The organism is Spectribacter acetivorans, assembly GCF_031846305.1.
GTDB lineage: Bacteria > Pseudomonadota > Gammaproteobacteria > Nevskiales > Salinisphaeraceae > Spectribacter > Spectribacter acetivorans.
Genome location: NZ_JAVRHY010000002.1, coordinates 1 through 56,525 on the forward strand (window position 1 = coordinate 1; position 56,525 = coordinate 56,525).

Below are 56,525 nucleotides of genomic sequence, written 5' to 3' on the forward strand. Positions count from 1 at the left end.
AGACCGGCACTGATCCGGTCTGCGTACACCACGATGTCGGCGCCCACGAAACGCGCGCGATGGCGCATCGCATTAGGTTGCCCGATGTAACTGAGCATGTAGTTCGTTGCGGCGGCCAGATCCGGCGCGCGCGGGCGCAGCCACTCCAGGTGTTTATCCAGCAGACGACTGGTCTGCATCCCGTGGTCGACCAGCTTGTAGTGCACGGGCCGGGTATTGGTGTCACCCACGGTCCGGATTTTTCCCAAGTCGTGCATCAGGGCGACGACCTTGATGAGATCACGCTCCACTGGGGTCAGCGCTCCCTCCGTCAGCCGGTCACACAGCGCCATCACATGCATGCTGTGCATCAGTAGACCGCCTCGGGCGGCGTGGTGATGCCCCAGACTCCCCCGGCAGGTCAGGATCGCCGGGCTGATACGGGTATCGAGTAGCACCCGAGCCATGAAACGACGCAGTGGCTCGGGGTTCAGTTTAGCCGCCATCAGCTCGAGTGCCTCGAGCGCCGGCACGGCCGCCTCGGGACACAGCGACCGGGGCAGCAGCCGGGCTGCATTCCTGATCTCCGGCTCACTGATGGTATGCAGGGCCCGCAGATCGCCGATCACGCGGCCCGCGAATCGGCGGACATACAGCGCCGCTTGGACCGGAACGGGCCGACGGACCGGCAGATCCCCCAGCAGGCCGGATTCCGGCCAGACGTAGGCGTCGATCGAACCCGTGCTGTCCTCCAGGGTCGCCGTGGCGAACCACTTGCCGCCGGATGTCTGGCGCTGGGTCACGTCGGTCAGCAGATACTGGCCCTGGACGATGCTGTTGAGACGCGTAGGCGCCTTGTCGAGTGCTGTCATGACAGCCTCCTTTTTCTTATTAATGGGGCGTTGTTGCGTTATGGGACGCAGGGACTGCGCCAACGCCTGAGTGCGCGTCCCTGTGTGAGGTGATCTGACCGGCCAGCAGCCGTTCCATGGCCGAGCCATCGCGCCGTGTCAGATTCGGCACGAATCGCGAGTAGGTCTTGAACAGCATGGTGGTATCGCTGTGGCCGAGCTGTCGGGCCACCCACTCCGGGTTCTCGCCCGCCCCCAGCCAGAGCGTGGCTGCCGTATGCCGGGTCTGGTACGGCCGACGCCGCTCCAGGCCCAGATGCCGGAGAAGGGGGAACCAGACCCGGTTGTTGACGTTATCCAGATCCAGCGGCGCCCCGGCGGCATTGCAGAACACGAAGTCCGACAGGCCGGCGGTGGCCTCGTGCTGTACCTGTAATGCCTCCAGCACCGGCTGACTGAGGTCGACCTCGCGCTGGGACCCATCCGTCTTGGTGGTTTCCAGGCGACCGCGCACCAGGTTTCGACGCACCAGAATCTGGCGCCGCTCGAAGTCCACGTAACGCCACTGCAAGCCGTGTAGCTCCCCCGTGCGCAGGCCGGTGAAGAACCGCACGATCAGATACGGCCGATAATCGGGCCGCACCGTATCGATCAGGGACCGGACCTCGGCCATGGAGAAGGGGTGAATATCCACCCGCTGCTGCTTGAGCCGCTTGATGCGATCCACCGGATTAGTGAAGTCGTAGCGCTCACCCGCCTCGCCGAGGATCTGGCCATGGATCTGGATGATGCGGTTGACCGTCTTGGCTGATAGCCCCGGATTGCCCGAGCGGCCCGGCACTTCCACCAGCCGCGCCCGGAACGCCAGGATCCCGGCCTTGGTGATCTCGCCCACCGGCTGCTCGCCAAACGCGGGAATCAGGTGCCGATCAAGCGTGGAGCGAATGGTGGCGCAATGCGAATTCCGCCACGCGGGCCGATTCTCGGTAAACCAGGTCTCTGCGAACTCTCTATATAGAGGCGTGCCCTGGCCAGCCTGGGTGCCACTGGCGTCGACAGGGCCGGCAAACCGGCTCGCATTCTTGCTGCCCGGGAAATAGCGTGCGTAGTCAAAGGTGCCCAGGGTGATCTCGGCTTCGATCTTGTCGAGCACCTTCTGCATGCGTTTCCGGTTGGGCGCGTTGTCCGTGAGTTTCGTGTACTCACGGCAGCGTTGGCCCTGGTAGCGGAAGTCGAAGAAGAGCTGGCCATTGTTAGCGCGAATACTAGACATGGCAGTTCGCTCCATTCGCCATCGGAATGGAGGTATCGAAGGCCGGCTGCATGAACATGTCCGCTTCGATGGCCTCCCAGATGTATAGAATCTTGCGTCCGTTGAACGGCCGAAAGTAATGACGTCCTTCGAGGAGGACTGAATCCTTCAGCCGTTCACGAATTGTTCTCGCGTCATACTTGATGCGTGCTGACAGCTCGTTAGTCGTGAGATACGTTTGTGTCATAGTGTTTCTTGATGCGCAGGGCATGTGATCAAGTGTGGCACAAATGTATCAAATAGTTATACAAACGTCAATAATAAGATGCATCTTCGGCGAGGGGAGCCGTCCGTGATTCGTATCCTTTTCAAACAACTCCTTGATCAGAAAGCGTTTACTGAGCGCCGGCGCATAACCATGAATGAGGTTTGCGCTGAGACAGGGCTGTCCAGGCCAACGTTGTCGCGCATCGCGAATACGCCGGGATACCGGACCAACACGGATACGATCGACACCCTGTGCAGGTACTTCGAGTGCCAGCCTGGAGAGTTACTCACGTGGGTCGATGAAGACGCCGACGGTCGAAATGGAGGCTGACTAACTTCGATCGAGCCAATGCTGGGCCATGGCTGGGCCATATTTGGGCCATGAGCCGGAGTGCTGCCCGTCGCTTTGCAGTGGTGGGAGTCCGGCTGAAGAGCCGGCGGTGCGCAGGCCGGGCCAATTGACCGGACGGAAAAGGCTCTATTTCAGTTATTTGCAGGTAGGTCTTGCGACGCACTCGGCAGACCATTACAATGCGCGCTCACCGGTTGCGGGGTGGAGCAGTCTGGCAGCTCGTCGGGCTCATAACCCGAAGGTCGCAGGTTCGAATCCTGCCCCCGCTACCAACCTTTATTGGTGTTGGATAGGGAGCCCCCGGTGAGGGGCTTTTTTGTTGCCGGTCGATTTATTCGGCCATCAAACGGACTAGCCTGTGGCGCAGCGTCTGGACAATCTGCTGGCGCCGGTGGTGGAGGCGCTGGGATACGAACTCTGGCATCTCGAAACGACAGGGGCCGGAGACGATCGGCTGCTGCGCATATATATAGACAGCCCGGACGGGATCGCGCTGGAGGACTGCGAGGCGGTCAGCCACGAAGTAAGTGCGGCGCTGGATGTGAACGACCCGCTGCCCGGTGGTTACCGGCTGGAGGTGTCGTCCCCGGGCATGGATCGGCCGCTGATTACCGACGCACATTTTGCGCGATTCCAGGGCGAGACAATCCGGGTGAATCTGTACGCGGCGGTCGACGGGCGCAAGCGGTTCACCGGCATCAATCACGGCGTCGTCGACGATCAGCTGCGGATCGAGTGCGACGGCGAGTTGTTCGAATTGCCGCGGGATTCGGTGGCCAAGGCGCGGCTGGTTCCTGTATTCGACTAGCCCGGCGGAAGCCGGTGTCAGAGGTAAGGTCATGGCGGGCATGAACAAGAACGTGTTGCTGGTTGCCGAGGCGGTCTCCAATGAGAAGGGCGTCGGCAAGGAGATCATCTTCGAGGCCATCGAGGCCGCGCTGGCGTCGGCGACCCGCAAGAAGCACGGCGGCGACATCGCGGTGCGGGTGGCGGTGGATCGTGAAACCGGCAACTACGACACCTTCCGTCGCTGGGAGGTGATCGACGAAGAGGCCGTGGACGAGGAGGGCGAGCCCCTGGTCGTCGAGGCCCCGGATCATCAGATCAGCCTTGCCGAGGCGCGCGAGAAGCACCCCGACATGCAGGCCGGCGAGTTCATCGAGGAACCGATGGAGTCGGTCGAGTTCGGGCGTATCGCGGCGCAGGCGGCCAAGCAGGTGATCGTGCAGAAGGTGCGCGAAGCCGAGCGGGCTCAGGTGGTCGAGGCCTATTCCGACCGCGTGGGCGAGCTGATCACCGGTCTGGTCAAGCGCATGGAGCGCGGTGCGGTGATTCTGGACCTGGGCGGCAATGCCGAGGCCATCATCCTGCGCGAGGAAGTGATTCCGCGCGAACCAATGCGCCCGGGTGACCGGGTGCGCGGTTACCTCTACGACGTGCGTCCGGAGCCCCGCGGGCCGCAGCTGTTCGTGACCCGGACGCGCCCGGAATTCCTGATCGAGCTGTTCAAGCTGGAAGTGCCCGAGATCGGCCAGGGGCTGATCGAATTGCGCGGCGGCGCCCGGGATCCGGGGCTGCGGGCCAAGATCGCGGTGCAGGCCAAGGACCGGCGCATCGACCCGGTCGGTGCCTGTGTCGGCATGCGCGGCTCGCGCGTACAGAGCGTGTCGAACGAGCTGGCCGGCGAGCGTATCGACATCGTGCTGTGGGACGAGAACCCGGCCCAGTTCGTGATCAACGCCATGGCGCCGGCCGATGTCGAATCCATCGTCATGGATGAAGACACGAACACCATGGATATCGCCGTGGGCGAGGACAAGCTGGCCCAGGCCATCGGCCGCGGTGGTCAGAATATTCGCCTGGCCTCCGAGCTGACCGGCTGGGAGCTCAACGTGATGACCATCGAGGAGGCCGACGCCAAGAGCGAGGCCGAGGGCGAACAGCTGCAGACCCTGTTCCGGGAGCAGCTGGATGTCGACGATGAAGTGGCGGCCATCCTGGCCCAGGAAGGTTTCACTACCATTGACGAGATTGCCTACGTGCCGCCGGCCGAGTTGCTGGCGATCGAGGAATTCGACGAGGACGTGGTCGAAGAGCTTCGCAATCGGGCGCGCGATGTGCTGCTGACCCGGGCGATCGCGTCGGCCGAGGGCGATCCCGCCGCCGAACCCGCCGAGGATCTGCGCCATCTCGATGGCATGGACGACGAATTGGCGGAACAGCTTGCCGCCAACGGCGTGGTCACGCGGGAAGACCTGGCCGAACAGGGCGTCGAGGATCTGATCGAGCTCGTCGAGCTTGATGACAAGCGCGCGGGCGAACTGATCATGGCCGCGCGCGCCCACTGGTTCGCAGACGAGCAGGCCCAGGTCGAGTAGCAGCTGCCGGACGGCAGCCGTGACTCACCCAATGGTCGTATCCAGTTAACGGAGACAGACGATGGCGCAGACGAAGGTCAAACAGCTAGCGGAAGAGGTCGGTATTCCGGTCGACCGCCTGCTTGCGCGCCTTGAAGCCGCCGGCGTCGACGCGAAAGGCGAAGATGACGGCATCAGCGACGAGGACAAGCTCAAGCTGTTGCGCCACCTGCGCGAAGGGGGAAGCAGCGTCAAGACGGATGGCGACAGTGCCTCCTCGCGGCGGATTTCGCTGCGGCGTCGTTCTACCTCCGAACTGAAGCTTTCCGGCAGTCGCGGCGCCCCGGGCAAGACCGTGAGCGTGGAAGTGCGCAAGCGCCGCACCTACGTCAATCGTGCCCAGGAATCCGAAGAGGCCGCCAAGAAGGAGGCCGAGGAAGCCGCCGAGGCGCAGCGCGCGGCCGAACAGGCCGAAGCGGAGGCCGAGCAGGCTCGGCGCGATGCCGAGGCGGAAGCCGAGCGCCAGGCCCAGCTTGAAGCCGAGGAGGCCGCTCGTGCGGAGGCGGAAGCGGCCGCCGAGGCAGCGAAGCAGCAGGCCGAGGAAGCCGACAAGGCCGAGCCGGAAACCCCGGAGGAAGCCCCGGCAGCCGCGCCGGCGGAATCCGAGGTACCGAACAAGCGCCAGCCGACCCGCGCCGAGCGCATGGTCGACCATGCCCGCAGCCGCGCGCAGGAAAACCTGCGGCGGGCCGCGGCGAGCCACGGCCGTACCGAACAGGACGCCGAACGCGAGCGCGAACGCGGCAAGCGCAAGGAACTGCATGTTGCCGAAGGCAAGCAGGGACGGCGCAAGAAGAAGTCCCGCGGCCGCCCCGGTCGTGTCCAGATGGCCACCGAGCACGGTTTCGAACGGCCCACCGCCCCGGTCATCCGGGAAGTAGAAATTCCCGAAACCATCACCGTGGGCGACCTCGCCCAGCGCATGGCGGTCAAGGCCAACGAGCTGATCAAGCAGATGATGAAGCTCGGCGTGATGGCCACCATCAACCAGATGATCGATCAGGACACCGCGGTGCTTCTGGTCGAGGAAATGGGCCACACGCCCAAGACGGTCAGCGATTCCAGCGCCGAGGAAGAGTTGCTCGAGGAACTCCGCGCCGAGGAATCCGGCACCGAGGGCAAGCCGCGCGCGCCGGTGGTTACCGTGATGGGCCATGTCGACCACGGCAAGACTTCGCTGCTCGACTACATCCGTCGCGCCAAGGTGGCGGCCGGTGAGGCCGGCGGCATCACCCAGCACATCGGTGCCTATCACGTGGCCCACGACAAGGGCCTGCTGACCTTCATCGATACGCCGGGCCACGCCGCCTTCACCCGCATGCGGGCCCGCGGCGCCGAAATCACCGACATCGCCGTTCTGGTGGTGGCCGCTGACGACAGCGTCATGCCCCAGACCAAGGAATCCATCCAGCATGCCCGCGCGGCGGGCGTGCCGATCGTGGTGGCGGTGACCAAGTGCGACGTGCAGAACGCCGATATTGACCGCGTCAAGAACGGCCTGGCCGCCGAGGACGTAATCCCCGAGGACTGGGGTGGTGACGTTCAGATCGTGCCGGTGTCCTCGATGACCGGCGAGGGCATTGACGATCTGCTGGACGCGCTGCTGCTGCAGGCGGAAATTCTCGAACTGACCGCGCCGGACGACGTGCCGGCCCGCGGTGTGGTGATCGAATCCAGTCTCGAGAAGGGGCGTGGTCCGGTCGCCACCGTGCTGGTCAAGGCCGGCGTGCTCAAGCGCGGCGACTACCTGCTGGCGGGATCGCACCACGGGCGCGTGCGGGCCCTGTTCAACGAGGCCGGCGAACAGGTCAAGGAGGCCGGGGCGTCAATTCCGGTCGAGGTGCTGGGCCTGTCGGGCACGCCCGAGGCCGGTGACGAGACTCTGGTGGTGGCCAACGAACGCCGCGCCCGGGAAATCGCCGATCAGCGTGACGAACGCATGCGCGAGAGCAAGCTGGCGCAGCAGCAGGCGGCGCGTCTGGAGGAAGTGTTCTCCCAGATCGGCGAGGACGGCAGTGGCGAGGCCAAGGACCTGAATCTGCTGGTCAAGGGCGACGTGCAGGGCAGTGTCGAGGCCCTGACCGAGTCCTTCCGCAAGATCCCGGCCGAGGAAGTGCGCATTCGTATCGTTTCCAGCGCTGTGGGCGGCCTGAGCGAATCGGATATCGAGCTGGCCGCGGCCTCCAACGCCATCGTGATCGGGTTCAACGTCCGTGCCGATGCCAAGGCCCGCAAGGCGATCCAGGAAAACGGCGTGGACGTGCGCTATTACAGCGTGATCTACGAGGCGATCCAGGATGTCACCGATGCCGTCAGCGGTCTGCTCGGCACCGAGCTGCGCGAGGAGATCGTGGGGCTTGCCGAGGTCAAGGACGTGTTCCGGTCGTCCAAGCTCGGTGCGATTGCCGGCTGCCTGGTGGTCGACGGCACCGTCTCCCGCGGGTTGCCGATTCGCGTGCTGCGCGACAACGTGGTGGTCTACGAGGGCGAGCTGGAATCGCTGCGCCGACACAAGGACGACGTGCGCAAGGTCGAGGCCGGTACCGAGTGCGGCATCGGCGTGAAGAACTACAACGACGTCAAGCCGGGCGATCAGATCGAGTGCTACGAGCGCACCGAAGTGCAGCGCAAGGTGGTCGAAGCGGAAGCCTCGGCCTGATCCGGGGAGTCCATCTGCACCGATGCCCAATGATTATCCCCGGAGCCGCCGCGTCGCCGAGCAGATCAAGCGCGAGCTGTCCTCGCTGATCGCTACCGAAGTCAAGGACCCGCGGGCGGCGCTGGCGGTGGTCACGGATGTTGAGGTGTCCCGCGACCTCGCACACGCCAAGGTCTATGTCTCCACCGCGGATCTCGACAGCGACGGCGACGGCCTGGTGAGCGGGCTGACGCGCGCCGCCGGCTTCCTGCGCGGCCGGCTGGGCACCTCGATGCGGGTGCGCACGGTGCCGGCCCTGCGCTTTATCGAGGACCGTACCGAACGCGAGGCCGCGCGCATGGATCAGCTGATCCAGGACGCAGTGTCCGAGGATCGTCGGCGCCAGGGCGACGACGAATGAGCCGTCGCCGCCGTAGCGGCCGGCCGATCAGCGGCATCCTGTTGCTGGACAAGGATCCCGGCGGTTCCTCCAACGCCGCGCTGCAAAGCGCCAAGCGACTGTTCGAGGCCCGCAAGGCCGGGCACACCGGCAGCCTCGATCCGCTGGCCAGCGGGCTGCTGCCTGTGTGCTTCGGTGAAGCCACCAAGGTCTCGGGATTCCTGCTGGACGCGGACAAGACCTACTGGGTGCGCGCCCGGCTGGGCGAAAAGACGGCCACCGGCGACGCCGAGGGCGAGATCACCGAAACCACGGCCGTGGGCCTGCCGGACGAGGATACGCTGCAGCAGTGTCTGGCCGGTTTTCTCGGCGAACAGGACCAGATTCCGCCGATGTACTCGGCGATCAAGCATCAGGGCAAGCGCCTTTACGAGCTGGCGCGCGCCGGCATCGAGGTCGAGCGCGAGCCGCGAAGAATCCGGGTGGACGAATTCCGTCTGGTCGACGCGGACGATACCTCCTTCGCGCTGCGCATCCGTTGTTCCAAGGGCACCTACGTGCGCACGCTGGTCGAGGACCTGGCCGAACGCCTGGGCACGCTGGCCCACGTCACGGCGCTGCGCCGGCTGGCGGTGGGGCCGTTCGAGGAAGCGGGCATGGTGGGCCTGGAAGCCTTGACGCAGCAGCGGGATGCCGATGGCCTGGGCGCGCTGGACAGCCATCTACTGCCGGTGGCTTCGGCCCTGAATCACTGGCCCAGCGTGACGCTGGACAGCGCCAGCCAGTTCTACCTCGAGCGGGGGCAGCCGGTACAGGTGCCGCAGGCGCCGGCGTCCGGCTGGGTGCGTATCTGCGATGCGGCCGACACGCTGCTCGCCGTGGGCGAGGTCATGGACGATGGGCGCATTGCGCCACGCCGCATGTTTCAGGCCCGGGGGGCGTGAGCCCCGGGAAATTTTGTTGTGATCAGGACCTTTCAGGCGCTAGAATATGGCGCGAATTTCGAGCCAGTACGTGACGGTCTGAGGTGCTGGTGATCACGGACGGTGGATACGGGCTTTTCCCAAGGGCGCGAGCGGCGCGTTTGGGAAAAGGCCGGAACCACCTGTCGTGACCACTACAGGCCCGGCCGGGCGGACGGCTCTCCGTCAGGAGCAGTTGCATGTCTCTCTCGAGTGAAGAAAAGTCGCAGGTGATCGGCCAGCACGGCCGCGGGACCGCCGATACCGGCTCCCCGGAAGTGCAGGTGGCCCTGCTGTCGCGTCGGATCAGCCAGCTGACCGACCATTTCGCCCAGCACAAGGGCGACCATCATTCCCGTCGCGGGCTGCTCAAGATGGTCAACCATCGGCGCAAGCTGCTGGACTACCTCAAGCGGCGCGATCCCGGCCGCTACAAGTCCCTGATCGGCGAACTGGGCCTGCGTCGCTAATCGCATGCCGGCCCGGGCCGCATGGCCCCGAACTCCTGACAACCTCGTGAGCGCGCCCCGGGCAACCGGTGGCGCGCTTTGTGCTGTCCGAATAAAAGGAATCATCCGTGAGCAACGTCGAACCCACCTATAGCAAGACATTCGCCTTCGGCGATCATCAGATCACCCTCGAGACCGGCGAAATCGCCCGTCAGGCCGATGGCGCCGTCATGGTCAGCATGGGCGACACCGTGGTGCTGGTCACCGTGGTCGGTCGCAAGGAAGCCAACCCCAATGCGGCGTTCTTCCCGCTGACCGTCAATTACCAGGAACGCACCTACGCCGGCGGCAAGATTCCGGGCGGTTTCTTCAAGCGCGAAGGCCGGCCGAATGAAAAGGAAACGCTGACTTGTCGCCTGATCGATCGGCCGATCCGTCCGCTGTTCCCCAAGGGCTTCTACAACGAGGTCCAGATCATTCCGACGGTGATGTCGCTGGATCCGGAAATCGATCCCGATATCCCGGCCATGATCGGCACCTCGGCGGCGCTGGCCATTTCCGGCCTGCCGTTCGCGGGCCCCATCGGCGCTGCCCGCGTGGGCTATGTCGACGGCAATTACGTGCTCAATCCCACGTTCACCCAGCTCGAGGAGTCGCAGCTCAATCTGGTGGTGGCCGGCACCGACGACGCCGTGCTGATGGTGGAATCGGAAGCCAAGGAACTGCCGGAAGACGTGATGCTGGGCGCGGTGCTGCATGGCCACGAGCAGATGCAGACCGTGATCAGCGAGATCAAGGCGATGGCCGCCGAGGTCGGCAAGCCGACCTGGGACTGGCAGCCGGCGGCCGAGGATGGCGATCTGAAATCCGCGGTGGTCGAACACGGCGAGAGCGCGGTGGTCGAGGCCTACCAGATCGCCGACAAGCAGGAGCGTCAGACCCGTCTGGGCGAGATCAAGCGCGACCTGGTGGACAAGCTGGCCGCCGCCGAGGGCGAGGACGGCTGGAGTGCCGATGACGTGAAGGGCGCGTTCGGCGCACTCGAAAAGCGCGTGGTGCGTGGCCGGATCCTCTCCGGCGAGCCCCGCATCGACGGCCGCGACACCCGCACCGTGCGCGATCTCACGATCAAGACCGGCGTGCTGCCGCGTACCCACGGGTCGGCCCTGTTCACCCGCGGCGAGACCCAGGCGCTGGTGGTATCCACGCTGGGGACCGGGCGCGACGCGCAGCTCATCGATGCGCTCGAGGGCTCGCACAAGCAGCCGTTCATGCTGCACTACAACTTCCCGCCCTACTGCGTGGGCGAAACCGGTTTCATGGGCGGCCCCAAGCGCCGCGAGATCGGTCACGGCAAATTGGCCAAGCGCGCCATCGAAGGCGTGATGCCGGACCTCGAGAAGGAGTTCCCCTACGTGCTGCGGGTGGTCTCCGAGGTGACGGAATCCAACGGGTCCTCCTCCATGGCCAGTGTCTGCGGCACCAGCCTGGCGCTGATGGACGCGGGCGTGCCGATCAAGGCGCCGGTGGCCGGCGTGGCCATGGGCCTGATCAAGGAAGACGACCGCTTCGCCGTGCTGACTGACATCCTCGGTGACGAGGACCATCTCGGTGACATGGACTTCAAGGTGGCCGGCAGCCGCAACGGCGTGACCGCCCTGCAGATGGACATCAAGATCACCGGTATTACCCGCGAGATCATGCATGCGGCGCTGGAGCAGGCCAACGCCGGTCGCATGCACATCCTCGAGGCGATGGAAGCGGTGATCGGTAGCCCGCGCGAGGAAGTCTCGGAATGGGCACCGCGTATCTTCACGATCAAGGTCCATACCGACAAGATCCGCGACGTCATCGGCAAGGGCGGCGCCACCATCCGTAGCATCACCGAGGAAACCGGCGCCAGCATCGATATCGACGACGATGGCACCATCAAGGTGGCGGCGGTGGACAAGAGCGCCGCGGATGCCGCGATCAAGCGGATCGAGGACATCACCAAGGATATCGAGGCCGGCCAGATCTACGAGGGCAAGGTGGCGCGCATCATGGACTTCGGTGCGTTCGTGACGCTGATGCCGGGCAAGGATGGCCTCGTGCACATTTCCCAGATTGCCGAGCACCGGGTGGAGAATGTCGCCGACGAACTCAAGGAAGGCGACGTCGTCCGGGTCAAGGTGCTGGAAGTGGACAAGCAGGGCCGGGTGCGCCTGTCGATGCGCGAAGTGCCCGACACCGCCGAGGCCTGAACACAGCACCGCGGGACGATGACGGTGGGCGATGCGCGGCGGGTTGCCGTCGCGCATCGCGACGGGTATATTGGGTCGCACTCACGATCTGCGGGCAAAAAAAAGCCCCCAGGGGTGGGGGCAAGGTGCGAGAGAGACCTGGCGGTCTCTCGGAGGAGATCGAGACAACTAGAATTTCAGGCCCGACCGCGTGTCGGGTTTTTTTTGCCTGTGTGTTCTGTTCGTTGCCATGTTGCAGTGCAGTATAAGGATGGCTCCGGGGGCTGTCAATAGGATCGTCGAAGATTTTTGACATGTCCTGTTCATACCGCCGGAAGGCAGACGGTGGCAGGCCTGACGGCCGCGCCGCCGGCCATTGGCGGGCTCGTGATTGCGTCCGGGATGTGACAGGCGGGAAAGCCCGAGCGGACGAGCCACCCGTGATGCTGCCGCGCGGACGGCGGCAGCGCCGGTCAGGAGCGGTCGCGTTCCTTGTCGGGCATGGCCTGACGCTTGCCGCGATCCAGTGACAGGTTACGCAGGAACTCCCGCCGCACCGACCGCCAGATGGGCAACTGGTCCTGCGACAGCTCGCGCAGGGTGGCCAGCGGATTGTTGGCGCCCAGCATCCGCCGCAGACGGTCCTTGAACTGGTGCTGCTGCTCGTTGAAGAAGGCCAGCGACAGTTCCAGGTAACTGCTCATCACGCTCTGCATGGTGTCGCCGTAGAAGCGGATGATGTTGCGCAGCACATTGGTGGTGAAGATGGGATCGCCGCCTTCCTCCTGCTCGCTGATCACCTGCAGCAGGATGGTGCGGGTGATCTCGCGGCCGGTGCGCTTGTCGATGACCTGGAATTCCTCACCCTTGATCACCAGCTGGCGGATTTCCTCGAGCGTGATATAGCGGCTGATCTCGGTGTCGTAGAGACGCCGATTGGGGTACTTCTTGATGATTCGCGTGTCGCTCATGCGGCGCTCCGGCTCTCGCGTGCTGGTCAGATGGGACGATCATGCTGCACTGCATGATTCTGACAGAACGCGGACACCGCGCCTAGTGCGGTGCGGCAAGCGCCTGGCGAAGGGCCCGGGGCCCGCCGATGGGCGCGGCTCAGCCCCGGCCGATCTGGCGCTCGCGGATTTCCGCCAGACTCTTGCAGTCCACGCAGAGGGTAGCGGTGGGCCGGGCTTCCAGGCGCTGGATGCCGATCTCCGTGCCGCAGGTATCGCAGAACCCGTAGTCGTCCTGGTCCACCCGGCTGATAGCCTCGTCGATCTTGCGGATCAGCTTGCGTTCGCGGTCCCGGGTCCGCAGTTCCAGGCTGAACTCGGACTCCTGGGTGGCGCGATCGCTGGGGTCGGGGAAGTTGGCCGCCTCATCCTTCATGTGATGCATGGTGCGGTCGACTTCCTCCATCAGCTCACGCTTCCAGCCCAGCAGAATCTTGCGGAAATGCGCCCGCTGATTCTCGTTCATGTATTCCTCGCCGCGCTTGGGTTTGTACGGCGTGAACGTCTCGAGCGCGTCGGCCCCGGCGGTGGCGTTTTGCTTGGCAGCCATGGTGATTGAGGAATGCCCTGGAAAAAACGACGCGTACGTATATCAGAATCGTCCCGGAGCGGCAATTGCCCGTCGCCGACGCTGACACCGGGGCTTTTGCGTGGCAGAGTTTCCCGCCATGAACAGGGTTACGCACTCCCCGGCACAGCCGTGGCCATCGGCGCTGTTGTTCGATGTCGACGGCACCCTGGCGGACACCGAAGGGGTCGGACACCGTCCGGCCTACAACGATGCCTTCGCCGAATTCGGGCTGACCTGGCACTGGTCGGCCGAGCTCTACCGGTCGTTGCTGGTGGTGGCCGGTGGCCGGGAGCGACTGCACTACTACCTGGAACGCGACCGGCCGCCACTGGACGGGCAGGCCGATGCGGCGGCCCGAGATGCGGCGGCCTGGGTGGACGCCATTCATCGCAGCAAGACACGGCATTTCGAGCATCGCCTGGCGGGCGGCGCCGTGCCGCTGCGCCCCGGGGTGGCGCGTCTGATGCGCGAGGCCGTGGCGCAGGGCTGCCGGCTGGCGCTGGTCACCAATGCCAGCCGGCCCAGCCTGGATCTGATGCGCCGGCATCTGCTGCCCTCTGATCTGCAGGCCGCGATTGCCGTAACCGCCTGCGGCGACGAGGTGGGCGCCAAGAAGCCCGCGCCCGATCTCTACTCACTGGCGCTGGACAAGCTAGATCTTGCCGCGCACCAGTGTCTGGCGGTCGAGGACGCCGGCTCCGGTCTGACGGCCGCCCGGGCCGCCGGCATTGCCTGCCTGGTGGCCTACAACGACGATACCGTCGGTCAGGACTTCTCGGCCGCGGCGCTGGCGGTCGATCATCTGGGCGAACCGGATACGCCCGCTGCCCGTCTGCACGGCCCCGAACTGGCGGCGGGGCACGTCCGATTCATCGATCTGGCGGGCCTGCTCGGCTGACGGCCTATTGCGGGGACGCGGCGTCCTCGTTGCGCAGCTTCTCGAAGAAGGCATTGGGTCGGGTTTCGCGGCCGAGAAAGTCCCGCACCATCTCCGACGCCGGGCGTTCCCCGCCCCGGGCCAGTACCGTGCGTCGGAATTTCGCCCCGGTTTTCGGGTCCATCAGGCCGTCGTCGAAGGCGCTGAGCATGTCCAGTCCCAGCGCTTCCGCCCACATGTACCCGTAGTAGCCGGCGGCATAGCCCCCGGCGATATGGCCAAACGTGGCGGGGAATCGCGTGCCCTCGACATGGCCAAGCGGGGTTGCCGATTCCAGTTTCTGCCACAGCGCCATGGGGTCGACTGGTTCGGGGCCGGCGAGCTGCATGTCGTACTGGGCGTAGAGCCACTGGCGGCCGTAGAACAAAGCCTGCCCCGCCCTGCGTGACGCTTCCATGCGTTCCACCAGGTCGGCGTCCACCGGCGGGCACTCGGGGCAGACCGCGGGGATCGTACGTAGGGATTCCAGTCGATAGCTCCAGGCCTGGAACATCTGGGACGGGGCCTCGACGAAATCCAGCTCCACCTCGGTGCCGCTGAGCATGGCGTAGCGGGTGGTCGACAGCACCCCGTGGAGGGCGTGGCCGATCTCGTGCAGATAGGTCTCCAGCTCGTCGGGCGTCAGGCCGCTGCGGGTGAAATTGGTGACCAGCACGGAGGTCGGCTTGCGTGCCGTCCGGGTGGACGCGCCACGCACCCCGAATGCGGCGGCATGGCCGTACTTGCCATCGCGGGGGTGCAGATCGAGATACAACCCGCCCAGGCGGTTGTCGCTGCGCCGGTCGCGTACGTCGTAGTAGCGCACGTCCTCGTGCCACACCGGCACGTCAGCGGGCACGAAGCGCAGGCCGTAAAGCTTTTCGGCGACATGCAGCACCCAGTCGGTCATCGCCGGCATGGGGAAATAGCGCCGCATCGCCTCGGCGTCGATGTCGTAGCGGGATTCGCGCAGACGCGTGAGATAGAAGCTCTTGTCCCAGGGCGCCAGGGTAGCCTCGTTCCGGCCGGTGTGCTCGGCCTTCAGCCGGGTCAGTTCCGCCAGCTCGGCGGCCTGCAGCGGCGCCAGGGTGTTATCCACCCGGTCGAGAAAGGCATGCACTGTGCCGGGGTCGCCGACCATGCGGCGCCGGGTGGCGAAAGCGGCGTAGCTGTCGAAGCCGTAAAGGCCGGCCAGCTCGCGGCGCAGTAACGCCAGTTCCTCCAGGATATCGAGGTTGGCATCGCCGCCGCGGTTGTTGAATGCCCGGTAGAAGCGCTCTCTCGCCTCGGCATTCGTTGCATTCTCCATGAACGGAAAATAATGCGGGTACTGCAGCTTGAGCCGCAGGTTGCCCTCGTCATCGGCGGGCACCCGCTCGATGAAGGCGTCGGGCAGGCCCGCCTGCTCGGTCGGCCCGAAGGTGAGTACGGTGTCGTTCTCGCGCAGGTTCTGCTGGAACTGCTGGCCCAGTTCCTCGATGCGCTGCAACAGCGTCTTGGCGCGCTGACGGCGCTCATCGGGCAGGGCCACGCCGCTGTCCTCGAATTCCGCCAGCAGATGTGCCTGCAGTGCCTCGTCCGCGCCGGCCTCGGGCGCTACCGCCTGCACTCGCCGAAACAGCGCCGGATCCTGGTAGAGGTCGGTCTCCAGTTTCGTGGTGCGGTTGATGCAGTCCTGTCCGGCATCCCGCACTGCCTGGTCCGGGTGCACATAGGCCTGCAGGTAGGCCGGGCCTATGCGGTCCGCCATCGCCGTGTAGAGGTCGTCCCAGGCGGCCAACACGGTGTCGGCGCCGGCCTGGTCGACCGGCACCTCCCGAATGGCCTCGGCCGCCTCGCGGGCGGCCGCGATCCCGGCGTCGCAGGCCTGATTCACGGCCTTGGCCGTGTCGAATATCTCGATCGTGGTGCGCGCCGCGGCGGGACCGCCGGCAAGCGCCAGCAGCAGGCAGGGCAGCAGGACGGGTCGGTTCATCGGGCGTTCTCCATGTGATCCAGCCAGAGGGCGGTGGCGCCGGCTACCGCCGCCGGCATGACGATCAGGTTGGCCAGCGGAATCATCGTGAAAAGGGTGGCAGTAGCGCCGAAGCCCAGGTTCAGCCAGCGGCGTTCGCGCAGTCGCGCCAGCTTGTCGGCGAAGGGCATGCCGCGGTTGCCCATGGGGTTGTCCAGGTATTCGAAGGCCAGCATGAAGGCGCCGAACGCGAACCACAGCGCCGGCACCGCCGTGCCCAGCAGCGGAATCGGCAGCATCAGGAGCGTGAGCAGCAACAGCAGCATGGCCCGGCCCAGATACCAGCGCCAGCGGCGCAGCTCGCCACCGACGGCGTCCAGCAGCTCACCCCGCCAGTTGCGCCCGGACTCGGGCTCGCGACCGGTGAGGTGCCGCTCCACCCGGGACGAGAGCAGCCCATTGAAAGGCCCCGCAATCAGATTTGCCAGCAGCGTGAAGACATAGCAGAACAGCAAAAGGGCCAGCAGCATGGCCAGCCACCAGAGCAGGCTCTCCAGCCAGGCCAGCCAGCCCGGCAGACCGGCCAGCCAGCTGTCCAGCCAGCCATCGAGCTGATTGCCGAACAGCCACATCAGCAGGCCGATAACCAGTATATTGATCGCGATCGGCGCCAGCACGAACTTGCGCAAACCGGGCTCGGTGATCAGGCGGAAGCCCTGCAGCAGGTAAGCGGGACCCACCGCCAGATCGGTAATTCGATTCAGGTTTGGTTCAGTATTCGGTCGGTATGGTGCGGCGTTATTGGACATCGCCCCGATTGGAAGTTGTCAAAAGGAGAAATCATGACACAACGCAAATCCGTGATGACGTGGGTATTCGCCCTGGCACTGACAATGGGCGTGGCCGGTTGCGGCGCGGAAAGCCAGACGGCCGAATCCGAGTCCGAGCAGACACCCGCCGCACAGCAGCAGCAAGCCGCGGCCAAGCCGGCGCCCAAGCCCGAACCGAAGGCGGAAGCGCCGCCGGTTTGCGGTAATTGCGGCACCATCGCCTCGATTCAGGAGCGCAAGACCGAGGGCAGCAACAAGAGCAAGGGCGCCATTGCCGGTGCCGTGGCCGGTGCCATCGCCGGTGTCGTGGCCGGCAATCAGATCGGCAGCGGCTCGGGCAAGGATCTGGCCAAGGTGGTCGGGGGCGTCGGCGGCGCGGCGGCCGGTCACCAGGTCGGCAAACGCCTGGACACCGACACCTACTACGCCGTGACGGTCAACATGGAAACGGGCGGCAGCCAGACCATCAACGTGGCCGACGCGACGCCGCTCTCGGTGGGTCAGCAGGTGAAGGTGGACGGCAACAATATCGTCCTCCGCTAACCGACGGCCCCTAGGGCAGGCTCACCGGCGCCGGCGGCTCCCAGCCGTCGGCGCGGTGTTCTGCCACCACGGTGGTGTCGATACCGCCCCGGACGTAGAACTCGGCGGTCAGACGCATGAAACGCGGCGCCGTGGCCGCCACCAGATCGTCCAGAATGCGATTGGTTACCGCCTCGTGGAACGCGCCCTCGTCGCGAAACGACCAGATATAGAGCTTCAGCGACTTCAACTCCACGCAGTACCGGTCCGGCACATAGGCCAGGTGCAGGGTGGCGAAGTCCGGCTGGCCGGTCTTCGGGCACAGGCAGGTGAACTCCGGCATCCGCATGCGGATGGTGTAATCCCGCCCCGGCTGCGGATTGTCGAAGGTGTCCAGTTGCTTGCTCGGAACCGTGGTCATGCGCGTGTCATCGGGGCGTTGGCGTGGGGCCGCGTAGGTTACACTAGCGCCGCGTTTCGCAGCGGGTCCGGCCAGCCGGGACCCGGATAACAACGACCGTGCCGGACGCGGGGTGCAGACCGGCACGCGACATGGGGCATCGATGCGGCTGACCGCCATCAAACTCGCCGGCTTCAAATCCTTCGTGGAGCCGACCACACTGCGTCTGACCAGCAATCTGGCCGGCATTGTCGGGCCCAACGGCTGCGGCAAGTCCAACGTGATCGATGCGGTGCGCTGGGTCACCGGCGAATCCAGCGCCAAGCAGCTGCGCGGCGAAGCGCTCGAGGATGTGATCTTCAACGGCTCGCGCTCGCGCAAGCCCGTCGGCCGCGCCTCGGTGGAACTGCTGTTCGACAACAGCGACGGCAAGCTGGGCGGCCAGTACGCCGGCTTTGCCGAAATCGCCATCCGGCGTGAGCTCTCCCGCGACGGCCAGTCCCAGTACCGCATCAACGGCGCCCGCTGCCGGCGGCGCGACGTGGTGGACCTGTTTCTCGGCACCGGCCTGGGCGGCCGCAGCAATTACGCGGTGATCGAGCAGGGCTCGGTCAATCGGCTGATCGAGGCGCGCCCGGAAGACATGCGGCAGGTGCTGGAGGAGGCCGCCGGCATTTCCCGCTACAAGGAGCGGCGGCGGGAAACCGAGAACCGTATACGGCATACCCGCGAGAATCTGGACCGCCTCAACGACCTGATCAGCGAGGTCACGCAGCGGCTGGCCCAGCTCCAGCGCCAGGCCGCCAACGCCGAGAAGTACAAGCAGTACAAGAGCGAGGAACGCCGCCTGCGCGCGGAGTTGCTGGCCCTGCGCTGGCGCGAGCTCGACGGCGAGGCCGAACACCAGCAGACCCAGCTGGATGCCAGCAAGCGGGAACTGGAAACCCAGCGGGAGCAGGCGCGGGATCTGGCCGAACGCCGCCAGACCGAACAGGCCGAACAGCAGCGCGCCACCCAGGCCAGCCAGCAGCAACAGGCCGATTTCTATGCCGCCGAGGCCGAGGTGGCGCGGGTAGAACAGTCGCTGGCCCACGCCCGCGAGCTGGCCCGCGTGAAGCAGGCCGAAACCCGCGACATGGAAGGCCAGCTGGAGGATCTGGACCAGCGCATCGACGCCGCCGGCCGGGAACGCACCCAGCTGCAGCAGGCGATCGACGATCAGGGCCGCCAACTGGAAGCGGCGGTGGCCGAGCACAAGCAGGCCCAGGCCCGGCTGGGCAGTGCCGAACAGGCAGCCGAGGAAGGCGAGGGCGCCTGGGAAAGCCTGGCCGGCGACGAGAACAATCCGCTGCAGCGGGCGGAAACCGAGCGCGCCCGGCTGGAGCATCTGGAACAGAATCTCGGCGCCCTGGGCGAGCGGCTGGATCGGCTGCTGGCCGAGCGCGGACGCATCGACGACGACGGCCCCAAGCAGGCCCTGACCGATGTCGAGGAAGCCCTGCAGGCGCTGGCCGGAGATTTGGAAACCGCCCGCGAGGATCAGCAATCCGCCGAAGCCGATCTCACCCGCCTGCGCGACAACCGCCGTGCCGTGGATACCACCCTGCACGAAACCCGCGATGCGCTGGCAGCCGCACGCGGCCGGCTGTCCTCCCTGGAAGCCCTGCAGCAGGCGGCCCTGCGCGAGGATGATCAGGAACTGCGTGAATGGCTGACCGCCCGCAGCTGGGATGATGCCGCCAGCGCCGCTCATCAGTTGCGGGTCGCCGACGGCTGGGAAGCCGCGGCCGAGGCCGCCCTGGGCGGGTTCCTGCGAGCCCTGTGCCTGCCCAATCTGGATGCCCGGGTCGGGGAGGTGAGTGAGTGGCCGGGGCAGGGGCTGACCCTGATCCACCAGGATCGCGAAGATCGCGGGCCGCACGGGGCCGGCGGACCGCGCGGTACCCGCTCGCTGTCATCGGTGTTGAGCGGCCCGACGGTGCTGCGTCAGCTGGCCCAGCGCATTTTCCTGGTCGAGAACGAGCGCGACGCCCATGACCTGGTCGATCAGCTGCAGCCGGGCCAGATGCTGGTCACCCGGGCCGGCTTCTGTCTGGGGCCCGGCTGGCTGCGCGTGCCGCGGCAGGACAGCGACGAGCCGGGCGTGCTCAAACGCGAACAGGCCATCGATGGGCTACGCAAGGAGATCGACCGGCTGGCGGCGACCGAAACCGATCGTGCCGACGAGCTGGACGGCCTGCGTCAGCGCATTCAGGCCGCGGAAACCCGCCGCACCGAGCTCACCGAGCGGCTCGATGATCTGCGCCGCCGCCACGGTGAGCGGCTGGCCGAGCGGCAGGGTCTCACCGTCCGGGTGGAACAGATCCAGCGCCGGCGGCGCGAGCTCGACGCCGAAATCGAGGACCTCACCCGTCAGCGCAAAGAACACGAGCAGGCGGTGTCCCAGGCCCGGGAGCGGCTGGACGGCACCGCCGAGGCGGCGCGCGATTTCGTCCAGCGCCGCCAGGCCCTGCAGGAACAGCTGCGCGAACAGCGCGAGCAGCGCGACCGCGCCCGGCGGGAGTGCGACGAGGTGGCCCAGCGCCAGCAGAATCTGCGGCTGGAGGTAACCGGCAAGCGCAGCGCCCTGGAAGCTGCCGAACAGCGGCTGGCCGATCTGCGCCAGCGTCGCACCCGCAGCGCCGAACGGCTGCAGTCACTGCAGGCCGAACTGGCCCAGTCCGCCCCGGAAACTGACCTCTCGCATGCCCGAGCCGAGGCCGAATCGCGGCGGGAAGCCGCCTGCAAGGCGCTGGAAGCCGCCCGCACCGGGCTGGCGGATATCGAGGCCCGGGTGGCCGATCTCAGCCAGCGGGCGCAGGGGCTGGAAACCGGTCTGGAAGCCGCCCGCGAGCGGGTCCAGCAGGCGCGGGTCGCCTTCGAGTCCGCCTCGGTCCGGCGCCAGACGCTGGAGGAACAGTTGGCCGAGGCCGGCTACGCCCCGCGCCCCCTGTGCGACGAGCTGGCCGAGGATGCCGGTCCGGCGGACTGGGAAGAGAAGCTGGAATCCCTGGAGCGGCGCATCCAGCGGCTGGGGGCGATCAATCTCGCCGCGATCGAGGAATTCGAGACCGAGAAGGAGCGGGAGGAATACCTCCAGGGCCAGTACGACGACCTGATGGAAGCCCTGGGTACGCTGGAACAGGCTATCGCGAAGATCGACCGCGAAACCCGCTCGCGCTTCCGCGACACCTACGAGCAGGTCAACCAGCGACTGGGCGCGCTGTTCCCGGTGCTGTTCGGGGGTGGGGAAGCCCGGCTGGAACTCACCGAGGACGACCTACTGGCCACCGGCGTGCGCATCATGGCGCGGCCGCCGGGCAAGCGGAATGCCTCCATCCAGATGCTGTCGGGCGGGGAAAAGGCGCTGACCGCGGTGGCGCTGCTGTTCGCGCTGTTCGAGCTCAATCCCGCGCCGTTCTGCATGCTCGACGAAATCGACGCGCCGCTCGACGACGCCAATGTCTCGCGCTTCTGCGACCTGGTCGGCCGCATGGCGGACCAGGTTCAGTTCATCGTGATCACCCACAACAAGCTCACCATGGAACTGGTGCAGCAGCTGCACGGGGTGACCATGCAGGAACCGGGCGTGTCGCGGCTGGTCAGTGTGGATATCGATCAGGCGCTGGAAATGGCAAGCTAGAGACGGGACCGGCGCCAGATGCGACACGCGATTCGACAGACGGAAATCTCATGACCGGTATTCAATGGGTACTGCTGATCCTGGTGGCCGGGGCGGTCGTCGGGGTGTACTTCTACCTGCGGCGGCAGTCCGGCGTGGACCCGTGGCAGGGCATGGAAGAAGGCGAGGACGGCATTGACCGGGGCGAAGCCCTCGGCGGCGACTCCTACATCGTCGGCGTGCGCACCGTCGGCGGCCAGACCGACGCGCCGTCGCAGACGGCCGCGCGATCGGCCCCGACGGCCTCACCCGAACCGGCCGGGGACAATCCGGACGAACCCTCCTGGATGAATTTCACCACAGGCCGCGAAGCGCCCGAGCCCAAGGCGGCGCCTGCCGAACCGGTGGAAGCGGTGCGCCCCCAGCGGCCACCCAGCGGCGAGCAGCGTCTGTTCGTGCTGCACATCTCCAGCCGCGACGGCAGCCTCTATGATGGGCCGGACATCCACGCCGCGCTGCAGGAGCAGAAGCTCAAGTTCGGGTTGCACGGCATCTACCACCGCATCACCGAAGCCAACGGCGTGCCGGAATCGGTGTTCTCGATCGCCAATATCCTGAAACCGGGTTTTCTCGACCCGGTGGAAGCCGACCATCTCCAGACCCCGGGACTGGCGCTGTTCCTGCAGCTGCCCGGTCCGCTGGAGGGCAGCCGCGCCGCGCGCGATCTGCTGGATACCGCGGCTGCGCTGGCCGAACGGCTGGGCGCCGAGGTGCTCGACGACAAGCGCAGCCTGCTCAAGCCCCAGACCGCTCAGTACATGCTGGACGAAATCGCCGAGCTGGATCGCCGTCAGCGGCTCGCCGCCCACCGGTGAAGGCGGACAAGGCGGCGGCGCGCATCGAGGAACTGCGCCGCACGCTCAACGAACACAATCATCGCTATTACGTCCTCGACGATCCGGTCGCCAGCGACGCCGAGTACGACCGCCTGTTCCGCGAACTGGAAGCGCTGGAAGCCGAGTATCCGGATCGCGTGACGCCGGACTCGCCCACCCGCAAGGTCGGCGCGCCGCCGGCCGAGGCCTTCCGCGCGGTCACCCACCGCCAGCCCATGCTTTCGCTGGGCAATGGCTTCGACGAGGCGGAACTGGCTGAATTCGATCGCCGCGTGCGCGAGGGCATCGGTGTCGACGCCGTACGCTACAGCGCCGAACCCAAGCTCGACGGTATTGCCGTGAACCTGCTCTATGAGGATGGCGTGCTCACGCGTGGCGCTACCCGTGGCGACGGCGATCAGGGCGAGGACATCACCGACAACGTGCGTACCATCCGCAATCTGCCGTTGCGGCTACGCAGTGACCCGCCGCCGGCGGCCATCGAGATCCGCGGCGAGGTGATTCTGCCGCGCTCCCGCTTCCAGGCCCTCAACCGGGGTCTAGTAGAGAATGGCGAGAAGCCCTTCGTGAACCCCCGAAACGCCGCGGCCGGCAGCCTGCGGCAACTGGACTCGGCGGTCACCGCCCGCCGCCCGCTGATGCTGCAGGTGTACGGCGTGGGCGATGTCGCGGGCGCCGAGCTGCCGGCCAGTCACCGTGACCTGCTGGCGCGACTGCAGGGCTGGGGGTTGCCGGTCAACGAGTTCGTGCAGATCGTGGATGGTCTGGACGGCTGTCGTGACTATTACCGGGCGATGCTCGAGCGCCGCGAGCGGCTTGATTACGACATCGACGGCTGCGTCTACAAGGTCGATGACCAGCGCCAGCGCGACGAACTCGGCTTCGTGGCCCGGGCCCCGCGCTGGGCGATCGCCCACAAGTTCCCGGCCGAAGAGGCGGTGACGGTGCTGCGCGATGTGGAATTCCAGGTCGGGCGCACCGGCGCGGTGACCCCGGTGGCCCGACTCGAACCGGTATTCGTGGGCGGTGCGACCGTGTCCAATGCGACGCTGCACAACCTGGACGAGATTGCCCGCAAGGACGTGCGCATCGGCGACAACGTGGTAGTACGCCGCGCCGGCGACGTGATTCCCGAAGTGGTGCGTCCGCTGCCGGACAAGCGGCCCGGCGACGCCCGCGTGATCGAACTGCCCGCCGCATGTCCGGTGTGCGGCTCGGCGGTACGGCGCGACCCCGGCGAGGCCGTGGCCCGCTGTACTGGCGGGCTGTTCTGCCACGCCCAGCGCCGGGAGCGTCTCAAGCATTTCGCGGCCCGCAAGGCGATGGATATCGAGGGGCTGGGCGATCGCCAGATCGAACAATTCGTGGACGAGGGTCTGCTCGCATCGCCCGCCGACATCTACCGGCTGGGCGAGCATCGGGATGCCCTGGTCGGTCGCGACGGCTACGGCGAGAAATCGGTGGCCAACCTGCTGGCCGCCATCGAGGCGAGCAAGCAGACCACGCTCGGGCGCTTCCTGTTCGCACTCGGCATCCGGGAGATCGGCGAGACAATGGCGCGCGACCTGGCCGCCCATTTCGGCACCCTGGAAGCGCTCGACGACACGGCCCGCGCCTATGCCGACCATCGCCGCGCCGCGCTGGCCGAGGCCGAGGGTGACGAGGCGGCCGCCGACAAGCAACTGCGCGACGACCCGCTGCGCCAGGTCCCCAACATCGGCCCGCGGGTAGCCGGCCAGCTCGGCGATTTCTTCGCCGAACCGCACAACCGCGAGATCATCGCCGATCTGCGCGCGGCCGGTGTGAGCTGGCCGCAGGCAGACCCCGCCGACGCCGGCGGCCAGCCCCTGTCCGGCAGGACCTTCGTGCTCACCGGCAGCCTGGCGGACTGGACCCGCGATCAGGCCCGGGCCGCCATCGAGGCCGCCGGGGGTCGGGTGACCTCCAGCGTGTCCCGCAAGACGGATTACGTGGTGGCCGGGGCCGATCCCGGTTCCAAGCGGGACAAGGCCGAGCGGCTGGGTGTGACCCTGCTCGACGAGGCCGGCCTGCAGGCGCTGCTGGCGAACGAAACCGGTGAGAACGGGTCGCAGTAATCGACTTCCATGCTTGCAAAAGGTCAGACCATGATCCGGACGATTGCCACTGCCGCCCCCCGACGACTGCTCGGTGCCGTGACCCTGGTGGCCGCCAGCGCCTGTACCGCGGGTGAGCCGCCGGCCGGCGCTGTCACCAGCGACGAGGCCACATTCCGCGTGGAAACGGTGGCCGGGGGGTTGAACCAGCCCTGGTCGCTGGCCTTCCTGCCGGATGGCGATCGACTCGTGACCGAGCGTGGCGGGCGGTTGCTGCGCCTGTCCGATGGTGAATTTCGGACCATCGAGGGCGTGCCGGAGGTGGCGACGGTCAATCAGGGCGGGTTGCTGGACGTGGCCCTGCATCCGGATTTCGCCGACAACGGATGGATCTACCTGAGCTACGCCGCGGCCGGCGACGGCGGCTACGCCACGCGCCTGGGCCGGGCACGGCTGGATGACGACCGGCTGGCGGATTTCGAGGTGCTGTTCACTGCCGAGCCGTTCGTGCGCGGCGGCCGGCATTTCGGGTCGCGCATCGTGTTCCGGGACGGCTATCTATTCCTGACCGCCGGCGAACGCGGCAACAAGGAGCACGCCCAGGACCTGGACAAGTACCACGGCAAGCTGATCCGGCTGACGCTGGATGGCGATGTGCCCGACGACAACCCGTTCGTCGACGAATCCGGCGCCCGACCGGGCATCTACAGCTACGGGCACCGCAATCCCCAGGGCATGATCGTGCATCCGGACACCGGTGATATCTGGCTGCATGAACACGGCCCGCAGGGCGGCGACGAAGTCAATCGCATCCGCGCGGGGGCCAACTACGGCTGGCCTCTGGCCACCTTCGGCGAGAACTACGGCGGCGGCCGCTTCGCGCCGGAACCGCCGCTGGAGGGTACGGTATCGCCGGTTCACCACTGGACGCCGTCAATCGCGCCGTCGGGCCTGGCCCTGTATCAGGGCGACGCCTTTCCGGCCTGGCGGGGCGACCTGTTCGCCGGCGCACTCAAGCTCACCCATCTGGCGCGGCTGGAACTCGAGGCGGGCGAGGTGGTGGGCGAGGAACGCCTGCTCGACGACGCCGGCATGCGGATTCGTGATGTCCGCAGCGGCCCCGACGGTTACCTCTATCTGCTCACGGACGGTAGCAATGGCAAGTTGCTGCGGCTGGTGCCGGCGGATTAACCGGTTGCTTGCCCCGTCGGCGGGCGGCGTTTAGCCTGCCCTACTGATTGATGACGGGGATCGACCTTGGCAAGCCACTGGCTGGATGTAACCACCGAAGAAATTCGCGCTCGGCGTGACGCCCAGGCGCAGCTCGACCAGCGCCGGGCGGATCGTCACGACGAGGTCCAGCGCTGCCTGACCGAGGTGGTGCAACCGGTGTTCGAGGACATGGCCGGCCAGCGTGGCTGGCAACTGCGGCCGGTGGAGCCCGCCCGCGCCGGTGAGCCGCCCGCCCTGCGGATGGTCGGCGAGGGGCTCAAGCCGGCCTGGGCCGAGGTCGGCTTCGACACGCTCACCGGCATGGCGGTGCTGCGCCGGCATCCGGGCGGCGCCGGCGCGAAGCCGGCAATCACCGCCCTGCGCTGCGGAGACCTGGACCGGGACGGCCTGATCCGGTGGCTTACAGGCTGAGCGTCGCCCCCAGGTAGAAGTTGCGGTCCGGGGCCGGCTCGAAGAAGCGCCCGTTGAAGTCGTTGATGCGGACGTTGCTGAAGAACTCGTCGTCCAGGATGTTGTTGATGCCCACGTGCACCGTGAGCAGGTTCTGCCATAGCCGCTGCTCCACGCCGATGCGGCCGTTGACCACGCCGTAGCCGGCCACCTTCACCTGATTGGCGTTGTCGGCGTACAGCTCGTCGTAGATCTGCACATCCAGGATGGCGAAGCCGGTGCCGGGCTTGCGCCAGGCCAGCTCGCCGAAGAACACGCTCTCGGGAATGCCGGGGATGCGTTCACCGGCGAAGTCGTTGCCGTTGACGTCGGTGAATTCCTCGAAGGCGAAGTCGGAATAGGTGTAGGCCGCACTCAGGCTCAGGTCGCTGGTGATGTCCCAGGCCAGCGACGCCTCCACGCCCCGGCGCTCGGATTCACCGGAATTCTCGTAGAAGTCGCGCTCGCCCATGTCGAACACCACCAGCTCGTCTTCCACATCGACCTGGAACAGCGCCAGGTCATAGCGGATGCGGGTGCCAATGAAGCCCTTGGCCCCCACTTCATAGTTGATCGCCTCCTGCGGCTGCAGGTCGGGGTTGAAACCGCCCCCGCCGGCGGGATTGGCGAATTCGGTGAAGGTGGGGCTTTCGAATGCGGTGCCCACGGTGGTGTACACGCTGTGGCGCTCGGTCACCGCGTAGGTGGCGCCGATAGTACCGCTGAATTCGGAGAAGCTGCGCTCGCCGGAATCGTCGAAATCGCCCGGGCCGGCGCTGCGATCGTCGATGGTGAATTCCAGGTCGTCGTAGCGGATGCCGGTGGTCAGGTCCAGGCGGTCGGTCAGCGACAGCACGTTCTGCGCATAGATGCCGATGGAATCGGCTTCTTCCTGCTGTCGCAGGGTGCGGGTGCCCGGCTGGCCGCCAGGGGCGGTCACCAGGAAGCGCTCGCGGTCGTCGGACTGGAACTCGGCGTCCACGCCCATGGTGAAGCGATTGGCAAAACCGGCGATCGGCGCGGTGCGGGTGTACTGCAGGCCGGTGCCGTAGAAGTCTCGCGTGTACGCAATCAGGCTCGGACCCGGAAAAGGCAGCTGCTGCTCGAAATCCCGACGGGTGTAGAACACGCGGCCGGTGAACTGGTCCACGTCGCTCAGGGCATGCTCGTAGATCACGCCCAGGGTCTGCTGATCGACTTCCTGGCCGGAATCCAGGCGGGCGGCGTTGGCCGAGGCCTGACGGCGGTCGTCCTGCACCTGGCCGCGGTCGATCCCGGCCGGGTCCTCGCCCAGCGGCTGATCCAGCACGCGCACCACGGTCTCGATGCTTGCATCGTCGGACAGTTGGACGTTGAACTTGCCGTTGAACAGGCGCTTCTCGGTCTCGCTCTGGTCGCGATAGCCGCGGTAATTCAGGTTCCAGGCGCTCAGGGCGTAGCCCCAGCCGTCGTGCTGTTCCGCGGCCCGGGCGCTGATGCGGTTGTAGCCGAAACTGCCGTATTCCGCGGCCGCCTCGCGCAGCGGATAGTCGGTGGGGGAAAGCGTGTCGATGTCGATCACGCCGCCGGTGGCGTTGCCGTAAAGCGCGGATGACGGCCCGCGGATGACCTCGATGTTCTCCACCGTGGTCAGATCAATGGCGTCCGACTGCGATTGCCCGTCGACCACGGTTTCCGGGATGCCGTCCACCAGCAGCTTGATGCCACGAATGCCGAACGGACTGCGGGCGCCGAAGCCGCGGATGGACACCCGCAGGTTCTGGGCGAAGTTGTAGCGATTCTGCGCGAACACGCCGGGCACCCGTACCAGCGATTCATCCAGCTGCAGGCCCTGACGCCCCTGGGTGGCGTCCTGTTCGTCGACCACGCCCACCGCGGCCGGCGTATCCTGTAGATCCCGCTCGATGCGGGAGGAGTCCACGGTGATGGGTTCCAGCTCGGCCTCCTGTGCCTGTACCGCGGGCGCGAAGGCAGCCGCCAGTAGCAGGGCGCCGGTCAGGCGGCGGGCAGACGGGGTGGTATCAGTCGTCGGGCGCCAGGGCGCGGATGGATACAGCATGGATGTCGGTCCTCATCATGTCGCCAAGGGCGTCGTAAACCAGGCGATGGCGTTCCAGCAGGCTGTGCCCGGCGAACCGGGCGGAGCGGATCACCACCGCGAAATGACCGAGACCGCTGCGGGCCCCGGCGTGGCCGATGTGCTTGTGGCTTTCGTCGAGCACGTCGATCTCGTCCGGGGCCAGTTCGGCGATCAGGGCTTCGCGAATACGCTGGACGCGCTCCGCCGTCACGCCGGCAGCACCTTGCGGAAGGGCTTTACCACGGTGTCCCGGTAGACGCCGGCCTCGATATAGGGGTCGGCATCGGCCCAGGCCCGGGCGTCGGCCAGGCTGTCGAATTCGGCCACCACGAGGCTGCCGGTGAAGCCGTTGTCGCCCGGATCATTGGCATCGACCGCCGGACAGGGCCCGGCCAGGATCAGGCGGCCCTGTTGCTGCAGGTCGTGCAGCCGCGCCAGATGGGCCTCGCGGGCGGTGCGGCGGCGGGGCAGGCTGTCGTCGACGTCGGTGGAGATGAAGGCGTAGAGCATGTCAGGTCTCGTCGCTGGCGGATTCCTCGATATGCGGGCTGAGGTAGAAGCCCACGCCGATCATGAACACCAGGCTGAGCGCGGTCACGCCGAACAGCTTGAAGTTGACCCACACCGTCTCGCTGAAGCTGAAGGCGACCGCCAGATTGAGCACCGCCATCAGCAGGAAGAAACCGGTGGCCAGGAAGGTCACCCGACGCCATATCGGTTCGGGCACCGTGATCTGGGATTCCAGCGCCCGCTGCACCAGCGTCTTGCGGCCGATGAAGGCGCTGCCGGCCAGGGCCAGGGCGAAGGCCACATACAGAACGCTGGGTTTGACCTTGATGAACAGCGGGTCGTGCACGACCAGCGTCAGGCCGCCGAACACTACCGCCAGCACCAGGGTGACCAGATGCATGTTTGACACCCGGCGCTTGACCAGCCAGGTGCCGGCGACCAGCACGATCAGCGCCACCATCAGCACACCGGTGGCCACGTAGATGTCGTACAGGAAGTAGGCGGCGCCGAAGGCGATCAGCGGCAGATATTCCATCAGGGCATTCATGGGCGCGATTGTACACAGACGGCGAGCCGCTGCAGCGCCGGCATCGCCGTCGCTTGACCCGGTGCGCTATCCTCGCGCGCCATGGCCGAAATCGTCCGCATTCATCCCGAGAACCCGCAGCCGCGGCTGGTGGCGCGCGTGGCCGATCAGCTGCGCGGCGGCGCGGTGATCGCCTATCCCACCGACTCCTCCTATGCGCTGGGCTGCGCCCTCGGCAACAAGCCGGCGATCGACCGCATCCGCTGGATTCGCGGCTTCGGGCGCGAGCACTATTTCACCCTGCTGTGTCGTGATCTATCCGAGATCGCCACCTACGCCAAGGTGGAAAACGCCAGTTTCCGGCTGCTCAAGAACCTGACGCCGGGGCCCTATACCTTCGTGCTACCGGCCACTCGCGAGGTGCCACGCTGGCTGTGGCACCCCAAGCGCAAGACCATCGGTATCCGGGTGCCCACCCATCACACGGCCACCGCGATTGCCACCGCGCTGGACGCGCCCATCATGTCGGTGACCGCACTGTTGCCGGATGACGACATCCCGCTGTCCGATCCCGACGATGTGCAGGCGCGTCTGGGTGGGCACGTAGACCTGGTGGTGGACAGTGGCGCCTGCAACATCGAACCGACCACGGTGGTCGATCTCACCGATACCACGCCGCGCATCCTCCGCGTCGGCCGCGGCCCGGTGGACGCTGTGACCGGCTGAGGGTCGGGATTTCCGTATAATCCGGGCATCGTCTTCGCAACCTGCTGCCGCGTGTCCGCCAACACCGCCAAACCCGTCGTTCTTTCCGGTATCCAGCCCTCCGGCCGTCTCACCATCGGCAACTACATCGGGGCGCTGAAGAACTGGGTGGCGATGCAGGACACGCACGACTGCCTGTTCACGCTGGTGGACCTGCATGCCATCACCGTGCGCCAGGACCCGGCGGCCCTGCGTGAGCGCTGCCACGAGTTCCTGTGCCTGTATCTCGCCTGCGGGCTGGATCCGGCCAGATCGACGCTGTTCGTGCAGTCGCACGTGCCGGCGCATTCGCAGCTGGCCTGGATCCTGAACTGTCACACGGCAATGGGCGAGCTCAACCGCATGACTCAGTTCAAGGACAAGTCGTCGAAGCACGCGGACAACATCAACGCCGGCCTGTTCGGCTATCCGGTGCTGATGGCGGCCGACATCCTGCTGTATCAGGCCGATGCGGTCCCGGTGGGCAACGATCAGAAACAGCATCTGGAACTGGCCCGCAACCTGGCCCAGCGCTTCAACGCCCGCTACGAGGCCGAGGTGTTCACCGTGCCGGAGCCGTTCATCCCGGAAGTCGGGGCGCGGATCATGAGCCTGGGCGATCCCACGGCCAAGATGTCCAAGTCGGACGAGGTGGAGGCCAACTACGTGGCGCTGCTGGACGAACCCAAGCGGGTGGTCAAGAAGATCAAGCGCGCGGTGACCGATTCCGATGCCGAGATCCGCTTTGACGAGGCGGCCAAGCCCGGGGTGTCGAACCTGTTGTCGATGTACTCGGCGGTCACCGGCGAGGGCATGGCCGATCTCGAAGCCCGGTTCGCCGGGGAAGGCTACGGCAAGCTCAAGGGCGAGCTGGCGGATGCCGTGGTGGCCTTTCTGGAGCCCTTGCAGGAACGCTACCGGACGTTCCGGGATGATCCCTCCAGCCTCGACGCCATCCTGCGGGACGGCGCCCGGGCGGCCCGCGAGCGGGCGGCGCCCACGCTGGATCGGGTGTTCGAGGTCAGCGGCTTCATTCCGGCCGCGGCCGGATGAGCGAACACCCGGCCGATTTCGTCGACGAGCCGCCGCCGGCGGCAATCCTGGTCCGCGGCGAACGCCTGGATCAGCTGCCGGATGACCTGTACATCCCGCCGGATGCGCTGCGGGTCATTCTCGAGGCCTTCGAGGGGCCGCTTGATCTGCTGCTGTACCTGATCCGGCGGCAGAACCTGGATATTCTCGATATTCCCATCCAGCGCGTGGCCCAGCAGTACGTGGCCTACATCGAGCTGATGCAGGAGTTGCAGATCGAACTGGCCGGAGAATATCTGCTGATGGCCGCGATGCTGGCCGAGATCAAGTCGCGCATGCTGCTGCCCCGGCCCAGTACCGAGGAGGACGAAGGCGACGATCCCCGAGCCGAACTGGTGCGGCGCCTGCAGGAGTACGAGCAGTTCAAGACCGCGGCGGAAAATGTCGATACGCTGCCGCGGGTAGGGCGCGACATGGCGGTGGTGCAGCTGTCGGCCGAGCAGGTCGACATCGACCGGCCCCAGCCGATTCCGGCGCTGGCCGACCTGTTGCTGGCCTTCAAGGAGGTCATGCAGCGGGCGGAGTTGTTCGCCCATCATCAGATCGAGCGCGAGCCGTTGTCCGTGCGCGAACGCATGAGCGGCATCCTGCAGCGGCTGCAGGGCCGGGGGGCGACGCCGTTTTCCAGCCTGTTCCCGAAAAGCGAGGGCCGCATGGGTGTGGTGGTCACGTTCCTGGCCATTCTCGAGCTGGTGCGAGAGGCGCTGGTGGAAGTGGACCAGAGCGAACCCTACGCGCCGCTGTCCCTGCAGGTGGCCGGCGCCCGGGGCGACCGCCGCGGCAACGACGATGTGATCACGAGTGATGGCGATGATTGAGGAAAAGATACTCGGCTGCGTGGAAGCCCTGCTGATGGCCGCCGACGGCCCGCTGACCGTGGCCCGGCTGGAAACCCTGCTGGCCGAGGACGGGGCGCCGGACCGCAAGGCCATCCGTACGGCACTCTCGGCGCTGCAGTCGGATTACGCCGGCCGCGCGGTGAATCTGGTGGAAGTGGCGGGGGGCTGGCGCTTTCGCGTCAGTGCGGACTATGCCGGCCTGCTCGGCAAGCTGTGGGAGGAGCGCCCGCCCAAGCTATCGCGAGCACTGCTGGAGACCCTGGCACTGATCGCCTATCGCCAGCCGATTTCGCGCGGCGAGATCGAGGAGGTGCGCGGGGTGTCGGTGTCATCGTCCATTATCAAGACGCTGCTGGAACGCGAGTGGGTGCGCGTGGTGGGCTACCGGGAAGTGCCGGGGCGCCCGGCCCTGTTCGGCACCACCAGCCAGTTCCTCGACGATCTCGATCTCAAGCGGCTGGAGGATCTGCCGTCGTTGCCGGAAATCCGTGATCTGGATGACCTGGACGCGGCGGCTGAACGATTGCGCAACGCCGGGTCCGAGGCGCAAGACGCGGACGAGGACGGTAACGCGTCACCCACGCCCGAGGTACCGACGACCGACGACCTCGATTCCCCCTCCGACGCACTGCACTGATGGCCGAGCGACTCCAGAAGATGCTGGCCCGGGCGGGCTACGGCTCGCGGCGCGAGATCGAACGCTGGATCGCGGCCGGCCGTATCCGTGTGAACAATCAGGTGGCCGAACCCGGCCAGCCGACCGGGCTCGATGACCGCATCACCCTGGATGGTCGACCGCTTTCCACCGCCCGGGCGGCCTCGGTGCCACGCCGCGTGCTGGCCTACAAGAAACACGTGGATCAGGTCGTCACCCGGCGTGACCCCCAGGGCCGGCCCACGGTGTTTGCCAAGCTGCCGCGGCTTGCGGCCGGACGCTGGCTGGCGGTGGGACGGCTGGATGTCAACACTTCCGGTTTGCTGCTGATGACCACCGATGGCGAGCTCAAGCGGCGCCTGGAACATCCCAGCCATCGTCTGGAGCGTGAGTACGCCGTGCGCGTGCATGGGCCCGTCGATGAGCCCATGCTCGATCGGCTCACGGAAGGGGTGATGCTCGAGGACGGGCTGGCCCGTTTCGACCGGATCCTGGAAGGGGAGAATCCCAGCCGGGCCAACCGCTGGTTCCGCGTGACCGTGACCGAGGGCCGCAACCGCGTGGTGCGGCGGCTCTGGGCCAGCCAGGGCGTGGAGGTCAGCCGGCTGATGCGGGTGCGTTTCGGCCCGGTGCCGCTGCCCACCGGGATCAAGGCCGGGGGCTGGCGGGAACTGGCGCCGAAGGAAGTGGCGGCGCTGGCACGCGCGGTGGGTCTGTCCGGGCGCTAGGGCGTTGCTGAAAAAGGACTGTCCTGTCCTTTTCCAGCACGCCGAGGCCGGCCCAGGTCCGGACTCGGCTTCGATCGATCAAGCATTTACATGCTTGATCGCCGGAGGGACATCCCTGTCCCGCTCTAGGTGGCTGCTTTTTCAGCAGCCCCCTAGATCGCTCTGATCCGGATCCAGCGTTTGCCCGTTGATGCCGCGGCCTGACGGTCCCAGGAGGTGCAGGCAGGCCGACACCGCCTGATCGGTCGGTTGCGCTTTCTCGTCCTGGCTGGGAAAGGCGCGAGCCCGCAATGGTGTGGCCATCGGCCCCGGCCGCAGGGCGTTGAAGCGAAGGTCGTCGCGATGTCCGTGCTCGGTGGCGAACAGCGTCATCAGCGACGACAGCCCCGCTTTGGCGACCGCATAGCCGCCCCAGAATGCGTTGTCCCCACGCCCGACCGCGTCATCCATGAAGACCACCGAGGCATCGGGCGACCGGCCCAGCAGCGGCAGACAGGCCCGGGTGAGGGCGAATGGCACGGTCACGCCCAGGTGGAGCGCGCGCTGCCATTCCTCCAGTTCCAGCCCGGCCAGCGGCGTGAGCGCCTGGAAGCGCGCGGCGGCATGGACCACGCCATCCAGCCGGCCCAGATCGGCCTCGATCCCCTCGGCCAGCAATTGATAGGGGTCGCCACTGGCGCGGGTGAAATCCACCGGGAACAGGCAGGGGACAGGCCCGCCGGCCGCAGTGATGCGGTCGGACAGGGCCTCCAGCTTCTTCTGCTGGCGGCCGGCCAGTACCAGCTGGGCACCAGCCGCGGCGGCGGCCTCGGCCAGCGCGGCACCGAAACCGCCGGTGGCGCCGGTGATCAGGATCACGCGATCCTGCAATGCGGGTTCAGGCATGGGTTTCCCGGGTGGACAGAAGGTCGGCCACGGCAGCGGGCAGTTCCGATGCCTGGGTGATGAGCTGATCGGCGCCCCAGCCGGCGACGTCCTCGTCGCCGTCGAAATAGCCATACAGCACGCCGATGGTGGGCATGCCGGCGGTCCGGCCGGCGGCGATGTCGCGGTCGGAATCGCCGACGTACACGCAATCGGCCGGCGCCAGCCCGAGCTGTTCGCAGGCCAGCAGCAGCGGATCGGGATGGGGTTTGGCGCGGGGCGCGCTGTCGCCACCGATCACGCAGGCGGGCGGCGGGGAAAAGGCCATGGCCGTCATCAGCGGCTCGGCCAGCGCGAGCATCTTGTTGGTAACGACGCCCCAGGCATGGCCGGCTGCCGCGATCTCGGCCAGCGCGGCGCGGATACCGGGAAACGGCTGGACGGTGTCCGTGAGACGTTCCCGGTAACAGGTCAGAAAGTTCGTGTAAGCATCTGAATAGTCGCGATCATCCGGTGTCAGGCCCAGGCCGCGGGCAAGCATGCCACGCCCGCCCATCGAGGCGGTGTGGCGTAGCGCAGCCAGGGGCAGGGGCGTCATCCCCCGGTCACGGCGCAGGTCGTTGAGGGCGCCGGCCAGATCGGGGGCGGTGTCGAGCAGGGTGCCGTCCAGGTCCAGCAGGACCCCGTGACGGCTCATACGCCGTCACCGGTCGGTCGGACCGCGTGCAGGAAGTAGTTGACGTCCGGACGGCCGCCGAAGCGGGTTGTGCGCAGGAAGGGGTTGTAGTGCATGCCGGTGATCTCCCGGGTAGCCAGTCCGCTGTGGCGTGCCCAGCCGGACAGTTCCGACGGCCGGATGAACTTGGCGTAGTCGTGGGTACCGCGCGGCAGCAGGCCGAGCACGTATTCGGCGCCGGCAATCGCCAGCAGCCAGGCGGCAGGGCTGCGATTGATGGTGGAAAACACGACGGTGCCGCCGGGTTTCACCAGCCGGGCGCAGTCATCCACGATCACGCCGGGCTCGTCGACATGCTCGAGCATTTCCAGGCAGGTGACCAGGTCAAAACCGCCGGCGGCCTCGGCGGCGAGATCACGGGTGCTCTGGCAGCGATAGCTGATGGCCAGGCCACCGTCGGCGCCATGGGCAGTGGCGGCCTCGATCAGACCGGGGGCAAGATCGATGCCGGTCACGTCGGCGCCGGCACGGGCCATCGCCTCGCTCAGCAGCCCGGCGCCGCAGCCCACGTCGAGCACGCGCTTGCCGGACAGCCCCGCCTGGCGGTCGATCCAGGCGGTGCGTGCGGGATTGATGTCATGCAGGGGGCGCATGTCGCCTTCCGGGTCCCACCAGCGCTGGGCCAGGGCGTCGAATTTGGCGAGTTCTTCCTGTTGATTGCTTGGCATGAGGATTCGTCCGGAGTCAGGCCTTACCGAGCGCGGCCTGCCAGTGATCGACGCGGGCCAGCGTGTCGTCAAGATCGATGGTGGTCAGCTGGCGGTCACGCAGCAAACGTTTGCCGGCCACCCAGGTGTCGGTGACCTGACGACGGTCGCTGCTGTAGACGATCTGCGCCACCGGGTCGTACAGCGGGCGGGTTTCCGGTGTGTCCAGGTCGATGGCGGTGCAATCCGCCCACTTGCCTGGCTCCAGGGAGCCGGTGTCCGCGTCCAGGCCCAGCGCCCGGGCGCCGTTGAGGGTGGCCATCTGCAGAACGGTGGCGGCGGGCAGGGCGGCCGCGTCACCGGCGGCAAGCTTGCCGATCAGGGCGGCGGTGCGCATCTCGCCGATCATGTCCAGATCATTGTTGCTGGCGGCGCCGTCGGTGCCGAGCGCCACGTTGACCCCGGCGTCCAGCAATTTCGCCACCGGGCACAGGCCGCTGGCCAGCTTAAGATTCGACTCCGGCGAATGCAGCACGTGGACGCCGGCGCGGGCGCAGTCCTCGATCTCGCTTTCCGTGAGCTGGGTCATGTGCACCGCCAGCAGATTGGGCGTGACCAGACCCAGGTCGGCCAGCCGGGCCAGCGGCCGCCGGCCGTCCTGCTGCTCGGCCTGTTCCACCTCGAAGGCGGTTTCGTGCACGTGCATGTGAACCCGCAGGTCCATCTCGTCGGCCCGGGTGCGGACCGCCCGCAGCGGCTCGTCGGACACCGTGTAGGGCGCATGCGGGGCGAAGTTGGTGCTGATCAGCGGATGGTCCCGGTAGGCGTCACGCACCTGCTGGCCCTTGGCCAGGTATTCCTCGGTGGTGCTGGCCCAGGGGGTGGGGAAATCGATCAGGATCATGCCCACGGCTGCCCGCATGCCGATGCGCGCCGTGGTGGCGGCGGTGACATCGGGGAAAAAGTACATGTCGTTGAAGCAGGTGGTGCCGCCGCGCAGCATTTCGGCGGCCGCCAGCTGGACGCCATCGGCGCAGAAGCCTTCCGACACGAAACGCCCCTCCGCCGGCCAGATGTGTTCCTGCAGCCACTCCATCAGCGGCAGATCGTCGGCCAGCCCCCGCATCAGATTCATCGCCGCGTGGGTGTGGGCGTTGATCAGGCCAGGAATCAGGGCCTGACGCGGGAGTTTGATGGTCTCCCGGGCGGCAAAGCGTGCCGCGGCCTCGTCGGCCGGCAGTACCGCCCGAATGCGGCCGCCGTCCACCGCCAGGGCATGGCCTTCAAGCACCGCGCCCGCGGGCACCACCGGAATCAACCAGCGCGGCAGGATCAGCGTGTCGATGGGCTGGCGGGAGGCACTCATTCAGGGGCGTGTGAGGGCGATATCGCGATGGCCGGGACTATATCAGACGGGGCCTCGCGGCAGGTGTCGGCATGCCCGGCCTATGCTAAAATGCGGCGCTTGATCAGGCCTGCTTGCGTGCGCATCCGCACGCCGGGCACCCACCTCCCGGCCCGGGCCGCACATGCGGCCGGCCCGCATGAACGTGTGTACATCTATGGCCGAGGTTGCAAAAGAGATTCTGCCGGTCAATCTCGAGGACGAGATGCGGCAGTCCTACCTGGATTACGCCATGAGCGTGATCGTGGGCCGTGCCCTGCCGGACGTGCGTGACGGCCTCAAGCCGGTCCACCGGCGCGTGCTTCACGCGATGCGGGAACTGGGCAACGACTGGAACAAGCCCTACAAGAAATCGGCCCGCGTGGTCGGCGACGTGATCGGTAAGTACCACCCGCATGGCGACTCGGCCGTGTACGACACCATCGTGCGCATGGCCCAGGACTTTTCCATGCGCTACATGCTGGTGGACGGGCAGGGCAACTTCGGTTCGGTGGACGGCGATGCGCCGGCGGCCATGCGCTACACCGAAGTGCGCATGGCCAAGCTGGCCCACGAGATTCTCGCCGATATCGACAAGGACACGGTCGATTTCATCCCCAACTACGATGAATCCGAGACCGAGCCGGCGGTGCTGCCCACGCGGCTGCCCAATCTGCTGATCAACGGCGGTACCGGTATCGCGGTGGGCATGGCCACCAACATCCCGCCGCACAATCTGGGCGAGGTGATCAACGCCTGCATCGCCCTGATCGACGACGCCGAGCTGACCATCGATGACCTGATGCAGTACGTGCCGGCCCCGGATCTGCCCACCGCCGGCATCATCAACGGCGTGGACGGCATCCGCGAGGCCTACCGCACCGGCCGCGGTCGCATGTGGATGCGGGCCCGCGCGCACATCGAGGACATCGACGAGCGCGGCAAGCAGGCGATCGTGGTCACCGAGCTGCCCTACCAGGTGAACAAGGCCCGGCTTCTGGAAAAGATCGCCGAGATGGTCAAGGAGAAGCGGCTGGAGGGCATCACGGAGCTGCGCGACGAGTCCGACAAGGACGGCATGCGCATGGTGATCGAGCTGCGCCGCGGCGAGACGCCGGAAGTGATCCTGAACAACCTGTATCGCCACTCGCAGATGCAGATGGTGTTCGGCATCAACATGGTGGCGCTGGATGGCGGCCAGCCGCGCACGCTCAATCTCAAGCAGATTCTGCAGGCCTTCCTGCGCCATCGGCGCGAGGTGGTGACCCGGCGCACCCAGTTCGAGCTGGCCAAGGCCCGCGCCCGGGCCCATGTGCTGGAAGGGCTCACGGTGGCGCTGGCCAATATCGACGAGGTGATCGAACTGATCCGCGCCTCGGCCAGCCCCGCCGAGGCCCGCGAGGGGCTGATCAGCCGCACCTGGCCGCCGGGCCAACTCACCGACATGCTGGGCCGGGCCGGGGCGGATGCCTCCCGTCCGCTGGACGTGCCGGAAGAATTCGGCATGACCGACCAGGGCTACCGGCTGACCGAAACCCAGGCCCAGGCGATTCTGGACCTTCGCCTACACCGCCTTACCGGGCTGGAGCAGGACAAGATCATCGAGGAGTTCGAGAAGCTCCTGGCCGAGATCGCCGACTTCATCGAGATTCTCTCCTCGGACGCCCGGCTGTTCGAGGTGATCCGCGGCGAGCTGGTGGAAATCAAGGAGCAGTACGGCGATGAACGCCGCAGCGAGATTCTCGACGATCATCTGGATCTGACCACCGAGGACCTGATCACGCCCGAGGACGTGGTGGTCACACTGACCCACGAGGGCTACGTGAAGTCCCAGCCGCTCGACGTGTATCAGGCGCAGCGGCGGGGCGGTCGCGGCCGTTCGGCCACCAAGACCAAGGACGAGGATTTCATCGACAAGCTGTGGGTGACCCACACCCACGACACGCTGCTGTGCTTCTCCTCGGCCGGCAAGGTCTACTGGCTGAAGGTGTACGAACTGCCCAGCGCCGGCCGCGGCGCCCGCGGCAAGCCGATCGTCAACATGCTGCCGCTGGAAAACGACGAGCGCATCAGCCAGGTGCTGCCGGTCAAGAGCTTCGATACCGGCGAGAACGTGTTCTTCGCCACCCGCCGCGGTACGGTCAAGAAGACCCCGCTGGAATCGTTCTCCCGGCCGCGGGCCAACGGCATCATTGCCATCGACCTGCGGGCCGATGACGCGCTGGTCGGGGTCGACCTCACCGAGGGCGAATCCCAGATCATGCTGTTCTCCGACGGCGGCAAGGTGATCCGCTTCGCCGAGGCCGATGTCCGTTCGATGGGTCGCGTGGCGGCCGGCGTGCGCGGCATTCGCCTGGGCAAGGGCCAGTCCGTGATCGCGCTGATCGTGATGCGCGAAGGCCATATCCTCACCGTGAGCGAGCACGGCTACGGCAAGCGTACGCCGGTGGATGACTACCCGCTGCGGGGCCGCGGCGGTCAGGGCGTGCTGGCGCTGGCCCAGAGCGAGAAGACCGGCGCCGTGATCGGCGCCACCCAGGTCGGCGACGACGACGAGGTGATGCTGATCACCAATATCGGCACGCTCATCCGCACGCCGGTGGCCGAGATCTCGATCGTCGGTCGCAATACCCAGGGCGTGCGCATCATCCGCATTGCCGACGAGCACAAGCTGGTGGGCATCGACCGCATCGCGGCGGACGAGGACGAGGGGGAAGACGCATAGTCGCACCGATCCGGCGCCCGCGCCGACGCGATTCTCGCCGTCCTGCCATGGGCGGGTCACGATAGTCGTTCAGGCTGTGCGCCCGCGAAACGACGGGTCTTTCATCGCATTCTTCAACACAAGAAGGTTTACATGGCACGAGTGTTCAATTTCAGTGCAGGCCCGGCGACGTTGCCGGAAAGCGTGCTCGCCCAGGTGCGCGACGACATGCTGGACTGGCAGGGCAGCGGCATGTCCGTCATGGAAATGAGCCACCGCGGGCCGGAGTTCGTATCCATCGCCGAGCAGGCCACGCAGGATCTGCGCACGCTGCTGGCGGTGCCGGACAACTACCGCATCCTGTTCCTGCAGGGCGGGGCCACCGCCCAGTTCGCCGGCGTGCCACTGAATCTGCCCGGCGATCGGGCTGACTACATCGTGACCGGCAACTGGGGCAAGAAGGCCCACAAGGAAGCCGGCAAGTATCTCGACGCCCGCGTGGCCGCGACCGGCGACGACGGTTTCACCTCGATTCCCGATCAGAGCGACTGGGATCTGGATGCCGCTTCTCGCTACGTGCACATCACGCCCAACGAGACCATCCAGGGCGTGGAGTTCCCGAACGACCCCAACCTGGGCAGTGACGTGCCGCTGGTGGCCGACATGTCGTCGAACTTCCTGTCGCGGCCGGTGGACGTGTCGCGTTACGGCGTGATCTACGCCGGCGCCCAGAAGAACGCGGGCCCCGCGGGCATCTGCATGGTGATCGTCCGGGACGACCTGCTCGGCCACGCGGCGCCGGCCACGCCGATGGTGCTGGACTGGCAGGCCCAGCTGGAGGCCGACTCCATGCTCAATACGCCGTCCTGCTTCGCCTGGTACGTCTGTGGCCTGGTGTTCCGCTGGCTGCTGGACAATGGTGGCCTGGAGACCATGGCTGCCACCAACGCCCGCAAGGCATCGCGGCTGTACGACTTCATCGATCAGAGTGACTTCTACCGCAACCCGGTGGATCCGGCTGCCCGGTCACGCATGAATGTGCCGTTCCTGCTGGCGGACGACGGTCTGGACAAGAGCTTCCTCAGCGAAGCGGGGGAAGCCGGCCTGTCGTCGCTCAAGGGTCATCGGTCGGTGGGCGGCATGCGCGCGAGCATCTACAACGCCATGCCGGAGGCCGGCGTGGAAGCGCTGATCGATTTCATGCGCGATTTCGAACAGCGCAACGGCTGACGCAAGCATTGCGTCCACGCCGATAAGTGGTAACCGCAGATTACGCAGATTTCACAGATTAAATAATGGAAATAAATGGTTGAGAATTTCCGTTAAATCTCTGCGTTAGCCTGCGAAATCTGTGGTTAAAGTTTTCTTCAAAGCAAGAGCCCATGTACCGAATTCAGACGCTTAACAACATCTCGCCGCTCGGACTCGATCGGTTTCCCCGTAATCTCTACGAAGTGGCTTCCGAGCTATCGCGGCCCGATGCCGTGATGGTGCGGTCGGCCGACATGCACGGCCTGGATCTGGACGACACGATCAAGGCCATCGGTCGTGCCGGCGCCGGGGTCAACAACATCCCGGTCGATCGCATGAGCGAGCGCGGCGTGCCGGTGTTCAACGCCCCCGGCGCCAACGCCAACGCGGTCAAGGAGCTGGTGTTGGCCGGATTGTTCCTGGCGGCCCGCAACATCGTCCAGGCCTGGGATTACGTGCAGAAGCTGGATGACAGCGAGCCGGGCCTTAAGAAGAAGGTCGAAGCCGGCAAGAAGCAGTTCAAGGGCGTGGAACTGCCGGGCCGGACCATTGGTGTGGTTGGCCTGGGCGCCATCGGCGTGAAGGTGGCCAACACGGCCCGTGATCTGGGCATGAACGTGCTCGGCTACGACCCGGGCATTACCGTGAGCAATGCCTGGCGGTTGCATGCCGGCGTGGAGCAGGCGCTATCGGTGGATGAGCTCCTCTCGCGCTCCGATTTCGTGTCGATTCACGTGCCGCTGGTCGAGGCCACCGAGAATCTGATCGACGCCAAGCGCCTGCGCCTGATGCGCCAGCAGGCGGTGCTGCTCAACTTCTCCCGGGCCGAAATCGTGGACGAGGCGGCGGTGCTGGAAGCGCTGGATGCCGACAAGCTGAGTAGCTATGTGTGCGACTTCCCCACGATGGCGTCGAAGAATCACCCGAAGGTGGTGTCGCTGCCGCATCTGGGTGCCTCCACGGACGAGGCCGAGGACAACTGTGCGGTGATGGTGGCGGATCAGATCCGGGACTACCTCGAGGTGGGCAACGTCCGCAATTCGGTGAATTTCCCCGAAACCATCATGCCGCCCACCGACGGCGCGCATCGCATCTGCATCGTCAACGCCAACGTGCCCAACATGGTGGGGCAGATTTCCTCCACCCTGGCCCGGCATGAACTCAACATCGCGGACCTGATCAACAAGTCGCGCAACCAGATCGCCTATACCCTGGTGGATGTCGACACCGAAGCCGACGAGGCGGTGCTGGAGGAAATCCGGGGCATTGAAGGCGTATTGTCGGTACGTTATCTCAACGCCGTGAGCGAACGCAGCAGCTGACACCATGACCGACGATGGCCTCAAGGCGGCGCGTGACCGCATCGACCGGCTCGACGAGCAGCTGCAGGCGCTGATCGGCGAACGGGCGGGTCTGGCCCAGGAGATTGCCCGCATCAAGGCCGACATCGACGGCGAGGCCGGCGACTGCTATCGCCCCGCCCGCGAGGCCGAGGTCCTGCGGGCGGTGGCGGCGCGCAACCGCGGGCCGTTGTCCGACGAAACCGTCGTGCGTCTGATGCGCGAGGTGATGTCGGCCTGTCTGGCCCTTGAGTCGCCGCTCAAGGTGGCCTACCTGGGGCCGGAAGGCACCTACACCCAGGCGGCTGTCTACAAGCATTTCGGGCATTCGGTCACGGCGGTACCGCTGGCGGCGATCGACGAGATATTCCGCGAAGTGGAGGCTGGCAACGCCGATTACGGCGTGGTGCCGGTGGAGAACTCCACCGAGGGCGTGGTCAGTCACACGCTGGACCAGCTGGTCGGCAGCCGGCTGTCGATTGTCGGCGAGGTAGCCCTGGCGGTGCATCATCATCTGTTGTCGCATGCGTCAGACCTCAGCGAGGTCAAGCGGGTGGTGTCGCATGCCCAGTCGCTGGCGCAGTGCCGCAAGTGGCTGGACGCCAAGCTGCCCAGCGTGATGCGCGAGGCGGTTGCCAGCAACGGCGAGGCAGCCCGCATGGTCCGCGACGAGCCAGCCGCCGCCGCGATTGCCGGCCGGGCGGCGTCGGAGCTCTACGAGCTGCCGATCCTGTGCGCCAATATCGAGGACGAGCCCAACAACACCACCCGTTTCCTGGTGCTGGGCCAGCAGTCGGTGCCGGCCACCGGCGAGGACATGACGTCCATTCTGGTATCCATCCACAACCGGCCTGGCATGCTGCATCGGCTACTGGCCCCGGCAGCCGACGCCGGGGTGGACCTGTCGCGCATCGAGTCGCGGCCGTCCCGGCGTCAGGCCTGGGACTACAATTTCTTCATCGATCTGGAAGGCCACGTGGCCGAGGATCGCGTCCGGCAGGTGATCGACCGGATCGAGGCCGAAGCGGCCCATCTCAAGATTCTGGGGTCCTATCCCCGGGCCGTGCTCTGACGGCGCTGCCGCCACTTACGCCAACCGTTTTCTCGCCGATGCCCAGTTCGCTGCTCGACCATGTCAATGCGGGGATCCAGTCCCTGGCGCCCTACGAACCCGGCAAGCCGGTGGAGACCCTGCGCCGGGAGCTGGGTCTGACCGACATCATCAAGCTTGCCTCCAACGAAAATCCGTTCGGCCCCTCGCCCAAGGCCGTGGCAGCGGTGACCGAGGCAGCCACCGAAGGCGCCCGCTATCCGGACGGCACCGGCTACCGGCTAAAGCAGGCCCTGGCGTCGTTTCACGACATCGACCCGGCGCGCATCACGCTCGGCAATGGCTCCAACGATCTGCTGTGCCTGCTGGGGCAGATTCTGCTCGGATCTGGCACCAACATCGTGATGGCGCGGCACGCCTTCGCGATCTATGGGCTGGTGGCCCTGGGCATGAACGCGGGGGTGCGCTGGGCCGAGGCCCGGGCGCCGGATTCGGCTATGCCATACGGCCATGATGCCGGGCAGCTGGCCGCGATGGTGGATGACGACACCCGCATCCTGTTCATCGCCAATCCCAACAATCCCACCGGTACCTGGCTGTCGCCGGCGGCGATCGAGTCGTTGCTGGAACAGGTGCCGGCCCGGGTGATGGTGGTGCTGGACGAGGCCTACTGCGAATATCAGTCGCCGGATCAGCGGCCGGACAGCCGCGCCTGGCTTGAACGCTATCCCAATCTGGTGGTGACCCGGACGTTCTCCAAGGCCTACGGGCTGGCCGGGATGCGGGTGGGATATGCCCTGTCGCATGCGGATATCGCCGACCGGCTCAACCGGGTACGCCAGCCGTTCAACGTCAACAGCCTGGCCCTGGCTGCGGCCGAGGCGGCGCTGGGCGACGAGGCTCACCTGACCCGATCCGTCGATCACAATAATGCGGCGCTACCCGCCCTGACCGCTGGCCTGGAAGCGCTCGGCGGCCAGGTGCTGCCGTCGCAGGCCAACTTCGTCACCGCGGACATGGGCATGGATGGCGATCAGGCCTTTCAGGCCCTGCTGCGGGAGGGCGTGATCGTCCGGCCGATGGCGGGTTATGGCCTGCCGCGCCATTTGCGTATCACCGTGGGTACCGAGGCCGAGAACGAACGCTTTCTGGCGGCGATGGCCCGCGTGTTGGGTCGGACTGGATGAGCACGACACGCGTGACATCGGTCGCGATTATCGGCGTGGGTCTGATCGGCGGCTCCGCGGCTGCGACATGGCGGCGGGCGGGCTGTGTCGATCGGTTGATCGGCGCCGGTCGCGGTCGGGCCAACCTGGAGCGCGCGCTGGAACTTGGCCTGATTGACGAAATCGCCGAGTCGCCGGCGGACGCCGCAGCCCGGTCCGACCTGGTGCTGCTGGCCGTACCGGTTGGTGCCACCGCGGCGGTACTGGCCGATATCGCCCCCGCGCTGGGTAACCGGACGATCGTTACCGATGCCGGCAGCACCAAAACCGGCGTGGTGGCGGACGCCCGGCGCATCCTGGGGCGAGCTGCAGCACGGTTCGTGCCGGGCCATCCGGTGGCGGGGACCGAATACAGCGGCGCCGACGCCGCCTTCGCGGCGCTGTTCGAAAACCGCCGGGTGATTCTGACGCCCGACACCGAAACCGATCCGGCGGCAGTTTCCACGGTGCGCGGTCTCTGGGAGGCGGCGGGGGCGCAGGTCTGCGAGATGACGCCCGAGCATCACGACGCGGTGCTGGCCGCGACCAGCCATCTGCCGCACGTGCTGGCCTACCAGCTGGTCGATACCCTGGCCGGCCTCGACGAACAGCAGGAAATCTTCGATTACGCCGCGGGCGGATTCGCCGATTTCACCCGCATTGCCAGTAGCAGCCCCGCCATGTGGAGCGACATCGTGCAGGCCAACCGCGACTGTCTGTTGCCCGTGATCGATCGCTATCTGGCCGAGTTGAACACCCTGCGCCAGGCGCTGGCCGATAACGACCGCGACGCCGTCAACCGGCGTTTCGAGCGGGCCAAAGCCGTGCGCGACCGGTTCGTGGACAACCGCACGGGCCGGACATGAACCGGGTCGACTGGGACGTCCGCGGCCTGGCATCGCCCGCCGGGGTGGTTCGGGTGCCGGGCGACAAGTCGATCTCCCACCGGGCCGTGATGCTGGCGGCGATTGCGGAAGGCCGCAGCGACATCAGCGGTTTTCTCGAGGGCGAGGATTGCCTGGCCACCATGCGGGCCTTCCAAGCGATGGGGGTGTCGATCGCGCGCCGGGGTGATCAGCTCGTGGTGGACGGCGTGGGCCGCGATGGTCTCCAGCCGCCGGCCGAGCCGCTCGATCTGGGTAACTCCGGCACGTCGATGCGGCTGCTCGCGGGGCTGCTGGCCGGACAGGCATTCGATGTGACCCTCACCGGCGACGACAGCCTGCAGCGACGCCCCATGAAACGGGTGATCGACCCGCTGCGGCTGATGGGCGCGGCTATCGCCGGCGACGATCAGGGGCGGGCGCCGCTGCGCATCGGCGGCGGGGCCCGGCTTGCCGGCATCCACTACGATATGCCCGTTGCCAGCGCCCAGGTGGCCTCCTGCCTGCTGCTGGCCGGGCTGTATGCGAGCGGCGAAACGGCGGTGATCGAGCCGGGCGTCTGTCGCGACCACACCGAACGCATGCTCCAGGCGCTGGGTGCGGCGGTGACGCGGACCGGCAACGTTGTAAGCCTGGCCGGCGGCCAGTCCCTGCAGGGCGGGGCAATCGAGGTGCCGGCGGATATCTCCTCGGCGGCATTCGCTCTGGTGGCCGGGGCAATCAGTCCCGATGCCGATCTGCTAATCGAAGCCGTGGGCATCAATCCCACGCGCACCGGTGTGCTGCAGATACTGCGATCGATGGGCGCCGCCATCGAGTGCCGCAACGAGCGGATGTGCGGCGGCGAGCCGGTGGCCGACCTGTACGTACGCGGCGGCCCGCTGACCGGCATTGACATCGACCCGGCGCTGGTGCCGCTGGCTATCGACGAATTTCCCGTGCTGTTCGTGGCCGCGGCCTGTGCGTCCGGCACCACTCGACTGCGTGGCGCCGCCGAACTGCGGGTCAAGGAGAGCGACCGCCTGGCGGTGATGGCAACCGGCCTGCGGGCGATGGGCGTCGCGGTCACCGAATACGAGGATGGCATCGACATCACCGGCGGCCCGCTGACGGGCGCGCGGGTCGACAGCCACGGCGACCACCGGGTGGCGATGGCATTCGCGATCGCCGGCCTGCGGGCCGAGGGGGTGGTCCGGATCGACGACTGCGCCAATATCGCCACCTCGTTCCCCGGCTTCGAAACGGTGGCCGGCCAGCTCGGGCTGGATGTCGCCGTGCGCACCGGGGATTCGGCATGAGCACGCCGAGTGAACAGAACAATCACCGATTGGCCCCGGTGGTGGCGTTCGACGGGCCCGGCGGCTCCGGCAAGGGTACGTTGAGCCGGCTGGTGGCGGCCCGCCTGGGCTGGCATCTGCTCGATTCGGGCGCGCTTTATCGGCTGGTGGCGGTGGTGGCCGCCCGCGAAGGCTGGGACCCCGAGACGTCGGCGGATGTGGCGCGGGCGGCGGCCGCCGCGGCGGCGCTCGATGTGGCGTTTCCGGTGGCGGGCGATGGCAGCGATGCGGCGGTGCTGCTGGCCGGAGAGAACGTAACCGCGGTGATCCGCGACGAATCTGTGGCACGGCTGGCGTCCGGCTTTGCTGCGCACCCGCCGGTGCGGACGGCGCTGCTCGAACTGCAGCGACGATTGCGCCGCGCGCCCGGCCTGATCGCGGACGGCCGCGACATGGGCACGGTGGTATTTCCGGATGCCGAGCTCAAGCTCTATGTCACCGCCAGTCCGGACGAGCGGGCGCGGCGCCGGTACGAGCAGTTGTCGCTGTCCGGGGGCGGTGCTAACATTGATCAGATTTACCGGGACATTGTCGAGCGGGACGCGCGGGATCAAGCGCGCACGCACTCGCCGATGAAACCCGCGGCCGATGCCGTCGAGGTGGACACCACCGGCGAGGCCGTCGAGCAAACGCTGGCACGCGTATTCGGATTGCTGTCCGAGCGCGGGCTGGCCTGACGAGAAGAAGGGGGCCCATCAGGGCATCAACGGACCGGCCCGGACGCAACGTTCGTGTCGGCGGTTTCACACAACAACACGGCACTTCGCCAGCCGGGCAACGACCCGCATCCGCCGGAGGCCGTAGGAAATTTCCTCAACCATGACTGAAAGTTTTGCCGAGCTATTTGAACAAAGCCTCAAGGGGCAGACCATGCTCCCCGGATCGCTGGTCGATGCCGAGGTGCTGGAAATCAAGTCCGACGTGGTCATCGTCGATGCCGGACTGAAGTCCGAAGGTGTCATCCCCATTGAGGAGTTCTACGACGAGCGCGGCGAACTCTCGATCAACGTGGGCGACCGGGTCGAGGTCGCTCTGGAAGCGGTTGAGGACGGCTTCGGCGCCACCCGGCTGTCCAAGGAAAAGGCGGAGCGCATCCGCACCTGGGATTTCCTCAACACCGCCTACGAGAAGAGCGAATCGGTGGCCGGCACCATCAGCGGCAAGGTCAAGGGTGGTTACACCGTGGACGTGGGCAACGTCCGCGCGTTCCTGCCGGGTTCGTTGGTCGATGTGCGCCCGGTGCGCGACACCACCTATCTGGAAGGCAAGCCGCTCGAGTTCCGCGTGATCAAGCTGGATCGCGCCCGCAACAACGTGGTGGTCTCGCGCCGCGACGTGCTCCAGGAAGAATACAGCGAGGAGCGCAAGCAGCTGCTGGAGACCCTGCAGGAAGGCGTGGTGCTCAAGGGCATCGTCAAGAATCTGGTCGACTACGGTGCGTTCGTGGATCTGGGCGGCATCGACGGTCTGCTGCACATCACCGACATGTCCTGGAAGCGGGTCAAGGATCCCTCCGAAGTGGTCGAAGTCGGCGCCGAGATCGAGGTCAAGGTGCTCAAGTTCGACCGTGAACGCACCCGCGTGTCACTGGGCCTCAAGCAGCTGGGTGACGACCCCTGGGTCAACATCGCCCGCCGCTACCCGGAGAACACCCGCCTGTTCGGTAACGTCACCAACATCACCGACTACGGCTCCTTCGTGGAGATCGAAGAGGGTGTCGAAGGTCTGGTCCACGTCTCCGAAATGGACTGGACCAACAAGAACGTCAACCCGGGTGCGGTGGTGGACGTCGGCGAGGAAGTCGAGGTCATGGTGCTCGAGATCGACGAAGAGCGCCGTCGCATCTCGCTGGGCATGAAGCAGTGCCGCGCCAACCCCTGGGACGATTTCTCGCAGAATCACCAGAAGGGCGACACCGTATCCGGCCAGATCAAGTCGATCACCGATTTCGGTATTTTCGTCGGTCTGCCCGGCGGCATCGACGGCCTGGTGCATCTGTCCGACCTGTCGTGGAACGAGCAGGGCGAAGAGGCCGTGCGCAACTATCGCAAGGGCGAGGAAGTGGAAGCCGTGGTGCTGTCCATCGACTCCGACCGCGAGCGCATCTCGCTGGGCGTCAAGCAGCTGGCCCAGGATCCGTTGTCCGACTTCGTGGCCGCGAATCCGAAGGGCACCATCGTGACCGGCACCATCACCGAAGTGGACGCCAAGGGCGCCACGGTGCAGCTCACGGACGATATCTCCGGCTATATCCGCGCCTCCGACATCGCGCGTGACCGGGTCGAGGATGCCCGCAGCGTGCTGTCGCAGGGTGAGGAAGTCGAGGCCCGTTTCATGGGTCTGGACCGCAAGAACCGCACGGTCAGCCTGTCGATCAAGGCCAAGGAAGAAAAGGAAGAAAAGGAAGCGCTGCGCGAGTACGGCGATACCGAGAACACCACCGGTACCACCAGCCTCGGCGATCTGCTCAAGGAGCAGATGGGCGATCGCGAGTAAGTCCTTGACCGGGCACCGCTTGTCGGTGCCCGGTATTTGGTCTAGCCTCGAACAAGGTGGGAGCAATATTGGCGGGGGCTTCGATGACAAAATCCGAACTGATCGAGCGCCTGGTTGCCAGCCAGACACATCTCGGACACCGGGATGTCGAGCTGGCGGTCAAACTGGTGCTGGATCGCGTGGCCAATGCGCTGGAGATTGGCGGCCGCATCGAGATACGCGGTTTCGGTAGTTTTTCCGTGCATCACCGCCCGGCGCGCATCGGCCGCAATCCCAAGACCGGTGAGTCGGTGGATATCCCCGAGAAGTACGTGCCCCATTTCAAACCCGGCAAGGAACTGCGCGAACGCGTCAACGGCGGTCCCTGAGCCGGTCCGCTGGGTCGGCTGGCGCGGCTGCTACAATCTGGCGCTGGTTTGGCTAGGCCTCACGGGTTTCCTCGCATGCTCCGACTGCTCCGCAATCTCGTTCTCGTGGCCGCCCTGGTGCTGGGCGTGACCTTCGGGTTTTTCAACTTTCAGCTGGTGACCGTCGATCTGCTGTTCAGCGACGCGCGAGTGCCCCTGGTCGTGGTCCTGATCCTGGACTTCGCGCTCGGTTTCGCCATTGCGCTGCTACTGTTGCTCGGTCGCATGATGGGGTTGCGCCGGGAGCTGGCGAAGACGCAGCGCGGTCTGAAGGACGCGCGCACCGAGATCCGCAACCTGCGGAGCATGCCCATACACGATGCTTGACGGACTCTGGCTGGTCCTTCTGCTGCTGCCCCTGGCAGCGGCGTCGGGCTGGTACCTGCGCGGGCGCTTTCGCCCGGCCGAGGAGAATCCGCCGGTCGTCCACGCCGACTACCTGCGTGGTATCAGCCATCTGGTCAACGAGGACGCCGACAAGGCCATCGAGGTCTTCATGCGGCTGCTCGAGGTCGACAACGAAACCGTCGAGACCCATCTCGCGCTGGGCAATCTGTTCCGTCGCCAGGGCGAGGTCGACCGGGCACTGCGGGTCCACCAGAACCTGGTGGCCCGGCCCAATCTGAAGGCGATCCATCGCAACCAGGCGCGGTTCGAACTGGCGCAGGATTATCTGCGCGCCGGGGTGCTGGACCGCGCGGAGGACCTGTTCCGCGAACTGGTGGACCAGGGCATGTTTCTGGAACGGGCGCTGGTGGGGTTGCTGTCGATCTACGAGGCCGAGCGGGACTGGCGCCAGGCGATCGAAACCACGCGTCGGCTGGAATCGGCCCGCGGGCAGGCCCTGCGACCGGTGATTGCCCAGTACCACTGTGAAATGGCGGAAGCCGCACGCGAGTCCGGCGATGCCGACGCCGCCCTGAACCATCTCGGCCGCGCCCGACATGAGTATCGGGATTGCGTGCGGGCCAGCCTGCTGCGCGGCGAGATCGCCGAGGCCGCGGATGATCACACCGCGGCGATCAAGGCCTATCGACAGGTGATCCGTCAGGATATCGATTTCGTCACCGAGATCATCGAGCCGCTGCGGCGCTGTCATGACGTGCTGGATCAGCCCGACGGGTATCGCAAGTTGCTGGAGCAGATTATCCCGCGCTACCCGGGGGCGGCGCCCTCCATTGCCATGGCTCGGTTGATGCAGCGCGAAGGGGACAGTGACGGGGCCATCGCCTTCCTCGCCGATTATCTACAGGGTGAGCCCAGCTGGATGGGGTTCTACCACCTGCTCGATCTGACCTCGACCGATTCGCGCTCCGGGCTGTCAGGGCCGCTGGAAAGTCTGCGTCAGTCGCTGCAGCAGATCATGGAGCAGCAGCCGCGTTATCACTGCGGGCATTGCGGCTTTTCGGGCCGGTATCTGCACTGGCAGTGTCCGAGCTGCAAGCTCTGGAACAGCATGGCGCCGGTGCGCGACCTTCGCCCGGCCGTGTGACCGCGGAGCCCGCGGGAGACGCCGCTACCAGTCCCGTCGCCCGACCACACCCTCGATGCGCTTACGGCATTCGCTTTCCGACCACAGGCGGTCGCATTGCTGACGATAACGGGTGAGCGCCGCCTGGATACGGGATTCTGCCTGGCTACTGAGGTCTGGCAGTTCCAGCGCCGAACGAAGCTTGAAGATGGCGGCGCCGTATTCGCCGCGCAAGCGGTGGGCCTCGGCTTCCTGGTAATAGGCCTCTTCCGGCTGGTCCATCTGATCGGCCGCGCGCGCCAGTAACTGATGCAGGTGCGGGTCGCGATTGAGCATGCGGCTCTGGTCGAGCAGATACGCGCGGGTTTCGGCCGGCTGGTTGGTCCGCAGCAGTGCCTCGCTGTAGGCAAGGATAACCGGCCGATAGGAGGAATATTCACGCCGTAGCTGGTCGAGGGTGGCCAGGCCGGCGTCATCCGCCCCGGTTTCGAACTGTGTCTGGGCCAGGGCCAGGGCAAAATGCGGATGCGCGGTGCCGGTCTGCTCGGTCAGCGTGGCCAGGATATCCCGGGCCGCAGCGCTCCGGCCGACGCGTGACAGGGCCAGGGCGTATCCATAGTCGTCGGCGGGATGGGCATGACTGCCTTTGCGCTGTTCGCGGTAGTAGGTCAGCGAATCGGTCGGCTGGCTGCTGGACAGGACCCGCGCCCGGGCCCTCATGAGCCGGTAGCGATCCGATTCCTCGATGTGGCTGGAACCGTATTCGCGTGCCCTGGAGCGCGCTTCGGCAATGCGGGTGGTGCTGATCGGATGGGTCAGCAGAATCTCCGGCAACTGATTGCCGTAGAGCCGGGAGCGGCGCTCCATCTTCTCGAAGAAGCCGCTCATGCCGTTTGGGTTGTAGCCGGCCCCGGCGAGCGTCCGGATACCCAGCCGGTCGGCCTCAAGTTCGTGCGCCCGGGTGAAATTGATCTGCTGCTGACCGAGACCGGAGATGCCCATGGTGATCGCAGCCTGGACCACCGCCGGGTTGCCACCACCGGCAATGATGGCCAGCAGCATGGCCGCGGCGGTCGCGATCGACATGCCCTGGGTGGCCTGGATCTGGCGGGCGATGTGGCGCTGGGTGACGTGGGCGATTTCGTGGGCCATCACGCCGGCCATCTCGCTTTCCGTCTCCGACTCCATGATCAGACCGGCATTCATGCCGATATAGCCGCCGGGCAGCGCGAACGCGTTAACCTGCTGGCTGTTGATCAGGAAGAATTCGAAATCATCCGGCTGGCTGCGGGTCTGCAGCGCCAGCCGGGTGCCGACGCTGCGCAGGTAGGCGGAGATTTCGGGATCATCCAGGATGGCGCCATTCTTGAGGAGTTGCGACACCACCTGGCGCCCGATGCGGTCCTCCTCTGCCGGAGACATCACGGTATCCGCCGGCTGACCGATCGACGGCAGGTCGTAATCGGCGGCGCTGGCCGTCGTGCCGACGGTCAGCCCCAGACTCAGGAAGAACAGAAGGACGGGACGCACTAGAATGATTCCGCTGACGGCACGGCATAATGGTACCGGGTTTGACGCCCGATTTCGGTGCCGGTTCAATCCCCGGCGCGATACGGCCCCCGGCGAGCATGGACAGCGACCCGAGTCATTGCAATGAATATCATAAGAGACTGGTTTTCCCGCCACTTTTCCGACCCCCAGGTGGTCACGCTGTCGCTGTTGCTGGGTGGCGGCATCCTGCTGGTGGTGTTCTTCGGCGGTTATCTGGCACCGGTATTCGCGGCCGTGGTCTTCGCTTATCTGCTGGAGGGGCCGGTGGCGCGGCTGGAACGCTGGCGGGTGCCTCGCCGCGCTGGCGCGGCCCTGGTGTCACTGATGCTGCTGCTCGCGGTGTTGCTGAGCGCATTCGCGCTGGTGCCGCTGCTGGCCCGCCAGGTGGTGCAGATTCTCCAGGACGTGCCCGGCGTGGTGGGCAGCATCCAGAGCTGGCTGGAGGGGTTGCCCGAACGCTATCCGGCGCTGATTACCCAGGATCAGGTGAATACGGTGATGGACGCGGCAACCCGCGACATCGGTTCCCTGCGTCAGGTGGTGCTGTCGCGCTCGGTGGTCGTGGGGGTGAGCCTGCTTTATCTGGCGGTTTATCTGGTACTGGTGCCGCTGCTGGTGTTCTTCCTGCTCAGCGACAAGGGTGCGATCCTCGCCTGGCTGCGCCGCTTCGGCCCCCGCAACGAGGGGATGGTCCGCCAGGTATGGAGTGAAGTGGATCTGCAGCTCGCCAACTACGTCCGTGGCAAGGCGGTCGAGATCGCGCTGGTGTGGATCGTGGCCTACCTGGTGTTCTCGGTCCTCGGCCTCAAGTACGCCATGCTGTTGTCGGCGCTGGTAGGACTGTCGGTGCTGGTGCCCTACATCGGCGCCTTTTTCATGACCCTGCCGGTGATGCTGGTGGCCTATTCGCAGTGGGGGCCGACCGCCTACACGCTGTACGTACTGGCGGCCTATATCGTGCTGCAGATTCTGGACGGCAACGTGCTGGTGCCGATCCTGTTCTCGGAGGCCGTGAGCCTGCATCCGGTGGTCATCATCGCCGCCGTGCTGTTCTTCGGCGGCGTCTGGGGTTTCTGGGGGGTTTTCTTCGCGATTCCGCTGGCCACGCTGGTCAACGCCGTGATCAATGCCTGGCCGCGAACAACCCAGGATGCGTTGGAGACAGCGCCGTGACCGCGGTTAGTGTTATGCGCGGGAACCTGCAATCACGTCGAGGTTACCGCCTACAGCGCCTGGGACGCGTAATCGGCCAGGCGTGACCGCTCGCCCCGGGCCAAGGTGATGTGGCCTGCATGTTCCCAGCCGCGAAAACGGTCGACCACGTTGGTCAGTCCGGACGTGGTTTCAGTCAGATACGGCGTGTCGATCTGAGCCAGATTACCCAGACAGACGATCTTGCTGCCGGGGCCGGCGCGGGTGATCAGGGTCTTCATCTGCTTGGGCGTCAGGTTCTGGGCCTCGTCCAGGATGATGTAGCGGTGCAGGAAGGTGCGGCCGCGCATGAAGTTCACCGAGCGGATCTTGATGCGCTTGGCCAGTAGCTCGTTGGTGGCGGCCCGCTCCCAGTCGGACCCCTCCTGATTGCCGGTCAGCACCTCGAGATTGTCCATCAGCGCGCCCATCCAGGGCGTCATCTTCTCTTCCTCGGTGCCCGGCAGGAAGCCGATGTCGTCCCCCACCGGCACGGTCACGCGGGTCATGACGATTTCGCGGTAACGCTGCTCATCCATGGTCTGGGCCAGACCCGCGGCCAGGGCCAGCAGGGTCTTGCCGGTGCCGGCGGCGCCGAGCAGGGTGACGATGTCGATGTCCGGGTCCATCAGCAGATTCAGGGCGAAGTTCTGCTCGCTGTTGCGGGCGTTCACGCCCCAGACGGCTTTTCGCCCTTCGCGGTAATCGTCGGCCAGTGCCAGGGTGGCGCCGTCCTGGTCACGGTCGCGCACGATTAGCTCGACATCGTTGTCGGCGTCGAAATGCAGGCACTGGTTGTGGATCCACTCCTGCGTATCCTCCCCGGCGACGCGATAGAAGGTGCGGGTGCCTTCCTGCCAGGAGTCGAGAGAATCACCGTGCTGCTCCCAGAAGTCGGCGGGCAGGGTGCCGGTGCCCGTGTAGAGCAGATCCAGGTCTTCGAGGACCTTGTCGTTGTAGTAGTCCTCGGCGTCGATTCCGATGACCGCGGCCTTGATCCGCAGGTTGATGTCCTTGGAGACGAGCACCACCTCCCGCTCACGCTGTTCCGCTCGCAGCGACAGGGCGCTCAGCAGGATGCTGTTGTCGGCCTTGCTGCCGGGCAGGACCGTCGGCAGCTCGGCCGAGGGGTTGTGGGTCTCGAAGTACAGACGGCCCCATGCCACCGGGGCATCGCCGTTCTCGCCGCTGCGGGTGAGGGGGCTGAGCGGAATCCCGGCCTCGATATCGGCATGGGAGCAGCCCTGCATCAGTTCATCCAGGAAGCGGCTCACCTGGCGGACATTGCGAGCCACCTCCGACAGGCCTTTCTTGCCGGCGTCCAGCTCCTCCAGTACCACCATGGGCAGGAAGATGTCGTGTTCCTCGAAGCGGAACAGGGCGGCGGGATCGTGCATCAGCACGTTGGTATCAAGAACGAATACACGGCGCGCCATGAGGCAAGCACTCGGCAGTGGTGGATTGACGGTGAGACGGGCCTAGAGTTCGACGATTGCCTGCAGCACCTCGTCGGCATGGCCCTTGACCGACACGCCCCGCCATTCTCGGCGGACGACGCCCTGGTCGTCGATCAGGAAGGTCGATCGTTCGATGCCGATCGACTTGCGGCCGTACATCGTTTTCTCCCGCAGCACCCCGAAGGCGCGGCAGGCGGTTTCCTCGGTATCGGCCAGCAGATGAAAGGGAAAATCGTACTTCGCGCGGAAGTTCTCGTGCTTCTGCACGCTATCGCGCGACACACCAAGGATCTCGGCGCCGGCCTCCCGGAACTGCTCGTACTGGTCGCGGAAGGCCTCGCCCTCGCGGGTGCAGCCCGGCGTGTTGTCGCGGGGATAGAAATACAGCACCACGGTCCGGCCGCGCAGATCGGCCAGCGAAATCGTCTGGTCACCGGTGGCCGGCAGGACGATATCGGGCGCGGGTTGGTCGAGCAGTTCGGTCATGGGGGCCTGGTCGAAAAAAGGCTGGGTCAGGACTTGATCGGGTCGAGCATACCGTCGGCGTGCAGGTCGTCGCACAGATCCATGAAGGATTCCCGCAGCGTCTGCGGATGCTGGGTCATCGGCACCTGCAGTGCAATATGCACCCCGCACATGGCGCCGCCGGTGTAGCCGGAATCGTAGCCCTGGCTGGTGATTTCCACCACGCGCGCGCCCTGGCCGCGGAAGAACCCCACCAGCTCGCCCAGTAGGCCGGATTGCTGGGGCGCCGAGACCTCGGCCGCGTAGGGGCGGAAATCGGGCGCCAGATCGGGATTCTCGGTATGGGCGTAGTGGAGCTGGAGATCGAGCTGTTCGGCCAGGCCGGGCAGGGCGCTCTCGAGTTTGCCCAGCGCACTCCAGTTACCCGCGATCAGGAGCGCGGCGGTGACCTGACGGCCCAGCGGCGCCAGACGGCATTCCACGATGTCGCAGCCGCGTTTCTCCACCGCGCTGATGAGGTCGGCGGTGAGCGTCTCGCGGTGTGCCCCCAGCGCCGTCAGCGCAAGATATTTTCGGACTTCCGGCATGCCCTTCCCGGTGGCTGGCCCCAAAGAAGCGGATGAT

General features: G+C 66.4%; 53 protein-coding genes and 1 tRNA gene. 34 read left to right on the plus strand and 20 right to left on the minus strand.

Annotated features, from left to right (window positions below; genetic code table 11):
- From RM531_RS01960 to RM531_RS16055, 3 genes are all read right to left on the minus strand, one after another.
- Positions 1-851: HD domain-containing protein (locus tag RM531_RS01960; RefSeq protein WP_311656893.1), on the minus strand; the 851-nt coding region annotated here is incomplete at its 3' end.
- 19 nt (positions 852-870) lie between these two features.
- Positions 871-2,103: an Arm DNA-binding domain-containing protein gene (locus RM531_RS01965; RefSeq protein WP_311656894.1), complete on the minus strand. Its 1,233-nt coding sequence runs from the start codon at positions 2,101-2,103 to the stop codon at positions 871-873.
- The gene (locus tag RM531_RS16055) at positions 2,096-2,329 is read right to left on the minus strand and encodes a hypothetical protein (protein ID WP_311653808.1); all 234 of its coding nucleotides are present in this window, start codon (positions 2,327-2,329) and stop codon (positions 2,096-2,098) included. The genes RM531_RS01965 and RM531_RS16055 overlap by 8 nt, the downstream gene beginning before the upstream one ends.
- A 78-nt stretch (positions 2,330-2,407) precedes the next feature.
- Between RM531_RS16055 and RM531_RS16060 the strand changes: the two genes are divergently transcribed.
- The 9 genes from RM531_RS16060 (at position 2,408) to pnp (ending at position 11,810) form a co-directional block, all read left to right on the plus strand.
- Positions 2,408-2,680, plus strand: coding sequence for a helix-turn-helix domain-containing protein (locus RM531_RS16060; RefSeq protein WP_349255377.1), 273 nt, complete (start codon positions 2,408-2,410; stop codon positions 2,678-2,680).
- Positions 2,681-2,896: 216 nt separating this feature from the next.
- Positions 2,897-2,973, plus strand: a tRNA-Met gene (locus tag RM531_RS01970).
- 86 nt (positions 2,974-3,059) lie between these two features.
- Positions 3,060-3,509 (plus strand): ribosome maturation factor RimP, encoded by a 450-nt coding sequence (gene rimP / locus RM531_RS01975; RefSeq protein WP_311656896.1) that lies wholly within the window; start codon positions 3,060-3,062, stop codon positions 3,507-3,509.
- Between the two features lie 40 nt (positions 3,510-3,549).
- Positions 3,550-5,079, plus strand: a complete 1,530-nt coding sequence (nusA, locus tag RM531_RS01980) for a transcription termination factor NusA (protein WP_311656897.1) — start codon at positions 3,550-3,552, stop codon at positions 5,077-5,079.
- A gap of 61 nt (positions 5,080-5,140) precedes the next feature.
- Positions 5,141-7,777, plus strand: coding sequence for a translation initiation factor IF-2 (gene infB / locus RM531_RS01985; protein ID WP_311656899.1), 2,637 nt, complete (start codon positions 5,141-5,143; stop codon positions 7,775-7,777).
- Between the two features lie 22 nt (positions 7,778-7,799).
- Positions 7,800-8,177 (plus strand): 30S ribosome-binding factor RbfA, encoded by a 378-nt coding sequence (gene rbfA / locus RM531_RS01990; RefSeq protein ID WP_311656900.1) that lies wholly within the window; start codon positions 7,800-7,802, stop codon positions 8,175-8,177.
- A complete protein-coding gene (gene truB, locus RM531_RS01995) occupies positions 8,174-9,100 on the plus strand; it encodes a tRNA pseudouridine(55) synthase TruB (RefSeq protein WP_311656902.1) in 927 nt (308 codons plus the stop codon). Before rbfA ends, truB begins: the two co-directional genes overlap by 4 nt.
- A 218-nt stretch (positions 9,101-9,318) precedes the next feature.
- Positions 9,319-9,588 carry a 30S ribosomal protein S15 gene (gene rpsO / locus RM531_RS02000; RefSeq protein ID WP_311656904.1) on the plus strand — a complete coding sequence of 90 codons (270 nt, stop codon included), beginning with the start codon at positions 9,319-9,321 and terminating at the stop codon, positions 9,586-9,588.
- Between the two features lie 107 nt (positions 9,589-9,695).
- On the plus strand, positions 9,696-11,810 hold the full coding sequence (gene pnp / locus RM531_RS02005; protein WP_311656905.1) for a polyribonucleotide nucleotidyltransferase: 2,115 nt from the start codon (positions 9,696-9,698) through the stop codon (positions 11,808-11,810).
- A gap of 452 nt (positions 11,811-12,262) precedes the next feature.
- Here the strand turns inward: pnp and phaR are convergent, their stop codons facing one another.
- On the minus strand, positions 12,263-12,760 hold the full coding sequence (gene phaR / locus RM531_RS02010; RefSeq protein ID WP_311656907.1) for a polyhydroxyalkanoate synthesis repressor PhaR: 498 nt from the start codon (positions 12,758-12,760) through the stop codon (positions 12,263-12,265).
- A gap of 139 nt (positions 12,761-12,899) precedes the next feature.
- Positions 12,900-13,349: an RNA polymerase-binding protein DksA gene (gene dksA / locus RM531_RS02015; protein ID WP_311656908.1), complete on the minus strand. Its 450-nt coding sequence runs from the start codon at positions 13,347-13,349 to the stop codon at positions 12,900-12,902.
- 118 nt (positions 13,350-13,467) lie between these two features.
- On the opposite strand from dksA, the gene RM531_RS02020 reads away from it, so the two are divergent.
- On the plus strand, positions 13,468-14,268 hold the full coding sequence (locus RM531_RS02020; RefSeq protein WP_311656909.1) for an HAD-IA family hydrolase: 801 nt from the start codon (positions 13,468-13,470) through the stop codon (positions 14,266-14,268).
- A gap of 4 nt (positions 14,269-14,272) precedes the next feature.
- Here RM531_RS02020 and RM531_RS02025 read toward each other — a convergent pair whose 3' ends face one another.
- Positions 14,273-16,261 (minus strand): M3 family metallopeptidase, encoded by a 1,989-nt coding sequence (locus RM531_RS02025; RefSeq protein ID WP_311656910.1) that lies wholly within the window; start codon positions 16,259-16,261, stop codon positions 14,273-14,275.
- A complete protein-coding gene (gene cysZ / locus RM531_RS02030; protein WP_311656912.1) occupies positions 16,258-16,980 on the minus strand; it encodes a sulfate transporter CysZ in 723 nt (240 codons plus the stop codon). Before cysZ ends, RM531_RS02025 begins: the two co-directional genes overlap by 4 nt.
- 102 nt (positions 16,981-17,082) lie before the next feature.
- Between cysZ and RM531_RS02035 the strand changes: the two genes are divergently transcribed.
- Positions 17,083-17,613, plus strand: a complete 531-nt coding sequence (locus tag RM531_RS02035; RefSeq protein WP_311656913.1) for a glycine zipper 2TM domain-containing protein — start codon at positions 17,083-17,085, stop codon at positions 17,611-17,613.
- Positions 17,614-17,623: 10 nt separating this feature from the next.
- On the opposite strand, the gene queF is transcribed toward RM531_RS02035, so the two are convergent.
- Positions 17,624-18,013, minus strand: a complete 390-nt coding sequence (gene queF, locus RM531_RS02040) for a preQ(1) synthase (protein ID WP_311656914.1) — start codon at positions 18,011-18,013, stop codon at positions 17,624-17,626.
- A gap of 142 nt (positions 18,014-18,155) precedes the next feature.
- Between queF and smc the strand changes: the two genes are divergently transcribed.
- The 5 genes from smc to RM531_RS02065 all read left to right on the plus strand — a co-directional run bounded on the left by smc (position 18,156) and on the right by RM531_RS02065 (position 26,268).
- Positions 18,156-21,674 carry a chromosome segregation protein SMC gene (smc, locus tag RM531_RS02045; protein WP_311656915.1) on the plus strand — a complete coding sequence of 1,173 codons (3,519 nt, stop codon included), beginning with the start codon at positions 18,156-18,158 and terminating at the stop codon, positions 21,672-21,674.
- A 50-nt stretch (positions 21,675-21,724) separates the two neighbouring features.
- The gene (locus tag RM531_RS02050; protein ID WP_311656917.1) at positions 21,725-22,528 is read left to right on the plus strand and encodes a cell division protein ZipA; all 804 of its coding nucleotides are present in this window, start codon (positions 21,725-21,727) and stop codon (positions 22,526-22,528) included.
- Complete coding sequence (gene ligA / locus RM531_RS02055) at positions 22,525-24,645, plus strand: NAD-dependent DNA ligase LigA (RefSeq protein ID WP_311656919.1); 2,121 nt, start codon at positions 22,525-22,527, stop codon at positions 24,643-24,645. Before RM531_RS02050 ends, ligA begins: the two co-directional genes overlap by 4 nt.
- Positions 24,646-24,675: 30 nt before the next feature.
- Positions 24,676-25,815, plus strand: coding sequence for a PQQ-dependent sugar dehydrogenase (locus RM531_RS02060; protein ID WP_311656920.1), 1,140 nt, complete (start codon positions 24,676-24,678; stop codon positions 25,813-25,815).
- Positions 25,816-25,881: 66 nt separating this feature from the next.
- Positions 25,882-26,268: a hypothetical protein gene (locus RM531_RS02065; RefSeq protein WP_311656922.1), complete on the plus strand. Its 387-nt coding sequence runs from the start codon at positions 25,882-25,884 to the stop codon at positions 26,266-26,268.
- On the opposite strand, the gene RM531_RS02070 is transcribed toward RM531_RS02065, so the two are convergent.
- From RM531_RS02070 to RM531_RS02085, 4 genes are read right to left on the minus strand one after another with little or no spacing between them, the layout of a single operon-like run.
- Positions 26,258-28,345 carry a TonB-dependent receptor family protein gene (locus RM531_RS02070; RefSeq protein ID WP_311656923.1) on the minus strand — a complete coding sequence of 696 codons (2,088 nt, stop codon included), beginning with the start codon at positions 28,343-28,345 and terminating at the stop codon, positions 26,258-26,260. The two genes, RM531_RS02065 and RM531_RS02070, sit on opposite strands and share 11 nt — an antisense overlap.
- Entirely contained in the window at positions 28,308-28,577 is a 270-nt protein-coding gene (locus RM531_RS02075) for a BolA family protein (RefSeq protein WP_311656924.1), read from the minus strand. Before RM531_RS02075 ends, RM531_RS02070 begins: the two co-directional genes overlap by 38 nt.
- Positions 28,574-28,876, minus strand: coding sequence for a YciI family protein (locus RM531_RS02080; protein ID WP_311656925.1), 303 nt, complete (start codon positions 28,874-28,876; stop codon positions 28,574-28,576). Before RM531_RS02080 ends, RM531_RS02075 begins: the two co-directional genes overlap by 4 nt.
- A gap of 1 nt (position 28,877) precedes the next feature.
- Positions 28,878-29,423, minus strand: a complete 546-nt coding sequence (locus RM531_RS02085; protein ID WP_311656927.1) for a septation protein A — start codon at positions 29,421-29,423, stop codon at positions 28,878-28,880.
- 81 nt (positions 29,424-29,504) lie between these two features.
- Here RM531_RS02085 and RM531_RS02090 point away from each other — a divergent pair, with 81 nt between their 5' ends.
- From RM531_RS02090 to RM531_RS02110, 5 genes are read left to right on the plus strand one after another with little or no spacing between them, the layout of a single operon-like run.
- Positions 29,505-30,128 (plus strand): L-threonylcarbamoyladenylate synthase, encoded by a 624-nt coding sequence (locus RM531_RS02090; protein WP_311656929.1) that lies wholly within the window; start codon positions 29,505-29,507, stop codon positions 30,126-30,128.
- A 51-nt stretch (positions 30,129-30,179) separates the two neighbouring features.
- Entirely contained in the window at positions 30,180-31,199 is a 1,020-nt protein-coding gene (trpS, locus tag RM531_RS02095; protein WP_311656931.1) for a tryptophan--tRNA ligase, read from the plus strand.
- Positions 31,196-32,056 carry a segregation and condensation protein A gene (locus RM531_RS02100; protein ID WP_311656932.1) on the plus strand — a complete coding sequence of 287 codons (861 nt, stop codon included), beginning with the start codon at positions 31,196-31,198 and terminating at the stop codon, positions 32,054-32,056. The genes trpS and RM531_RS02100 overlap by 4 nt, the downstream gene beginning before the upstream one ends.
- Positions 32,049-32,714 (plus strand): SMC-Scp complex subunit ScpB, encoded by a 666-nt coding sequence (gene scpB / locus RM531_RS02105; protein WP_311656934.1) that lies wholly within the window; start codon positions 32,049-32,051, stop codon positions 32,712-32,714. Before RM531_RS02100 ends, scpB begins: the two co-directional genes overlap by 8 nt.
- Complete coding sequence (locus RM531_RS02110; RefSeq protein ID WP_311656936.1) at positions 32,714-33,460, plus strand: pseudouridine synthase; 747 nt, start codon at positions 32,714-32,716, stop codon at positions 33,458-33,460. Before scpB ends, RM531_RS02110 begins: the two co-directional genes overlap by 1 nt.
- A gap of 141 nt (positions 33,461-33,601) precedes the next feature.
- Here RM531_RS02110 and RM531_RS02115 read toward each other — a convergent pair whose 3' ends face one another.
- Genes RM531_RS02115 through RM531_RS02130 form a run of 4 tightly spaced genes read right to left on the minus strand, consistent with a single transcriptional unit; the run spans position 33,602 to position 37,073 of the window.
- The gene (locus tag RM531_RS02115) at positions 33,602-34,345 is read right to left on the minus strand and encodes an SDR family NAD(P)-dependent oxidoreductase (protein WP_311656938.1); all 744 of its coding nucleotides are present in this window, start codon (positions 34,343-34,345) and stop codon (positions 33,602-33,604) included.
- Complete coding sequence (locus tag RM531_RS02120; RefSeq protein WP_311656940.1) at positions 34,338-35,021, minus strand: HAD family hydrolase; 684 nt, start codon at positions 35,019-35,021, stop codon at positions 34,338-34,340. Before RM531_RS02120 ends, RM531_RS02115 begins: the two co-directional genes overlap by 8 nt.
- A complete protein-coding gene (gene ubiG / locus RM531_RS02125) occupies positions 35,018-35,728 on the minus strand; it encodes a bifunctional 2-polyprenyl-6-hydroxyphenol methylase/3-demethylubiquinol 3-O-methyltransferase UbiG (RefSeq protein ID WP_311656941.1) in 711 nt (236 codons plus the stop codon). Before ubiG ends, RM531_RS02120 begins: the two co-directional genes overlap by 4 nt.
- 16 nt (positions 35,729-35,744) lie before the next feature.
- Positions 35,745-37,073 (minus strand): TRZ/ATZ family hydrolase, encoded by a 1,329-nt coding sequence (locus RM531_RS02130; RefSeq protein ID WP_311656942.1) that lies wholly within the window; start codon positions 37,071-37,073, stop codon positions 35,745-35,747.
- Between the two features lie 196 nt (positions 37,074-37,269).
- Between RM531_RS02130 and gyrA the strand changes: the two genes are divergently transcribed.
- The 12 genes from gyrA to lapB all read left to right on the plus strand — a co-directional run bounded on the left by gyrA (position 37,270) and on the right by lapB (position 51,258).
- On the plus strand, positions 37,270-39,816 hold the full coding sequence (gene gyrA / locus RM531_RS02135; RefSeq protein ID WP_311656943.1) for a DNA gyrase subunit A: 2,547 nt from the start codon (positions 37,270-37,272) through the stop codon (positions 39,814-39,816).
- A gap of 132 nt (positions 39,817-39,948) precedes the next feature.
- Positions 39,949-41,025 (plus strand): 3-phosphoserine/phosphohydroxythreonine transaminase, encoded by a 1,077-nt coding sequence (serC, locus tag RM531_RS02140; RefSeq protein ID WP_311656945.1) that lies wholly within the window; start codon positions 39,949-39,951, stop codon positions 41,023-41,025.
- A gap of 152 nt (positions 41,026-41,177) precedes the next feature.
- Positions 41,178-42,368 carry a phosphoglycerate dehydrogenase gene (locus tag RM531_RS02145; protein ID WP_311656947.1) on the plus strand — a complete coding sequence of 397 codons (1,191 nt, stop codon included), beginning with the start codon at positions 41,178-41,180 and terminating at the stop codon, positions 42,366-42,368.
- A 4-nt stretch (positions 42,369-42,372) separates the two neighbouring features.
- Positions 42,373-43,458, plus strand: a complete 1,086-nt coding sequence (gene pheA / locus RM531_RS02150; protein WP_311656949.1) for a prephenate dehydratase — start codon at positions 42,373-42,375, stop codon at positions 43,456-43,458.
- Between the two features lie 38 nt (positions 43,459-43,496).
- On the plus strand, positions 43,497-44,624 hold the full coding sequence (gene hisC / locus RM531_RS02155; protein ID WP_311656951.1) for a histidinol-phosphate transaminase: 1,128 nt from the start codon (positions 43,497-43,499) through the stop codon (positions 44,622-44,624).
- The gene (locus RM531_RS02160) at positions 44,621-45,508 is read left to right on the plus strand and encodes a prephenate dehydrogenase (RefSeq protein ID WP_311656953.1); all 888 of its coding nucleotides are present in this window, start codon (positions 44,621-44,623) and stop codon (positions 45,506-45,508) included. Before hisC ends, RM531_RS02160 begins: the two co-directional genes overlap by 4 nt.
- A complete protein-coding gene (aroA, locus tag RM531_RS02165) occupies positions 45,505-46,824 on the plus strand; it encodes a 3-phosphoshikimate 1-carboxyvinyltransferase (protein WP_311656955.1) in 1,320 nt (439 codons plus the stop codon). Before RM531_RS02160 ends, aroA begins: the two co-directional genes overlap by 4 nt.
- Positions 46,821-47,540 (plus strand): (d)CMP kinase, encoded by a 720-nt coding sequence (gene cmk / locus RM531_RS02170; protein ID WP_311656957.1) that lies wholly within the window; start codon positions 46,821-46,823, stop codon positions 47,538-47,540. The genes aroA and cmk overlap by 4 nt, the downstream gene beginning before the upstream one ends.
- A 142-nt stretch (positions 47,541-47,682) precedes the next feature.
- On the plus strand, positions 47,683-49,359 hold the full coding sequence (gene rpsA / locus RM531_RS02175; protein ID WP_311656958.1) for a 30S ribosomal protein S1: 1,677 nt from the start codon (positions 47,683-47,685) through the stop codon (positions 49,357-49,359).
- Between the two features lie 83 nt (positions 49,360-49,442).
- Positions 49,443-49,727, plus strand: a complete 285-nt coding sequence (locus RM531_RS02180) for an integration host factor subunit beta (RefSeq protein WP_311656959.1) — start codon at positions 49,443-49,445, stop codon at positions 49,725-49,727.
- A 75-nt stretch (positions 49,728-49,802) separates the two neighbouring features.
- Complete coding sequence (locus tag RM531_RS02185; protein ID WP_311656960.1) at positions 49,803-50,093, plus strand: lipopolysaccharide assembly protein LapA domain-containing protein; 291 nt, start codon at positions 49,803-49,805, stop codon at positions 50,091-50,093.
- Positions 50,086-51,258, plus strand: a complete 1,173-nt coding sequence (gene lapB, locus RM531_RS02190; protein WP_311656961.1) for a lipopolysaccharide assembly protein LapB — start codon at positions 50,086-50,088, stop codon at positions 51,256-51,258. Before RM531_RS02185 ends, lapB begins: the two co-directional genes overlap by 8 nt.
- 24 nt (positions 51,259-51,282) lie before the next feature.
- On the opposite strand, the gene RM531_RS02195 is transcribed toward lapB, so the two are convergent.
- On the minus strand, positions 51,283-52,767 hold the full coding sequence (locus RM531_RS02195) for a beta-barrel assembly-enhancing protease (protein WP_311656962.1): 1,485 nt from the start codon (positions 52,765-52,767) through the stop codon (positions 51,283-51,285).
- A gap of 123 nt (positions 52,768-52,890) precedes the next feature.
- Between RM531_RS02195 and RM531_RS02200 the strand changes: the two genes are divergently transcribed.
- Entirely contained in the window at positions 52,891-53,961 is a 1,071-nt protein-coding gene (locus tag RM531_RS02200) for an AI-2E family transporter (protein WP_311656963.1), read from the plus strand.
- Between the two features lie 50 nt (positions 53,962-54,011).
- Here the strand turns inward: RM531_RS02200 and RM531_RS02205 are convergent, their stop codons facing one another.
- Genes RM531_RS02205 through RM531_RS02215 form a run of 3 tightly spaced genes read right to left on the minus strand, consistent with a single transcriptional unit; the run spans position 54,012 to position 56,488 of the window.
- Positions 54,012-55,415: a PhoH family protein gene (locus RM531_RS02205; RefSeq protein WP_311656965.1), complete on the minus strand. Its 1,404-nt coding sequence runs from the start codon at positions 55,413-55,415 to the stop codon at positions 54,012-54,014.
- A 42-nt stretch (positions 55,416-55,457) separates the two neighbouring features.
- Positions 55,458-55,922, minus strand: a complete 465-nt coding sequence (locus RM531_RS02210; protein ID WP_311656967.1) for a peroxiredoxin — start codon at positions 55,920-55,922, stop codon at positions 55,458-55,460.
- 26 nt (positions 55,923-55,948) lie between these two features.
- A complete protein-coding gene (locus RM531_RS02215; RefSeq protein ID WP_311656969.1) occupies positions 55,949-56,488 on the minus strand; it encodes a glycine cleavage system transcriptional repressor in 540 nt (179 codons plus the stop codon).
- Positions 56,489-56,525 lie beyond the last annotated feature (37 nt).

Excerpts from the sequence above, each read along its gene's own strand:
- RM531_RS02035 (WP_311656913.1), top strand. The coding sequence starts at position 17,083 with ATGACACAACGCAAATCCGTGATGACGTGGGTATTCGCCCTGGCACTG.
- RM531_RS02210 (WP_311656967.1), bottom strand. The coding sequence starts at position 55,922 with ATGACCGAACTGCTCGACCAACCCGCGCCCGATATCGTCCTGCCGGCC.
- phaR (WP_311656907.1), bottom strand. The coding sequence starts at position 12,760 with ATGAGCGACACGCGAATCATCAAGAAGTACCCCAATCGGCGTCTCTAC.
- RM531_RS16055 (WP_311653808.1), bottom strand. The coding sequence starts at position 2,329 with ATGACACAAACGTATCTCACGACTAACGAGCTGTCAGCACGCATCAAG.
- RM531_RS02200 (WP_311656963.1), top strand. The coding sequence starts at position 52,891 with ATGAATATCATAAGAGACTGGTTTTCCCGCCACTTTTCCGACCCCCAG.
- RM531_RS02100 (WP_311656932.1), top strand. The coding sequence starts at position 31,196 with ATGAGCGAACACCCGGCCGATTTCGTCGACGAGCCGCCGCCGGCGGCA.
- nusA (WP_311656897.1), top strand. The coding sequence starts at position 3,550 with ATGAACAAGAACGTGTTGCTGGTTGCCGAGGCGGTCTCCAATGAGAAG.
- scpB (WP_311656934.1), top strand. The coding sequence starts at position 32,049 with ATGATTGAGGAAAAGATACTCGGCTGCGTGGAAGCCCTGCTGATGGCC.
- RM531_RS02060 (WP_311656920.1), top strand. The coding sequence starts at position 24,676 with ATGATCCGGACGATTGCCACTGCCGCCCCCCGACGACTGCTCGGTGCC.
- RM531_RS02205 (WP_311656965.1), bottom strand. The coding sequence starts at position 55,415 with ATGGCGCGCCGTGTATTCGTTCTTGATACCAACGTGCTGATGCACGAT.
- smc (WP_311656915.1), top strand. The coding sequence starts at position 18,156 with ATGCGGCTGACCGCCATCAAACTCGCCGGCTTCAAATCCTTCGTGGAG.
- RM531_RS02160 (WP_311656953.1), top strand. The coding sequence starts at position 44,621 with ATGAGCACGACACGCGTGACATCGGTCGCGATTATCGGCGTGGGTCTG.
- RM531_RS02180 (WP_311656959.1), top strand. The coding sequence starts at position 49,443 with ATGACAAAATCCGAACTGATCGAGCGCCTGGTTGCCAGCCAGACACAT.
- RM531_RS02070 (WP_311656923.1), bottom strand. The coding sequence starts at position 28,345 with ATGCTGTATCCATCCGCGCCCTGGCGCCCGACGACTGATACCACCCCG.
- RM531_RS02120 (WP_311656940.1), bottom strand. The coding sequence starts at position 35,021 with ATGAGCCGTCACGGGGTCCTGCTGGACCTGGACGGCACCCTGCTCGAC.
- RM531_RS02130 (WP_311656942.1), bottom strand. The coding sequence starts at position 37,073 with ATGAGTGCCTCCCGCCAGCCCATCGACACGCTGATCCTGCCGCGCTGG.
- aroA (WP_311656955.1), top strand. The coding sequence starts at position 45,505 with ATGAACCGGGTCGACTGGGACGTCCGCGGCCTGGCATCGCCCGCCGGG.
- RM531_RS02115 (WP_311656938.1), bottom strand. The coding sequence starts at position 34,345 with ATGCCTGAACCCGCATTGCAGGATCGCGTGATCCTGATCACCGGCGCC.
- RM531_RS02215 (WP_311656969.1), bottom strand. The coding sequence starts at position 56,488 with ATGCCGGAAGTCCGAAAATATCTTGCGCTGACGGCGCTGGGGGCACAC.
- queF (WP_311656914.1), bottom strand. The coding sequence starts at position 18,013 with ATGACCACGGTTCCGAGCAAGCAACTGGACACCTTCGACAATCCGCAG.
- rpsA (WP_311656958.1), top strand. The coding sequence starts at position 47,683 with ATGACTGAAAGTTTTGCCGAGCTATTTGAACAAAGCCTCAAGGGGCAG.
- gyrA (WP_311656943.1), top strand. The coding sequence starts at position 37,270 with ATGGCCGAGGTTGCAAAAGAGATTCTGCCGGTCAATCTCGAGGACGAG.
- dksA (WP_311656908.1), bottom strand. The coding sequence starts at position 13,349 with ATGGCTGCCAAGCAAAACGCCACCGCCGGGGCCGACGCGCTCGAGACG.
- ubiG (WP_311656941.1), bottom strand. The coding sequence starts at position 35,728 with ATGCCAAGCAATCAACAGGAAGAACTCGCCAAATTCGACGCCCTGGCC.
- RM531_RS02025 (WP_311656910.1), bottom strand. The coding sequence starts at position 16,261 with ATGAACCGACCCGTCCTGCTGCCCTGCCTGCTGCTGGCGCTTGCCGGC.
- RM531_RS02050 (WP_311656917.1), top strand. The coding sequence starts at position 21,725 with ATGACCGGTATTCAATGGGTACTGCTGATCCTGGTGGCCGGGGCGGTC.
- RM531_RS02145 (WP_311656947.1), top strand. The coding sequence starts at position 41,178 with ATGTACCGAATTCAGACGCTTAACAACATCTCGCCGCTCGGACTCGAT.
- pheA (WP_311656949.1), top strand. The coding sequence starts at position 42,373 with ATGACCGACGATGGCCTCAAGGCGGCGCGTGACCGCATCGACCGGCTC.
- serC (WP_311656945.1), top strand. The coding sequence starts at position 39,949 with ATGGCACGAGTGTTCAATTTCAGTGCAGGCCCGGCGACGTTGCCGGAA.
- RM531_RS02085 (WP_311656927.1), bottom strand. The coding sequence starts at position 29,423 with ATGAATGCCCTGATGGAATATCTGCCGCTGATCGCCTTCGGCGCCGCC.
- RM531_RS02185 (WP_311656960.1), top strand. The coding sequence starts at position 49,803 with ATGCTCCGACTGCTCCGCAATCTCGTTCTCGTGGCCGCCCTGGTGCTG.
- rpsO (WP_311656904.1), top strand. The coding sequence starts at position 9,319 with ATGTCTCTCTCGAGTGAAGAAAAGTCGCAGGTGATCGGCCAGCACGGC.
- infB (WP_311656899.1), top strand. The coding sequence starts at position 5,141 with ATGGCGCAGACGAAGGTCAAACAGCTAGCGGAAGAGGTCGGTATTCCG.
- RM531_RS02020 (WP_311656909.1), top strand. The coding sequence starts at position 13,468 with ATGAACAGGGTTACGCACTCCCCGGCACAGCCGTGGCCATCGGCGCTG.
- RM531_RS01965 (WP_311656894.1), bottom strand. The coding sequence starts at position 2,103 with ATGTCTAGTATTCGCGCTAACAATGGCCAGCTCTTCTTCGACTTCCGC.
- rbfA (WP_311656900.1), top strand. The coding sequence starts at position 7,800 with ATGCCCAATGATTATCCCCGGAGCCGCCGCGTCGCCGAGCAGATCAAG.
- hisC (WP_311656951.1), top strand. The coding sequence starts at position 43,497 with ATGCCCAGTTCGCTGCTCGACCATGTCAATGCGGGGATCCAGTCCCTG.
- RM531_RS02080 (WP_311656925.1), bottom strand. The coding sequence starts at position 28,876 with ATGCTCTACGCCTTCATCTCCACCGACGTCGACGACAGCCTGCCCCGC.
- lapB (WP_311656961.1), top strand. The coding sequence starts at position 50,086 with ATGCTTGACGGACTCTGGCTGGTCCTTCTGCTGCTGCCCCTGGCAGCG.
- truB (WP_311656902.1), top strand. The coding sequence starts at position 8,174 with ATGAGCCGTCGCCGCCGTAGCGGCCGGCCGATCAGCGGCATCCTGTTG.
- RM531_RS16060 (WP_349255377.1), top strand. The coding sequence starts at position 2,408 with ATGCATCTTCGGCGAGGGGAGCCGTCCGTGATTCGTATCCTTTTCAAA.
- cmk (WP_311656957.1), top strand. The coding sequence starts at position 46,821 with ATGAGCACGCCGAGTGAACAGAACAATCACCGATTGGCCCCGGTGGTG.
- RM531_RS02090 (WP_311656929.1), top strand. The coding sequence starts at position 29,505 with ATGGCCGAAATCGTCCGCATTCATCCCGAGAACCCGCAGCCGCGGCTG.
- RM531_RS02110 (WP_311656936.1), top strand. The coding sequence starts at position 32,714 with ATGGCCGAGCGACTCCAGAAGATGCTGGCCCGGGCGGGCTACGGCTCG.